General features: G+C 37.1%; 59 protein-coding genes and 1 pseudogene (1 of these 60 running past the window's edge). 11 read left to right on the top strand and 49 right to left on the bottom strand.

Features of this window, described 5'->3' with window-relative positions:
- From holA to typA, 9 genes are all read right to left on the bottom strand, one after another.
- Positions 1-761 carry the 5' portion of a DNA polymerase III subunit delta gene (gene holA, locus HMPREF0493_RS01340; protein ID WP_006351450.1) on the bottom strand. Its footprint begins 226 nt before the window's first position, so the window shows 761 of its 987 coding nt (coding positions 1-761); its start codon is at positions 759-761; the stop codon falls past the left edge of the window.
- The gene (locus HMPREF0493_RS01335) at positions 758-3,040 is read right to left on the bottom strand and encodes a DNA internalization-related competence protein ComEC/Rec2 (RefSeq protein ID WP_040456841.1); all 2,283 of its coding nucleotides are present in this window, start codon (positions 3,038-3,040) and stop codon (positions 758-760) included. The genes holA and HMPREF0493_RS01335 overlap by 4 nt, the downstream gene beginning before the upstream one ends.
- Complete coding sequence (locus HMPREF0493_RS01330) at positions 3,009-3,698, bottom strand: ComEA family DNA-binding protein (RefSeq protein ID WP_006351448.1); 690 nt, start codon at positions 3,696-3,698, stop codon at positions 3,009-3,011. The genes HMPREF0493_RS01335 and HMPREF0493_RS01330 overlap by 32 nt, the downstream gene beginning before the upstream one ends.
- A gap of 71 nt (positions 3,699-3,769) precedes the next feature.
- A complete protein-coding gene (locus HMPREF0493_RS01325) occupies positions 3,770-4,816 on the bottom strand; it encodes a SepM family pheromone-processing serine protease (protein ID WP_006351447.1) in 1,047 nt (348 codons plus the stop codon).
- A 4-nt stretch (positions 4,817-4,820) separates the two neighbouring features.
- Positions 4,821-5,300 carry a pantetheine-phosphate adenylyltransferase gene (coaD, locus tag HMPREF0493_RS01320; RefSeq protein ID WP_006351446.1) on the bottom strand — a complete coding sequence of 160 codons (480 nt, stop codon included), beginning with the start codon at positions 5,298-5,300 and terminating at the stop codon, positions 4,821-4,823.
- A 3-nt stretch (positions 5,301-5,303) separates the two neighbouring features.
- Complete coding sequence (gene rsmD, locus HMPREF0493_RS01315) at positions 5,304-5,852, bottom strand: 16S rRNA (guanine(966)-N(2))-methyltransferase RsmD (protein ID WP_006351445.1); 549 nt, start codon at positions 5,850-5,852, stop codon at positions 5,304-5,306.
- A complete protein-coding gene (locus HMPREF0493_RS01310) occupies positions 5,849-6,184 on the bottom strand; it encodes a DUF2129 domain-containing protein (RefSeq protein WP_006351444.1) in 336 nt (111 codons plus the stop codon). The genes rsmD and HMPREF0493_RS01310 overlap by 4 nt, the downstream gene beginning before the upstream one ends.
- Complete coding sequence (locus tag HMPREF0493_RS01305; protein ID WP_040456838.1) at positions 6,181-7,365, bottom strand: FtsW/RodA/SpoVE family cell cycle protein; 1,185 nt, start codon at positions 7,363-7,365, stop codon at positions 6,181-6,183. The genes HMPREF0493_RS01310 and HMPREF0493_RS01305 overlap by 4 nt, the downstream gene beginning before the upstream one ends.
- A 96-nt stretch (positions 7,366-7,461) precedes the next feature.
- Positions 7,462-9,303: a translational GTPase TypA gene (gene typA, locus HMPREF0493_RS01300; protein ID WP_006351442.1), complete on the bottom strand. Its 1,842-nt coding sequence runs from the start codon at positions 9,301-9,303 to the stop codon at positions 7,462-7,464.
- Between the two features lie 249 nt (positions 9,304-9,552).
- On the opposite strand from typA, the gene def reads away from it, so the two are divergent.
- The 5 genes from def (at position 9,553) to HMPREF0493_RS09240 (ending at position 13,391) form a co-directional block, all read left to right on the top strand.
- On the top strand, positions 9,553-10,107 hold the full coding sequence (def, locus tag HMPREF0493_RS01295; protein ID WP_040456835.1) for a peptide deformylase: 555 nt from the start codon (positions 9,553-9,555) through the stop codon (positions 10,105-10,107).
- Positions 10,108-10,487: 380 nt separating this feature from the next.
- Positions 10,488-10,709, top strand: a complete 222-nt coding sequence (locus tag HMPREF0493_RS01290; protein WP_006351440.1) for a DNA-dependent RNA polymerase subunit epsilon — start codon at positions 10,488-10,490, stop codon at positions 10,707-10,709.
- 5 nt (positions 10,710-10,714) lie between these two features.
- On the top strand, positions 10,715-12,394 hold the full coding sequence (rnjA, locus tag HMPREF0493_RS01285; RefSeq protein WP_006351439.1) for a ribonuclease J1: 1,680 nt from the start codon (positions 10,715-10,717) through the stop codon (positions 12,392-12,394).
- A gap of 248 nt (positions 12,395-12,642) precedes the next feature.
- On the top strand, positions 12,643-13,044 hold the full coding sequence (locus tag HMPREF0493_RS09245) for a diacylglycerol/lipid kinase family protein (RefSeq protein WP_006351438.1): 402 nt from the start codon (positions 12,643-12,645) through the stop codon (positions 13,042-13,044).
- A gap of 17 nt (positions 13,045-13,061) precedes the next feature.
- Positions 13,062-13,391 (top strand): diacylglycerol/lipid kinase family protein, encoded by a 330-nt coding sequence (locus tag HMPREF0493_RS09240; protein ID WP_006351437.1) that lies wholly within the window; start codon positions 13,062-13,064, stop codon positions 13,389-13,391.
- Between the two features lie 32 nt (positions 13,392-13,423).
- On the opposite strand, the gene HMPREF0493_RS01275 is transcribed toward HMPREF0493_RS09240, so the two are convergent.
- The 29 genes from HMPREF0493_RS01275 to HMPREF0493_RS01135 all read right to left on the bottom strand — a co-directional run bounded on the left by HMPREF0493_RS01275 (position 13,424) and on the right by HMPREF0493_RS01135 (position 40,561).
- A complete protein-coding gene (locus HMPREF0493_RS01275) occupies positions 13,424-13,801 on the bottom strand; it encodes a DUF1828 domain-containing protein (protein WP_006351436.1) in 378 nt (125 codons plus the stop codon).
- A gap of 32 nt (positions 13,802-13,833) precedes the next feature.
- The gene (locus tag HMPREF0493_RS01270) at positions 13,834-14,448 is read right to left on the bottom strand and encodes a hypothetical protein (RefSeq protein WP_040456833.1); all 615 of its coding nucleotides are present in this window, start codon (positions 14,446-14,448) and stop codon (positions 13,834-13,836) included.
- 114 nt (positions 14,449-14,562) lie between these two features.
- Entirely contained in the window at positions 14,563-16,917 is a 2,355-nt protein-coding gene (gene recD2, locus HMPREF0493_RS01265) for an SF1B family DNA helicase RecD2 (RefSeq protein ID WP_006351434.1), read from the bottom strand.
- Position 16,918: 1 nt separating this feature from the next.
- Positions 16,919-17,557 carry a tetratricopeptide repeat protein gene (locus HMPREF0493_RS01260; RefSeq protein WP_006351433.1) on the bottom strand — a complete coding sequence of 213 codons (639 nt, stop codon included), beginning with the start codon at positions 17,555-17,557 and terminating at the stop codon, positions 16,919-16,921.
- Position 17,558: 1 nt separating this feature from the next.
- Positions 17,559-18,218: a histidine phosphatase family protein gene (locus HMPREF0493_RS01255; RefSeq protein ID WP_040456830.1), complete on the bottom strand. Its 660-nt coding sequence runs from the start codon at positions 18,216-18,218 to the stop codon at positions 17,559-17,561.
- Between the two features lie 47 nt (positions 18,219-18,265).
- Entirely contained in the window at positions 18,266-19,093 is an 828-nt protein-coding gene (locus tag HMPREF0493_RS01250) for a Cof-type HAD-IIB family hydrolase (RefSeq protein WP_040456828.1), read from the bottom strand.
- Between the two features lie 113 nt (positions 19,094-19,206).
- Positions 19,207-20,334: a tRNA 2-thiouridine(34) synthase MnmA gene (gene mnmA / locus HMPREF0493_RS01245; RefSeq protein WP_006351430.1), complete on the bottom strand. Its 1,128-nt coding sequence runs from the start codon at positions 20,332-20,334 to the stop codon at positions 19,207-19,209.
- A 6-nt stretch (positions 20,335-20,340) separates the two neighbouring features.
- Positions 20,341-20,682 (bottom strand): DUF1831 domain-containing protein, encoded by a 342-nt coding sequence (locus tag HMPREF0493_RS01240; RefSeq protein ID WP_006351429.1) that lies wholly within the window; start codon positions 20,680-20,682, stop codon positions 20,341-20,343.
- 48 nt (positions 20,683-20,730) lie between these two features.
- Positions 20,731-21,888: a cysteine desulfurase family protein gene (locus HMPREF0493_RS01235; RefSeq protein WP_006351428.1), complete on the bottom strand. Its 1,158-nt coding sequence runs from the start codon at positions 21,886-21,888 to the stop codon at positions 20,731-20,733.
- Positions 21,889-22,584 carry a 5'-methylthioadenosine/adenosylhomocysteine nucleosidase gene (locus HMPREF0493_RS01230; RefSeq protein WP_006351427.1) on the bottom strand — a complete coding sequence of 232 codons (696 nt, stop codon included), beginning with the start codon at positions 22,582-22,584 and terminating at the stop codon, positions 21,889-21,891.
- Between the two features lie 18 nt (positions 22,585-22,602).
- Complete coding sequence (locus tag HMPREF0493_RS01225; protein WP_006351426.1) at positions 22,603-22,923, bottom strand: hypothetical protein; 321 nt, start codon at positions 22,921-22,923, stop codon at positions 22,603-22,605.
- On the bottom strand, positions 22,916-23,491 hold the full coding sequence (locus HMPREF0493_RS01220) for an NUDIX hydrolase (RefSeq protein WP_006351425.1): 576 nt from the start codon (positions 23,489-23,491) through the stop codon (positions 22,916-22,918). The genes HMPREF0493_RS01225 and HMPREF0493_RS01220 overlap by 8 nt, the downstream gene beginning before the upstream one ends.
- A 21-nt stretch (positions 23,492-23,512) precedes the next feature.
- Positions 23,513-23,719: a cold-shock protein gene (locus HMPREF0493_RS01215; RefSeq protein WP_006351424.1), complete on the bottom strand. Its 207-nt coding sequence runs from the start codon at positions 23,717-23,719 to the stop codon at positions 23,513-23,515.
- A complete protein-coding gene (gene ileS / locus HMPREF0493_RS01210; protein ID WP_006351423.1) occupies positions 23,719-26,502 on the bottom strand; it encodes an isoleucine--tRNA ligase in 2,784 nt (927 codons plus the stop codon). Before ileS ends, HMPREF0493_RS01215 begins: the two co-directional genes overlap by 1 nt.
- 216 nt (positions 26,503-26,718) lie before the next feature.
- Positions 26,719-27,468: a DivIVA domain-containing protein gene (locus HMPREF0493_RS01205; protein ID WP_133286316.1), complete on the bottom strand. Its 750-nt coding sequence runs from the start codon at positions 27,466-27,468 to the stop codon at positions 26,719-26,721.
- Between the two features lie 14 nt (positions 27,469-27,482).
- Positions 27,483-28,283: a YlmH family RNA-binding protein gene (locus HMPREF0493_RS01200; protein WP_040456825.1), complete on the bottom strand. Its 801-nt coding sequence runs from the start codon at positions 28,281-28,283 to the stop codon at positions 27,483-27,485.
- Between the two features lie 10 nt (positions 28,284-28,293).
- Positions 28,294-28,575 carry a YggT family protein gene (locus HMPREF0493_RS01195; RefSeq protein WP_006351420.1) on the bottom strand — a complete coding sequence of 94 codons (282 nt, stop codon included), beginning with the start codon at positions 28,573-28,575 and terminating at the stop codon, positions 28,294-28,296.
- 3 nt (positions 28,576-28,578) lie between these two features.
- Positions 28,579-29,019 carry a cell division protein SepF gene (locus HMPREF0493_RS01190; RefSeq protein WP_040456823.1) on the bottom strand — a complete coding sequence of 147 codons (441 nt, stop codon included), beginning with the start codon at positions 29,017-29,019 and terminating at the stop codon, positions 28,579-28,581.
- A gap of 16 nt (positions 29,020-29,035) precedes the next feature.
- Entirely contained in the window at positions 29,036-30,367 is a 1,332-nt protein-coding gene (gene ftsZ, locus HMPREF0493_RS01185) for a cell division protein FtsZ (RefSeq protein WP_006351418.1), read from the bottom strand.
- A 14-nt stretch (positions 30,368-30,381) separates the two neighbouring features.
- Positions 30,382-31,731, bottom strand: a complete 1,350-nt coding sequence (gene ftsA / locus HMPREF0493_RS01180; RefSeq protein WP_006351417.1) for a cell division protein FtsA — start codon at positions 31,729-31,731, stop codon at positions 30,382-30,384.
- A 62-nt stretch (positions 31,732-31,793) separates the two neighbouring features.
- Positions 31,794-32,648, bottom strand: coding sequence for a cell division protein FtsQ/DivIB (locus HMPREF0493_RS01175; protein WP_006351416.1), 855 nt, complete (start codon positions 32,646-32,648; stop codon positions 31,794-31,796).
- Between the two features lie 16 nt (positions 32,649-32,664).
- Positions 32,665-33,771 (bottom strand): undecaprenyldiphospho-muramoylpentapeptide beta-N-acetylglucosaminyltransferase, encoded by a 1,107-nt coding sequence (gene murG / locus HMPREF0493_RS01170; protein ID WP_006351415.1) that lies wholly within the window; start codon positions 33,769-33,771, stop codon positions 32,665-32,667.
- Position 33,772: 1 nt separating this feature from the next.
- Positions 33,773-35,152, bottom strand: coding sequence for a UDP-N-acetylmuramoyl-L-alanine--D-glutamate ligase (murD, locus tag HMPREF0493_RS01165; protein WP_006351414.1), 1,380 nt, complete (start codon positions 35,150-35,152; stop codon positions 33,773-33,775).
- Positions 35,153-35,160: 8 nt separating this feature from the next.
- A complete protein-coding gene (mraY, locus tag HMPREF0493_RS01160) occupies positions 35,161-36,120 on the bottom strand; it encodes a phospho-N-acetylmuramoyl-pentapeptide-transferase (protein ID WP_006351413.1) in 960 nt (319 codons plus the stop codon).
- Between the two features lie 4 nt (positions 36,121-36,124).
- Positions 36,125-38,296, bottom strand: a complete 2,172-nt coding sequence (locus HMPREF0493_RS01155) for a penicillin-binding protein (RefSeq protein WP_006351412.1) — start codon at positions 38,294-38,296, stop codon at positions 36,125-36,127.
- The gene (ftsL, locus tag HMPREF0493_RS01150; protein WP_040456819.1) at positions 38,296-38,658 is read right to left on the bottom strand and encodes a cell division protein FtsL; all 363 of its coding nucleotides are present in this window, start codon (positions 38,656-38,658) and stop codon (positions 38,296-38,298) included. The genes HMPREF0493_RS01155 and ftsL overlap by 1 nt, the downstream gene beginning before the upstream one ends.
- Positions 38,659-38,671: 13 nt before the next feature.
- On the bottom strand, positions 38,672-39,619 hold the full coding sequence (rsmH, locus tag HMPREF0493_RS01145) for a 16S rRNA (cytosine(1402)-N(4))-methyltransferase RsmH (RefSeq protein WP_006351410.1): 948 nt from the start codon (positions 39,617-39,619) through the stop codon (positions 38,672-38,674).
- Between the two features lies 1 nt (position 39,620).
- The gene (gene mraZ / locus HMPREF0493_RS01140; RefSeq protein ID WP_006351409.1) at positions 39,621-40,052 is read right to left on the bottom strand and encodes a division/cell wall cluster transcriptional repressor MraZ; all 432 of its coding nucleotides are present in this window, start codon (positions 40,050-40,052) and stop codon (positions 39,621-39,623) included.
- Positions 40,053-40,231: 179 nt separating this feature from the next.
- Positions 40,232-40,561, bottom strand: a complete 330-nt coding sequence (locus HMPREF0493_RS01135; RefSeq protein WP_006351408.1) for a DUF3397 domain-containing protein — start codon at positions 40,559-40,561, stop codon at positions 40,232-40,234.
- 92 nt (positions 40,562-40,653) lie between these two features.
- Between HMPREF0493_RS01135 and HMPREF0493_RS08240 the strand changes: the two genes are divergently transcribed.
- Positions 40,654-40,779: a DUF4044 domain-containing protein gene (locus HMPREF0493_RS08240; protein ID WP_006351407.1), complete on the top strand. Its 126-nt coding sequence runs from the start codon at positions 40,654-40,656 to the stop codon at positions 40,777-40,779.
- 46 nt (positions 40,780-40,825) lie between these two features.
- On the opposite strand, the gene mreD is transcribed toward HMPREF0493_RS08240, so the two are convergent.
- The 11 genes and pseudogenes from mreD to ezrA form a co-directional block, all read right to left on the bottom strand.
- On the bottom strand, positions 40,826-41,365 hold the full coding sequence (gene mreD / locus HMPREF0493_RS01130) for a rod shape-determining protein MreD (protein WP_006351406.1): 540 nt from the start codon (positions 41,363-41,365) through the stop codon (positions 40,826-40,828).
- Complete coding sequence (gene mreC / locus HMPREF0493_RS01125; RefSeq protein WP_006351405.1) at positions 41,365-42,216, bottom strand: rod shape-determining protein MreC; 852 nt, start codon at positions 42,214-42,216, stop codon at positions 41,365-41,367. Before mreC ends, mreD begins: the two co-directional genes overlap by 1 nt.
- A 49-nt stretch (positions 42,217-42,265) precedes the next feature.
- On the bottom strand, positions 42,266-43,270 hold the full coding sequence (locus HMPREF0493_RS01120) for a rod shape-determining protein (RefSeq protein ID WP_006351404.1): 1,005 nt from the start codon (positions 43,268-43,270) through the stop codon (positions 42,266-42,268).
- 94 nt (positions 43,271-43,364) lie between these two features.
- Positions 43,365-43,988, bottom strand: a complete 624-nt coding sequence (locus HMPREF0493_RS01115; protein ID WP_006351403.1) for a JAB domain-containing protein — start codon at positions 43,986-43,988, stop codon at positions 43,365-43,367.
- Between the two features lie 31 nt (positions 43,989-44,019).
- Positions 44,020-44,700, bottom strand: coding sequence for an HAD family hydrolase (locus HMPREF0493_RS01110; protein ID WP_006351402.1), 681 nt, complete (start codon positions 44,698-44,700; stop codon positions 44,020-44,022).
- Positions 44,681-45,958: a bifunctional folylpolyglutamate synthase/dihydrofolate synthase gene (locus tag HMPREF0493_RS01105; RefSeq protein ID WP_006351401.1), complete on the bottom strand. Its 1,278-nt coding sequence runs from the start codon at positions 45,956-45,958 to the stop codon at positions 44,681-44,683. The genes HMPREF0493_RS01110 and HMPREF0493_RS01105 overlap by 20 nt, the downstream gene beginning before the upstream one ends.
- Before the next feature lies 1 nt (position 45,959).
- Positions 45,960-48,599 carry a valine--tRNA ligase gene (locus HMPREF0493_RS01100; protein ID WP_040456815.1) on the bottom strand — a complete coding sequence of 880 codons (2,640 nt, stop codon included), beginning with the start codon at positions 48,597-48,599 and terminating at the stop codon, positions 45,960-45,962.
- Between the two features lie 280 nt (positions 48,600-48,879).
- Positions 48,880-49,590: pseudogene (locus HMPREF0493_RS01095) on the bottom strand (pseudouridine synthase).
- A 49-nt stretch (positions 49,591-49,639) separates the two neighbouring features.
- Positions 49,640-50,857, bottom strand: coding sequence for a tRNA uracil 4-sulfurtransferase ThiI (thiI, locus tag HMPREF0493_RS01090; protein WP_040456843.1), 1,218 nt, complete (start codon positions 50,855-50,857; stop codon positions 49,640-49,642).
- Between the two features lie 2 nt (positions 50,858-50,859).
- Entirely contained in the window at positions 50,860-52,020 is a 1,161-nt protein-coding gene (locus HMPREF0493_RS01085; RefSeq protein WP_006351396.1) for a cysteine desulfurase family protein, read from the bottom strand.
- An 85-nt stretch (positions 52,021-52,105) separates the two neighbouring features.
- Positions 52,106-53,821, bottom strand: a complete 1,716-nt coding sequence (gene ezrA / locus HMPREF0493_RS01080; protein ID WP_040456812.1) for a septation ring formation regulator EzrA — start codon at positions 53,819-53,821, stop codon at positions 52,106-52,108.
- Positions 53,822-54,103: 282 nt separating this feature from the next.
- On the opposite strand from ezrA, the gene rpsD reads away from it, so the two are divergent.
- The 5 genes from rpsD to HMPREF0493_RS01055 all read left to right on the top strand — a co-directional run.
- Positions 54,104-54,715, top strand: coding sequence for a 30S ribosomal protein S4 (gene rpsD / locus HMPREF0493_RS01075; RefSeq protein WP_006351394.1), 612 nt, complete (start codon positions 54,104-54,106; stop codon positions 54,713-54,715).
- Between the two features lie 80 nt (positions 54,716-54,795).
- Entirely contained in the window at positions 54,796-55,269 is a 474-nt protein-coding gene (locus tag HMPREF0493_RS01070; RefSeq protein ID WP_040456809.1) for a YueI family protein, read from the top strand.
- Positions 55,269-56,585, top strand: coding sequence for a replication-associated recombination protein A (locus HMPREF0493_RS01065; RefSeq protein ID WP_006351392.1), 1,317 nt, complete (start codon positions 55,269-55,271; stop codon positions 56,583-56,585). Before HMPREF0493_RS01070 ends, HMPREF0493_RS01065 begins: the two co-directional genes overlap by 1 nt.
- 313 nt (positions 56,586-56,898) lie before the next feature.
- On the top strand, positions 56,899-57,177 hold the full coding sequence (locus HMPREF0493_RS01060) for a hypothetical protein (protein WP_006351391.1): 279 nt from the start codon (positions 56,899-56,901) through the stop codon (positions 57,175-57,177).
- Between the two features lie 50 nt (positions 57,178-57,227).
- Positions 57,228-57,671: universal stress protein (locus HMPREF0493_RS01055; protein ID WP_006351390.1), on the top strand; the 444-nt coding region annotated here is incomplete at its 3' end.

Below are 57,671 nucleotides of genomic sequence, written 5' to 3'. Positions count from 1 at the left end.
TCGATTTGATTTTCAAAAACAGCCAGCAATTGAATTGCATTCGTACCTTCGCGCAACTGATCATTTAATCTGATAATTGCTTCTTGATAGTTATGATTTAAGGCTGCCTCTAGAATTGCAAAAATATTTTGAGCTAGCGATAGATCAACATTCGTTTTAACGGCTTCTTCTGTGATTTTTTTGTCCACACAAGCCATTTTCAGCTTTTCATAATTACTTAAGATCGTGTCCATCACTTGATCGCTGCGCTCTACTAAAATCTGCAACGCAGACTGAGAAATTGTATATCCCTCCGCTTTTATGAGCGCCTTCGCAATTGCTGCTACCTCATATGGTCTAACAAGGGGTTCAACTACATTAAATGATCCCATGATTGTTTTGGTTAATTTTTTACGCCGGTCAATTTTTTCATATGAAGCAACAATTACAACAACATCTTCCAATTCTTTCAAATGAGAAAAAATATCCTGCAGCTGTTTTAGCTGCTTTTGATATTTTTTGGCAACCTTAGTTGTTAAAAAGAATGGCTGTTTAACCGTAATAATTTTTTGATTGGAAAAAAGGCTTGATTCGGTCAAAGCAGCAATCAGTTCGTCAAGGCCATCATTTTCACAATCAACAATTACATGATCTAAAGAAGCAAAACGCTCATCTTTTACATATGAACGAGCCAAATAATCATTCAGGAAATCATCGTCTCCCCATATTAGCGTATGCGGATTATTGTTATTCGTATTCTTAAATAAAGAAAGTAAATTCATTCCATTTTCTCCATGACAAAACGTTCAAAGTGAGGCTTTTTAAAGCCATAGTACCAGCTAATCATACCACAGTCTTGTGTTGAAGCCCACGGAATACGCAAACTGCGCAATGTGCTCAAGGTTTCCTGATGCGGATGACCAAAGCGATTGTTTCTGCCTGCCGAAATAAAAACCATGCTCGGCGAAATTGCTTTCAAAAAATCCGGATTAGAAGAAGTTTTGCTCCCATGATGGCCCAGTTTGAAATAATCAACTTTTAATGGATAATTTGCTGCAATTTCCTTTTCACCATCTTGACCCAAATCTCCGGTAAAAAGCCAGCGTTTATGGGCAACTTCAAAAGTCAGCGATAATGAATCTTCATTTTTCCCCTCACCGGGCTTAAAAGGATATACTACCTGAAAATTAATCTTGGGTTCTTTGATCTGCATCCCCGCCAGCAATTCAACCAACTTGGTTTGACTGGTTTTACCGGCAATTCGTTTACAAAAAGATGGATTATTAAGCAATCCTTTTGCCATATACAGTTTTTTCACTTTAATTTGCTCCAGCAATGGACCTACATCCCCAACGTGATCGGCATCCTGATGGGAAACAAACAAGCCATCAATTTGATTAATTCCCTGTGCTTTCAATAAAGGCAAAGTTATGCGGTTCACTTGCGGGGTGATTTTTTTGCCTGAAAAATTAAGCTTTCCCCCGGTATCGATCAAATATACCTTTCTAGGAAATGGCGTCGTGATTAAAATGCTATCGCCCTGTCCAACATCGATGAAAGTAACCTGACCTTCTAATGGAAAATGAATTAAGCAAAAACCCATTCCATAAGTAGCCATTAATCCGGCAGCTAAACTCAGCTTCCACTTTCTTTTTGCGTTCTTCTTCGATAAATAAGCTATCAAAACAATTGCAATCAGCACAGTTATTAAGCATTCCCACCAATTAATTTTGCCAAAAACAATTAATCCTAATTTTGTTTGCGAAATTTTTCCAATAATTTCTTCCGTACTCTTTAGCAACAGTTCAATTTTCAAGCTTAAACTTGGGTTTAGCTTAAAAATTACCAAGTTTAAAAACGAGGCCGGCATCACCACAAAATTAAAATATGGTATTGCCAAACTATTAAAAATAATTGTTAACACATTTACTTGAAAAAAGAAAAAGAGCAGAAATGGCGTCAATAAAAGATTCATTAAAAAGGATTGCATCAGTCCCTGCTTATCTTGGGTTAATTGCAAACCAAAAGCTAATATATAACTTAAAATAGCTCCACTGCTCATAAATAAACGTGGCAAAAACAACAAATGTATAAGACAGGTTAATCCTAAGAGATCAAATCCTGTAATCTTCCATTTGCGCAAAGAAAAGATTTCTTCCAGCAAATAAGTCAAACTAGCGCGCACAAAGCCTGCCTGTCCAGCACTTAAGAAAATTCCAATGAATAAAAATAGCACACAGACAAAAAAGACTTGTCGATCAGTGAATTTCAGTAAATAAAGAATCGTACTGATCACTAAGGTATAAATGCCAACATGCAATCCTGAAATGCTAAGCAAATGGATGATACCAAGATCACGATAATTATTCATAATAGTTTTATCAGAAGATGGATTTTCTGCCAAAAGCAACTCGCTAGTAAAAAAGCTCAACAATGGTGGCATCTGGCTAAAATATTGTTGCAAATTAAACCTTAAATGATGCAACTTTTCCTTGAAGCCGAAGCTGACCGGCTGCATCTGACAATTTTTGAATTCTATTTTTTGAGTAATTCTCTTTTCGGCATAGTATTTGCGATAATCTACCTCTCCTAAATTTGTTGCCGGCAATATTTGAGATACTTCACCATTTAAATGATTTATTTGTACTGTTTTGCCTGATGCTAGCAAGCGCTTTTGTTCCGCGGCAATTTTTCCACTAATTAAAATTGAAGTTTTGCCAACTCTACCAGTTGCAGACATCCAGTCATCACTAATCTTAACTTGATCAGGATACACTTTAACTACGGTATCTTCATTTAAAGAAACTTCATTAATTTGACTATTTTTGAATGCAAATAAGAAAAATATCGCTAAAAAAGCCACTGAGACTAATAAATTCTGTCCATATTTTTTAAATAACAGATAACCAAAATATATGAGCAACAAACAGACAATTATTCGCTGACACTTGCTTTTAGCTATAAAAAATAGCATTGAAACCGAGGCGGTCAAAAAACAAAAAAGCAGCAAATATCCTGGCTGAAGCAAATTAAATAGCCAATTGGTCTTTGAGTGCTGCAAAAGTCTTTTCCCCAATTCCTGAGACCTGCATTAGATCTTCAATCTTCTTAAAATCGCCATTTTGTTCACGATAAGCAATTATTTGTTCTGCTCTTTTTTCTCCAATTCCATTTAATTTTTGCAGATCGGCCGCACTTGCAGTATTAATGTTTATTTTTTCGCCATCACTAGAACTGCTGCTTGAAGCATCATTTTTTTCACTAGTGCTGTTCCCAGAAACGGTCGTTGCCGGATCTACTTTTTCACCCTTATAGGGAATATGAATCTTATCTTGATCCTTTAAAGTCATGGCCCTGTTTATTGCTTTTAGCTGCGCATTGCTTTTTAACCCCCCTGCTGCTTCAATCAATTCTTGCAGTCTGGCACCATTTTTTAAGGTATAAACGCCTTGATGCTTTACAGCACCAGAAATATCACAAGTAACTTCTTTATTTTGTGATGAAGAATAGCTGCTTGCCTGAGAAACGGATGAACTGCTTGAAGCCGCACTGCTAAAACTGCTCGAACTTTTTTCTTGTTCAGACATTAGGGTATTAGCTTCGCTGCTATTTGATTGATCATTTTTCTGTAAAAAGAAAATGACGCCTACAATTGCACCAACAATCAATAGAATATTTTTCTTTTCAATAATCCAATTTTTAATTTTTTCAAAACTCATAAACTACCTCCCATTATTTAAATACGAAAAAAAGGCTCAGAATTTTTTTCTGAGCCTAATTTTTTTTGTTTTTATTTATAATTTTTCTTCAGATAGTTTAATGCGTCTGAAAAAGTAGCAACTGGAACAATCTTCATCTTACTGTGAATTCGCTTAGCCGTTCTTTTGGCTACTTCATAATTAGTATTTGATTTTTTGACCCCTGTTGAATCTGTTGGCGCAAAGAATACTTCTGCCCCCGCTCTATCGGCAGCAACTACTTTCTTATCAACCCCACCGATAATTCCGACTTTTCCAGTAGTATCAATGGTACCAGTACCTGCTATTTTATGATTCTTAGCCAGATTTTGATGAGTAAAAATTTCGTAACTTTCAAGCGTGAACATTAATCCAGCACTTGGACCGCCGATCGCACCTGCATTAATTTCAATTTTCGGATTGGTTGTTACCGTTAAATGCTCTACTAATTGAATGCCGATACCTTTACGCGTACTATTCTTTAATTTGACAATCTTCCCACTGTAATTCTTTTTTACTTTGTTTCTTAAAACAGTGATTGTAACTTTAGAGCCAACTTTCTGTTTATTTAAATAAGTCATCATTTGTTTGGTTGAATGGAAGCGATGACCGTTAGCACCTAAAACCGTATCGCCGATTTGCAATTTGCCTTTGAAGCTTGAATTATTTTGAATCGCCATTACATAAACGCCAATATAATGCAATTTTGGTTTTAAACCTGCTTTTTTAGCAGCATAATAAATTGCGTTCTGCTGAGACGTTTCCATATACCAATTTTGCAATTCTTCATATTGACTATTCGTCTGTCCTCCAAGAAGTTCTTTACTTGGAACGCGAGTATCGTATTGCTGAGTAAAACTCCATAAATATTGAAAAACATTAACCGGTTGCGCACTGATGCTTACCGTTACCATGTTTAAATTATTTGCTTTTTTCTTATTTGTTTTAATAAATTCACTAACTGGGAAAACTTCTCCGGGACTTTCAATGTAATAGTTAGTTGGCAAACAGCCGATAATTGCTAAAAGAATGACAACAATGATAGCAATCAGCCAATTGCGTCTTACTTTTTTTGTCTTATCATTCTTGGATTGACTCATAAAATCATCTCAATTTCTTTTTAAGTGCATCCGCAACATTAGCAGGCAAAAATTGTTCAATATCACCATTAAATCGTGCTACTTCTTTAATCATGCTTGAAGCAACAAAACTATTCTCAGGATCTGTAAACAGCAGTACTGTGTGAACTTGATCGTTAAGTCGTTCATTGATCCCTGCTATTTGCTGCTCATATAAAAAATCCTCAGTGTTTCTGACTCCCCTAATGATAGCCGAAGCCTTTAAATGCCTGGCAACATCAACCGTTAATTGGTCAGGCTTTGCTAAAACTTCGATATTGGGGATGTCTTTAAGAGTTTCCTGAGCCATTTGAGTACGTTCTTGCGAATTAAAAAGATAATGTTTATTGGTATTGGTCATAATTACTACATAGACTTTATCAAACATTGTCGCTGCCTTCTTAGCGACATCCAAATGTCCATTAGTAATTGGATCAAAACTTCCTGGAAATAAAGCAATCGTCATAATTTAATCCTTTCGGTAAATTCTGACAATGGTTTTGCCCAAATGATGGTCTTTAATCAAAGTAAAACCAGCGATTTCTGGCAAAATAGTTTGATCATCAGTTTCGGCAACAACAATTGCGCGCTCATTTAAAAGATTATTATTCAGCATCTCAATCATATCGGACTTCATTTTCTGTTTAGCATATGGCGGATCCAAAAAGACCAAATCAAATTTTTTACCGCTTTCAGCGAATTTTTTTAATGCCACTTTGCTTGGCATTTTAAAAACAGAGAACTTATCTTCTTCTTTCGTTAAAGCAACGTTCTTCTTGATTATCTCAACAGCAGCGTAATTAATATCAACTAAAGTTGCATGACTATACCCGCGAGAAACAGCTTCAATTCCTAATGCTCCACTGCCCGCATACAAATCCAGTACTTCACCGCCGTTAAAAAATTGACCTAAAGAATTAAAAAGTGATTCCTTAACTTTATCACTAGTAGGTCTGGTTTTTCGACTTTTTAAAGTAAATAAATTACGCTTTGCATATTTGCCTGATATGATTCTCACTTCAACAAATCCTCATTTTTTGATTGTAATTTTATCTCAGCTTCTTTAGCCATATCTGCAATCTGCTGTTCGATATGACTGCTGCTTAAATCAACGTCTTCTTCATCAGAAAATTCAACTCGCTCAACAAAATCTAAATGAGCCAATTCATTTTTTACTTTATTTGCTTCTTCACTATCTAGGTAAAGTACGCAATATTTCATCTTCTTAGAAAAATAGACAATATCGCCATATTTTCTCAGCTTATATTGATCGCCAACATTGTACAAGTAGATCAATAAGCAAGTACGCTGCTGCAAACCGGCTCCTTTCAATTCTTCATCGATGCTCATGCGACTGTCTCATCTTCCTCCTTCTTAATTTTTTCATTGGTTGAAATATTCAGTACTAATGCAATACAGCAAGTCAAAACAATCATAGATGAACCACCATAAGAAATAAACGGCAGCGTAACCCCCGTGATCGGCAATAAACCAACTACAGCACCGATATTAAAGAGTGATTCAGTGAAAATAATTGTCGTGACACCGAAGCAAACTAGAGCGTTGAACTGCGAGGTAGCATGGATACCAACCTCCATAATATTCCACATTAAGTAAAATAATAATCCAATTATAAGAATAGCTCCAATTACTCCAAGTTCTTCTGCGGTAATCGATAAAATGAAATCAGTATATGGTTCTGGCAAATATCCCCGTTTTTCCATACTGTTTCCTAACCCTACGCCAAAGAGTCCGCCATTATGAATTGCATAATAAGAGTTTACCAACTGGGCACCGCCCTTACGTTCCAATTCAAAGGGATGCAAAAAGGAAAGTAGTCTTTGAAATTGATAACTGGTTTGCAAAAATTTAGGATTCCAGAAAATAACTAGGAAAAAGACTGCAAAAACAGCGATTACGATTGCAATCAACCAGCGAATAGCTAGAGAAGTTGGAATACCAGAAACAGAAAACATTACCAATGCAATCACGAATAAAATTGCTGTTCCCCCAAAATCTGGTTCAACGATGACCAAAGCCATCATAATTGCAGTCATTAAAGCAGGGTGAACTAAATTTGACCAAATATGTCCTTTCACTAATTTGCCATCGCGTCGATCTAAGACATAGGCTAAATAAAGAACAAGCGAAAGCTTAGCTACTTCAAGCGGCTGCAAGTTAATGAAACCTAAATTTATCCATCCAACAGCCCCATTAACGGCAGCGCTTGAGCCTTTAACAATTTTTAATCCAACCAAGAAGGCCAGCATAGCCAAACTAATCAACAGGAAGTACATAACAAACTTTTTATTCTTGAAAACTTCCAATTTTAAAGCAAAAAATGGAATTCCAAATATGAAAAAGGCTACGGCAGCGTAAATTGCTTGTTTAATTCCATATGTTGAAGGTTTAAAACCATTTTGCAACAAAATGTCAGAACTAGCTGAGTAAACTAAGATCACACCCATAATCACTAAAAGCAAATATGGAATAAAAATATTGTAATTCAGATAATGTATTTTTCGACGCACCGCTGCCGTCTCCTTTTTAAATAAATATGCTTGTTTAATTATAAAACAAAAAAGCCAACACCGCATAACAGTGATGGCTTTTGTTCAAATCTTTAATTAAGCGCGGTTACGTCTCTTGTCTGCCTTTTGACGCTCTGAAGTGTTCAAAATCTTCTTACGAAGACGAATTGACTTAGGAGTTACTTCACAGTATTCATCATCGTTCAAGAATTCGATAGCTTCTTCCAAAGTCATCTTCTTTGGAGTCTTAATGGCAGCTGCGTGGTCTTTACCTGAAGCACGGGTGTTAGTTAAGTTCTTACCCTTAGTTACGTTAACTGCGATATCACGTTCACGAGAAGATTGACCTACGATCATACCTTCGTAAACTTCAACACCGGCACCAATGAACAATACACCACGTTGTTCAACTGATTGAAGTGCGTAAGTAGTTGATTGACCTTGGTTGATTGAAACCAAAGCACCGTTACGACGGCCTGGTTCCCAGTTCTTAATCATTGGTTTGTATGAGTCAAAGCTGTGGTTCAAAATACCATAACCACCAGTTTGTGACATAAATTCGTTATTGTAACCAATTAAACCACGTGAAGGAACAAGAAATTCCAAACGAGTTTGCCCATTTCCTATTGCTTCCATGTTTTGCATGGTACCTTTTCTTTGTGAAAGTGAGTCAATAACGCCACCCACGTATTCATCTGGAGTATCAACTTGAACAGCTTCAAATGGTTCACACTTGACGCCGTCGATTTCACGATAAATTACCTTAGGACGTGAAAGTTGTAATTCAAAGCCTTCACGACGTAATTCTTCAACCAAAATTGAAAGGTGAAGTTCACCACGACCAGAAACAGTCCAAGCGTTTAATTGGTCAGTTGGTTCAACCTTTAATGAAACATCAGTACGAGTTTGGCGAATCAAACGATCTTCAAGCTTTTTAGGAGTTACTTGGTCACCTTCACGACCAGCAAATGGTGAATCATTAGCAACAAAGTCCATTTGAAGTGTTGGTGGATCAATCTTAAGAAGAGGCAAAGCTTCTGGGTGATCAGCTGAAGCAATCGTTTCACCAACATAGATATCGTTAATACCACTAATAGCGATAATGTCGCCTGCTTTAGCTTCTTTAATTTCATTACGCTTTAAACCGAAGAAACCAAACAACTTAGTAACACGGAAGTTTTGCGTTGAGCCATCACGCTTCATAACAGTGATGTTGTCGCCAACCTTTACCTTACCACGGTAAATACGACCAACACCGATACGACCTACGTAGTCATCCCAATCAAGCATAGTAATTTGGAATTGAAGAGGTTCGTCTGAATTATCAACTGGGGCTGGAATATTCTTGATAACAGTATCAAAAATAGGATCCATAGTATGTTCTTGCTTTGCTGGATCTGGATCATAAGATGAAGTACCGTTCAAAGCTGAAGCATATACTACTGGGAAGTCAATCTGTTCATCATTAGCTCCTAATTCAATAAAAAGTTCAAGAACTTCATCCAAAACTTCCTTAGGACGTGCACCTGGACGGTCAATCTTGTTTAAGACAACGATTGGCTTAACACCAGCTTCGAGAGCCTTTTTCAAAACGAAACGAGTCTGTGGCATTGGACCTTCGTATGCATCAACAAGCAAAAGAGCTCCGTCAACCATGTGCATGATACGTTCTACTTCACCACCGAAGTCGGCGTGTCCTGGCGTATCCAAAATGTTGATAGTAGTATCCTTGTACTTAACAGCAGTATTCTTTGACAAAATAGTAATACCACGTTCACGTTCAATAGCATTTGAGTCCATTGCACGATCTTCCAGATTCATGTGTTCTGGCAAAGTATCGGATTGCTTCAATAATTGGTTAACCAAAGTAGTTTTACCGTGGTCAACGTGGGCAATAATAGCGATATTTCTAAGATCGTCTCTTCTTTTTTCTGACAAAAGTATTCCTCCCCATCTTCAATAAAAAAACTGTGACCCGGTCACAGTTTCGGTAGCGCATTACGCTTTATCGAAGTGCATTTCTATCTGTATAGTTACGTCTTGTAATTTTACCACCTAAGCTTATGGTGGTCAACGTTTAAGACTAATTTTGCATTTTATCTTTTTTATTGGCAAAAATTAGCCATTGCTTATTAATTTATGGTAAAAATAATATTGAGACAAAATGATTATAAAGGAGATATCAAATTGATTTTAATGAAAGATATTACGCGTGACGGAAATCCCGTTTTACGTAAAGTTGCGCAACCACTTACTTTTCCACTTAGCGATCATTACAAGCAATTAGCAAAAGATATGATGGAATATTTAATTAATTCACAAGATCCTAAAATTGCTGAAAAACATCAACTTCGTGCCGGCGTTGGTTTGGCCGCTCCTCAAGTCGATGAAAGCGTGCAAATGGCTTCCTTGCTTGTTCCAGATGACAAGGGAAACATTCTTTTTAAAGAAACGTTTGTAAATCCAGAAATTATTTCTGAGTCTGTCAGAAAAGTTTGTTTAAGTGAAGGTGAAGGCTGCTTAAGTGTTGATAAAGAAATTGATGGTTACGTTCCTCGTCCAGATAAATTAACTATTCACTATTTCACTGTAGATGGTGAAGAAAAAACAATTCGCTTAAAAGACTATCCTGCAATTGTTGCCAGTCATGAAATTGACCACCTTAACGGTCACCTTTTTTACGATCGGATCAACAAGCAAGACCCATTCCATTTGGACGAAAACACCATCGTCATTTCTTAATATGTTATTTTTAAGACAATAAAATAACAAGGCACTAACCAATGATTTAGGTCAGTGCTCTTTTAGATTAAAAATTTCATAAAGAAAAAAGCCGCTGGATGACTGAGCCAACAGCTTTTTTGCTTATGTAGGAATTAAGAAGATCGAAGAGGCTTCTTTGTTTCAAGTAAATGAGTTATAAAAGGCATTTACCATGTCTTATGGTAGTCCTTTTGTTATTTATAGTCAACATATTCTCTGTTTTAAAAAAAGTCATAACACTTAGCTTGTTTCTATACTTACCTTATTAATTATGATAAAATTTTTATTAGCTATGGAATATTTTTTATAAATATTCATTTTGAGAACGTTTTTTACAATAAATTAAGGAGATTATAAATATGATCTACAAAGTTTTGTATCAAAAAGACAAGATTGTTAACCCACGTAGAGAAACAACACAAACTCTTTACATGGAGGCAGACAACCAAGTCGAAGCAAGAACATTGGTTGAGGATAATACCCCCTACAACATTGAACTCATCCAAGAATTAACTGGAAACTCTTTAAAGTACGAAAAAGAACACGCTGATTTTAAATTAACGTCGTTCGATAAGAAGTAATAAGAGTGCGAATAAAAAATAATGAAGTTGCCGTTTTCGCCATCGGGGGTCTGCACGAAATCGGTAGAAATATGTACTGTGTCCAATACCAAGATGAAATTATTATCATGGATTGTGGCATTAAGTTTCCCGAAGACAATTTACTAGGTATCAATTATGTTATTTCTGATTATTCCTACCTGGTTAAAAATCGTAAAAAGATTAAAGCACTAGTTGTTAGTCACGGACATGAAGACCACATCGGAGGCATTCCATTTTTATTGGAAAAAATTCCTGAAATTCCTGTTTACGCAACTCCATTTGCTTTAGCTTTAATCAAAGGCAAGTTAGAAGAACACGGTATTTTGAATACAACTGAGCTTCATGAAGAACATGAAGATACAGTTTTAAAATTCAATAAATTAAGTGTTTCCTTCTTTAGAACTACTCACTCTATTCCTGACACTTTGGGAATTGCTGTTCATACTCCACTTGGAGTAGTAGTCTTTACTGGTGACTTTAAGTTTGACTTAACACCAGTAATGGATCAGCCGGCTCCAGACTTTCAAAAAATGGCCAAGCTTGGCGATGAAGGCGTCCTAGCTTTATTGTCTGATTCAACCAACGCCGAAGTACAGCAATTTACTAAGTCTGAAAGATTTGTTGCTAAATCTTTACATGACATGATCACTGGAATTAAAGGCAGAATCATTTTTGCTACCTTTGCTTCAAATCTTTACCGTGTATCAACAGCTATTCAAGCTGCAATTGATACTGGCAGAAAAGTTGCCATATTTGGTCGAAGCATGGAAAATGGCGTACAAAATGGGATTGATTTAGGCTATCTTAATTTGCCTGAAGGTTTGATTGTCGATGCGGATGAAATTAATCATACGCCACCTGAAAAGGTAATGATTTTATGTACTGGATCACAGGGTGAACCATTAGCTGCCCTATCCAGAATTGCTAATGGTACTCACCGTCAAATCAGTTTACAGCCTGATGACACAGTTATCTTTTCATCTAACCCAATTCCAGGAAACACATTAAGCGTTAACCACTTAATTAACAAGTTAATGGAAGGTGGCGCACATGTAATTCATGGTCGTGTAAACAACGTCCACACTTCTGGACATGGTGGTCAAGAAGAATTAAAGATGATGGTTCGGTTAACTAAACCTAAGTACATGATTCCTGTTCACGGTGAATACAGAATGCAGGTTATTCATACCGAACTTGCACAAGAAGCTGGCGTTCCAGCTGACAACACATTTGTTTTATCAAATGGTGAAGTAGTCTGCTTTGGGCCTGAAGGAGCAAGAATTGCTGGTCATATTCCAGCTGGTGATGTCTATGTTGATACTTCAGGTAAAGCAGATGTAGGCAACGTAGTTGTTCATGATCGACAAATTCTATCTGAAGAAGGATTAGTTGTAGCTGTTGCTACTGTCGATTATAAACATAAGCGCGTTTTAGCTGGACCTGATATTTTAAGTCGTGGATTTGTTTATATGCGCGAATCTACTGAATTAATTAGTCAGGCACAAAAACATGTTTACCACGTTCTCAGAAATGAAATGGCTAAAACGGATAAGCCTAAAGATAGCGATATTCGTAAGGCAATTATTGAAAACCTTTCTGACTTTTTATATTCCAAGACAGAAAGAAGACCGATGATTTTACCAATGATTGTTGAAAAGAAATAAATTTAAAAGAAGCCCGCAAGGGTTTTCTTTTTTTTAGAAAAACAAGTCAAAAATGCAAAATATTAAAAAATACATTTACTTTTGAATCCCGTGGCGGGCAATGGCCAAGCTTGTGAGACTTTTTCCGAGCTTAGCAAAGTTTTGCAGGAGAAGCTCCTACCCTTTGATTACCAATAAGCAATTATTCTGGAGAATTAATCAGCTTAGCTAAAAACTATGGCAACCTCGCCCATCTAGAAAATGAAATTTTGATTGTTATTGGCGGAGATGGATCTTTAAACGAAATTCTCAATGGAATTAAAACTTCAAATCATCCCGAAACGCCAATTACCTATCTCCCTGCTGGTTCTGGCAATGATTTTGCACGTGCTGCTCATTTATCAAAAAAGCCGGAAGAATTGGTAAATCGACTTTTACAAAATTTAGATTATCATCCAGTTGACTGTGGCAAGTTTATTTCTTCGTTAAAAAACAACCGACCATATTATTTTGTAAATAATTTTGGGATTGGGTTTGATGCTTTTGTCATATACAGCAGCAATCATCAAAAAATGAAGGAAAAATTGAATAAGCTTCATCTCGGCAATTTAATTTACGCGTCTAATATTATTATGTACTTTGCCGACAGGACACTTTCTCCGTCAAAGTAACAAAGGACAATCATATATTGCAATACGATGATGTCTACTTTGTCACTACCACAAATCATCCATATTTTGGCGGTGGATTTGCAATTTTGCCTTCAGCTAACATTCACAGCCATCATTTAGATGTGGTCGTTGTTCAAAAGCCGAGTTTGCATAAGTTTATTCGCCTTTTTGCTAAATTGTTAAAGGACGGCTCTCATGTTTATGATCCGCATTTTCATGACATTGCCGGCAGTAAAATTGATATTGTCACTTCTAAGCTAGAATATGACCAAATTGACGGCGAAGATCAAAAAAAGCAAAAATTCAAAGTTGCATTTCAAATTGACTCATTTAATCTAAGACAATAAAAAGCTTGGTTATTTTATAACCAAGCTTTTTTTTAACCCAAATATGATATTGCCAATTGAAGCTGTGATAATTTAACAATCGCTTGCGCTAAATTATCTTGATCGGTTGTTACCGAGATTTCACAATGCTTTTCATCATAATCAAAACCGGCCCCTATCGCAATTGCTTCTGCTGTTTCATAAAGTTCTTGATCGCTTGCACCTGGATCCAGTTTAAAAAGCATTCGGCCCTCATCGCTAATTTGATACAAATTATCAACCTGTTTAACAAAGCAATAAATCGTGTCACCATAAGAATCAATTTCAGTTGTCGCCACTTCAAAGATATCTGAACTAACCGGAATAACAGCGGTATTTCTTGCAACCCAATTGCCAAGTTCACTTTGAATAAATTCTGCTTTAAGCTTCACCTTTTGTTCGCACTCCTTAAAAATATTTTGCTCTAACCTGCTTCTTCCAAAATATGTTTTAACTCAACCGCATCATAATATGGAATAATGATTTCGCCATTTTCGTCTTCTTCAAGCTCAATTTGCTGGCGTAATTTTCGATATTGTTCTTGATGCGCTTTACCTATTAGTTGTAAAAACTTCTTTTCGGCAATTCCATATTTTTTAAAACCACTCTTTAAGTAATTATTCGGAAAGACATCCCTAAAATCTGTCAATTCATAATAAGGTTCACCATCATTGCCAAAGTATTTTATTTCGATATTTTCTAATTCAATAAAAGCCCCTAATTGCTTCGAAATTTCTGGCAGCATCTGCGCTAATTCGGAGATGGTTTTCCCTGTTCTTTCTTTTTTAGCTTGCGGATGCAACTTCAACCAAGCTTTACGTAATTCATTTCTATCTGTCCGCAAAGAAATAATCTCTTTAATTTTGGCTAAAGTATTCGTTTGCTTCTTCTTAGCTTGACGCCACTTTAATTCTCCTAGCATTTGTCGATATTCAGGGCGAAGCGGCTGCTTAACTACATTCCAAATAAAGTAGAGCTTATCTGTTGAATATTTAGATAAATCTTCATCGTGCCATTTTAATTCATAATATGAACTCATTGCAATTCTTCTTTTCCCAAAACAAAAGCCCCAAGCTAAACTTAGGGCGAATAACATTGGACTTTGACTCTAACATCTAATATTTTAACTTATTTTACTGGCTTTTAGAATCGATTAACGAGCTTTTAAGCTAATATCCTGCATCCCAATCATTGGATCAATTTCACCTGAATAGATTTTTTCTTTAGTTAAAATATAATCTTCTTGTTCTGCTGATTTTGGTGGCAGCTTTTTTGCAGTTTTTGCAGCATCATCATTTGACTGATCAACTTTCAGTTCTTTTTGCAACTTTGCAGTTAAGCCGGTCTTTCGATCATTGCCAGGAGTATTTAAAGCCGTAATATATGCTCGCGGCTCACCTACTAGCACGAGATTCTTCTCCGCTCGCGTAATTGCTGTATAAAGAAGATTTCTTTTTAGCATGACGTAATTTTGCATAGTTAAATTCAAAACTACCAGCGGAAACTCAGACCCTTGTGATTTATGAATAGTAATTGCGTAAGCCCGTGTCAAATCAGACAGGTCTTTTTTATTAAATTCAACCTCACGTTCATCAAAATTGGCAATCAAACATTTATCGGAACTGTGATCATCAATGCCGACGACTTTACCAATCTGTCCGTTGTAAATGTCTTTTTCAGGATTGTTCTGCAGCTGCAAAACTCGATCACCAATACGGAAATTTTCGTTATGAGCCTCAACCTGTTTGCTTTTGGCTTTTGGTGGATTCATAATTTCCTGCAAAATATCATTCAAATTAATAATGCCACCATTGCCGTGATACATTGCACCGAGGACTTGAATATCATCTTTAGAAAACCCCCGTTTTAACGCCAATTCGACAATTTGTCCGACAGCTTCGCCGACTAATTGCGGCTGACAAGGGATAAATGAATAGTTTTTGGTTTTCTTGAACAGCTCATCCTGATTTTTGCCGTCATTTACGTCATGGGCTAAGGTAATAATCGTCGAATCATCGCCTTGACGGTGAATTTGTTTCAAAATCGTTGTTGGAAAAGCATGTGATTTGATCAGATCACTAAAAACATTCCCAGCTCCGACTGATGGCAGCTGATCCTTATCTCCAACAAAGACGATATGCCGAGTTTGATTGATGCTAGAGACCAATTGCTTAAACAGGAACATGTCAACCATTGACATCTCATCAATAATTAAAATTTCTCCATTCAATTCGTTGAGTTCGGCTTCATCAGTTTCGCCAATTCCTAGACCAAGCAACCGGTGAATAGTTTTTGCAGCAATGCCGGTGATTTCACCCATTCTTTTAGCTGCTCTGCCTGTTGGTGCAGCTAGTAAAAACGGTGGGTCTTCACTGTATAATGCAGAAGCTGGAATATCGGCCAACTGCCGTAAAGACAGCAAGATACCGTTAATAATCGTTGTTTTTCCAGTTCCGGGACCACCTGTCAAAATCGAAACTGGATTATTCAAAGCATTTTTGATTGCAGCCTTTTGTGTATCATCATACTTGATTTTTAACTTTTTTTCGGCTTCTTCAATAGCATCTTCCATCTCGCTATCAGAGTATGTTTCGTCATGCTGGTCTTGCCGGCGTTGTACTAAATTTTTTAGCGTTCGGGCAATATTTACTTCAGTTTCATAAATATTAGATATAGCTACATTTTCACCATCAACGACAACTTTACCGTTCTTTTGCAGCGTATTTACTTCTTTAGCAATTGGATCAAAGGCCGAAATATCAAGCATTTTACTGCTTTCAGTTAACAATTCAGCTAATCCAACATAAGTATCGCCACTGCTGGTTAAAGCATCAATTAAAACTTGATAAACTGCCCCTTGGATTCTCTTAGGATCATCGGCCTTAATATTTAATTCACGACCAATGATATCTGCCGTTTTAAAGCCATAGCCTTGCACTTCAGCAATCGCTGCATAGGGATTTTGCTGCAGCTTTTTTAAGGCCTCGCCATGATAGAACTGATATAGACGAGTGGCAACCTTCTTCTTAACGCCATATTGGGCTAATTTTAAAATTATCTCTGAAAAGGAGTCCATTGAATTAATTCCTGATAAAAGACTGTCCTTCTGCTTTTGCGTTAAGGCCAAGGTATCGATCTTAGCAGGATTATTTTTCAAAACATCCAAGGCATTAATTCCAAGTTCATCAATAATTTTTCCTGCTGCTTTTAAGCCGATGCCAGGAAATTTGTTTGAACTTAAATATTTGGTCAAACTGCCTTCCTCATGTGGCATCACTTGTTGATAGCTATCTGAACGAAATTGCAGGCCAAATTTGTCATGCATAATCAGGCGACCATCAAATTGATAGCGTCCTGCAATCTGGATTTCGCCAAAGCTGCCGGTGACCTTTATTTCATCACGAGGATAGCCTTCAAGTTTGCCAAGTATTTCTACATCAAGGATTTTGAACATATCCTGATCATTTTCAAAGACAATGCCGTTGACTTTTCCTGTAAATTTAACCATTTTAATTGTCCTTGCCGCTTATTAAGCCTAGTAAATTACCATATTGCTGCTGCGTTTCTTGATAATATTTTGGATCCATTTGTTTTGCCTGAGCAAAATACTTTTCTGCTTGATCACGATTATCAGCGAATAAACTAACTCCTAAAAGAAAATAAACTTTTGCTGTTCTTTTTTCTTCTGGAATTTTTAGATAGCTTGTCTCAGCCTGTTTTAAATTGCCTAGACTAAGCCAAATATCGCCAATCAGTTCTAAAACTCGCTCGTCAATTTTTTTGATGGTTAATGCATATGCAAGTGCCTTTTGACCCTGTCCCAGTTTTAAATAAACTAGTGCTTTTTGATATAAAGTCAAATCATCATTTTCAATTTGATCAAGCAAAGCCAAAGCTTTATCAAAATCACCTTGACTGTAATAACAAACAGCCAGATTATAGTAGAGCTCTTGAGGCTTTTTTACCAAATGTTCAGCCTGTTCAAGCAGCTTTTGTGCTTGATCGCTGCTGCCCTGCTCAAGCAAGTATGTCGATAACTGCAAATAGTTTTCAACATTTTGCGGGTGATCATCAATTTTTTTAATTAATAAGTGAATGGCGCGGTCAACTTTGCCCGCGTCATATAAGTCTGCTATTTTTTTATCCATTTTAAAGTGAATCAGTTTTTGAAAGTTTTCTTCCTAAATAATCCGTCTCATTCCAGATTACCGAATGGAAAGTTTTGCCACCATCTTTAGTCTCCAGAACCGTCAAACTGGTGTTGCTCAAGCCGCCACGTTTACGTACGTCTTTTAAAGGATAGCCTAATAAACCACCCATGATTGCTGATAAAGCAGCACCATGACTAACTGCCAAGATTTTATCGTCATCTTCTGGAAAGCGCTGAGCCATTTCTGTAGCAAAATCTTTGCCGCGTGCAATAACATGTTCGTAGGTTTCGCCATGCAATTCTCGTGGATCGTATTGATCAGGATGATGCCAAAAGTTATCAATTTGTTTAGGATACTTTTTGGCAGCATCGTCGAACTTCATGCCTTCTATATCGCCCAAATTGAACTCACGCAAGCGTTCATCAATCACTACTGGCAACTTAGCGTTCATTGCATCATCTATGCCCTGAGCCGTATTAAAAGCTCTTTGAAGAGGACTAGCAAAAATACCACGAAACTTGGTGCCTTTTAAATACTTTCCAAGTTTTTGGATATCTTTTAGACTTTGGGGCAATAGGGGTGAATCTCCGTGACCACCTTGAAAGCGACTGGCTAAATTCCATTCAGTTTTTCCATGACGAACAAAATAAATTTGCATAATTTTTATCTCCTTAGAGACCATTGTAGCAAAAATATGACTTAAGTTTAATCCTTAGCTGACTTTAAAATAAACCGTTCAATTGCTTCGCCAACCCCGCCTTGATTGTTATTAGCTGCAGTAATAAAATCACAGTCCTTTTTCATATCAGGAACGGCATTTTGCATCCCAATTCCTAAACCAGCAGCTTGAATCATTGACAGATCATTCCAGTTATCACCAAGCGCCATTGTTTCTTCAGGCTTAATGCCAAGCTTATCAGCTAACCAGATTAAACCGGTACCCTTATTGATGCCAGCATGATTTAATTCCAAAAATCTGTTAGATGAATATGAAACATCTAAATCAGCGGTTTCGTTTTTGATCTTATCTGCTACTTCATGAAGATAGTTCATATTTTGATTGCCATAAATCATCTTGGCAATTTTTTCACCTTTTAAGAAGCTAAGATCAGTTTGATCATCAATCTTTTCAACAGGATGACGTACTTTCATATAATCAAATTCATCATCGCTAGCATGGTACAAGTATACTTTTTCCTTAGTATAAACGTGAATGCAGACGTCAAAGTTCTTGCCAATATTAAATAACTCTTCTGCCTTCTTAAAAGGGATGCCAGTAAATTTTAAAATCTGATTATCCTTGTTTTCACTAATGCAGCCACCATTAAAAGAAATCACGTATTCATCAGCCTTATTGTACAAGTTCAACTCTCTTAAAATATTAGCAATTGCAACATAGCCTCTGCCCGTTGCCGGAACAAATTTTACTCCTAGTGACAGTGCCTTTTTGATTGCCTCGCGGTTACGTTCACAAATTGTTGAATCATCACTGATTAAGGTTTCATCAAGGTCACAGGCAATAAGTTTATACATCATTGATTTCCTTTCTCACATATTGGTCTATACAATATTAGTTTACCATCAAAATTTTTCTTTAAAAAAAAACAGAGATAAAACTTTGCTCGTTTTATCTCTGTTTGTTCTAATTAGATTAATTGCAGCTGCTTTTCATGTTGGTAAGCCGCGTCAATAAAGCCGCCACCCAAGCACTCCTCGCCATTATAAAGCACAAGTGCTTGACCAGGCGTTACTGCACGCGCTGGTTCATCAAAAAAAACATCAACGCTATTTTCTGCCGCATGATATTTTACAGTAACGCCAACATCACATTGACGATAGCGAAACTTTGCAGAACAATGAAATTCAACATCATGATCAGGCTTGCCAGTGAAGAATGACATGTCACTTGCCTTAAGTTCAGTAGCATAAAGCAATTTGCTGTCATAGCCTTGCTCAACGATCAATTCATTCTTCTTCAAATCTTTACCGACAACAAACCATGGATCTGTTGATTGTTTGGTAGACCCCAGTCCTAAACCTTGTCTTTGACCAATTGTGTAATACATTAATCCAGCGTGCTCACCGACTACGTGACCATCTGGCGTCACCATTTTTCCAGATTTTGCTGGCAAAAATTCACTCAAGAACTTTCTAAAGTTTCTTTCACCAATGAAACAAATTCCAGTTGAATCTTTTTTCTTGGCCGTAGCTAAACCATTGGCAAGTGCAATTTCACGTACTTGTGGCTTAGTTAAATCAGCTAAAGGAAAGATAACTTTTTTAATTTGCTCTTGACTCAACTGACTTAAGAAATATGTTTGATCCTTATTGCCATCTTTAGGGCGCATCATATGCACGATTCCATTTTCATCTTTGACAGTCTTAGCATAGTGTCCCATTGCAATATAGTCAGCATCCAGATCCATAGCGAATTCTAGGAACGATTTAAACTTGATTTGGCTATTGCACATAACATCGGGGTTAGGCGTTCTGCCTTTTTTGTATTCGTTTAAGAAATACTCAAAAACCCGGTGCCAATATTCTTTTTCAAAATTGATTGAATAATAAGGAATGCCGATTTTATCAGCAACTTTTTTGACATCTTCATAATCTTCAGTTGCGGTACAAACACCAGCATCATCGGTGTCGTCCCAATTTTTCATGAAGACGCCAATTACGTCATAGCCTTGTTGTTTAAGAAGAAGTGCAGAAACAGAAGAATCCACGCCTCCACTCATGCCGACAACGACTCTTTTTTTCTTATTATCTACCATCAAAAATCAATCCTTTACTGGAACAATAATTTTACGCTCCTCCAAATCTTTCAAAATATAATTTAAAAGATCGACAGTTGGGGCCAATTGCTTGTTCTTAAAAATATTAACCTTTTGCAAACCATTGCGATCAGTAACAACCATGGTCAGATGTGACAATTCCTTGTTGATTGTAATCTTGAGCTTAGTTGGCGCATTATAAGGTGAATCATTATACAAGGGATGTTCATAGTTAAAATTGCCTTTAGCAGTCTTCATAAAGCCTGCATCAATTAAAGCATATAACTTAATATCCGGACTCAAAGTGAATTTTCGTTTATCACCATTAATCACAACTGTATTTGCCATTTTAATTCCTCGCTTATTAATAATAAGTTACTTTCTTTTTGAAAGCAACTATTTTTCACTGGATTGTTTTTCTTGAGCAATTTCTGCCAATTTCTTTGCAAACCGGCTGACTTCTTCATCTGTATTGTAACGACCAAAAGAAATCCGGATAGATTCCTTGATTCTAGGAGAATCAGCTCCAAAACAAGCAATCAAAACATGTGAAGGCTCTAGTGAACCTGCTGTACATGCTGATCCGCCAGACACTGCATAGCCATTTAAATCAAGCATCGTTTGCAAAACAGTAGTGGAGACACCATCAATCTGCAAATTCAAGACGTGATGAGAGACATTTTCTCCTCGTCCACCATTAATATGATACTTGATCCCTGCTTTATCAAGCGTATTCAAAATAATATCTTGAAAATGCTTATATTTCTTTTGCAGAGAGGCATGGCCAATCGTCATTAACTCTTTAACAGCTTCGCCAAAGCCGGCAATACCAGGAACGTTTTCCGTTCCGGCTCTTCGCTTCATCTCCTGCTCCCCACCAAGTACCAGGTCAGGAATCGTTATCTTGCTATTTTCATATAAAAAGCCTAAGAATTTAGGTCCATTAATTTTATGCGCAGAAACGGACAAGAAATCAATCTTCATCTTCTTAACGTCTAAATCAATTGAGCCCATCCCTTGAACGGCATCTACATGAAAATAAGCATTGCTATCAGCCACTAGCTCACCAATTTTTTGAATTGGCATAATTGAGCCTACTTCATTATTGACAGCCATGATTGAAACCAAAATCGTGTCCGGAGTTAGTTCCTTTTTCAACTGATCAAGAGAAATATGTCCGCTTTCGTCGACATCAAGATAAACCACTTCGTAGCCTTGTTTCTCTAATCTCTTCATCGGATTTAAAACGGAAGGGTGTTCAATTTTAGTGGTAATTATTTTTTTGCCGATATCTTTGCGACTGTAAGCTGTACCAAAAATAGCTGTATTATTGCTTTCTGAGCCGCCAGAAGTAAAGATGATCTCACCATCTTGAGCATTAATCGCCTGCGCAATCTGATGACGTGCCTGATCGATAACATGTCTTGCCTGTCTGCCCAGTTGATACGTACTAGAAGCATTGCCAAAATCATTTTTCATTTGGTCAGTGATCACATCGATTACTTTTGGCGACATTGGCGTCGTAGCAGCGTTATCTAAGTAAATCTCACTCATTTAATCAATCTCCTCTACATAATCACAGATTAATTTTGCAGCCTTAGCTCCAACTTTTTTAACAAAAGCGTCAAAGTCTTCATTGGCGTCTTCATCACCGTTATCAGAGATTGCTCGCATCGCAATCAAAGGCTTATTGAAGTGATATGCGACTTGTGCGAAAGCTGCTCCTTCCATTTCTACGCCAAGTGCATCTGGAAAATTCTTCTTAATTGTCTTCTTTTGTGCATCAGACGCAATAAATGAGTCACCAGTTACAACTAAGCCTTCCTTATAATCAACGCCCTTAGACTTTAAATATTGGCCAAATTTTGCTCTTTCAGGTGAATCAAGCTTAAAGCGTGCAGGTTCTTGTGGAATCTGTCCTTCAACATAATCACCCGCCATCGTATTATGCGCATCATGGTATGCAAATTCGCTAGGAAGAATCAAATCTTCTTTATGAACGTCGGGATTCATTGAACCAGCTGAACCTGTCATAAAAATCATGTCAATATCAACGTTGCTCAATAAACTAGCCAAATTCATAGCTGCTTGCACTTTGCCAATTCCACTCAAGCCAAGGTAAACATCGTTACCATTAACAGAAAAATGTTCGAATACAGTTGATCCGAACATTTCCTTATCTTCTGAGTGAAAGTATTTGCGGTAATAAGCAGCCTCAATTTCCATTGGGGCAATAATCGCAATCTTCATACTTTTCCTCTATTCTTTTTATAAATGAAACAGTGCCAAAAGCACCAATATGATCAGAACGAACACTATCAGAATAGCACGATTCAATCTCTTTTTCAGTCTTAAACTCTTATCTTCTCGCGACAAGCCAGTATCAATTGGTTCAGAATTATTTGCAAATTCTTGACAATCATCAGTAAAGGATCGTCTCTCCGTTTGAGTTCTTTGAAATTCCGGATTGACGTCTACTTTCTCTTCGGTGCTATCTTGATCAGCAAAAGCCGATCTGATATGATGTAAAAGTTTTTTACCTTTTTTTCTTGATTGTTGTCTGCGATAATCAGAACGTTTTTCAGCCATCTTTTTCCTTCGTATCTTGGGCACTAGTTAATAACATATTCTCCCAAAATGTAATGGCATAAACCGTTTTAGCATCAACAATTTTGCCTTCAGACATTAACTTTTTTAAATCATCCAAACTATACCAGTCTGCAGTCAAAAACTCGTCTGCATCAAGCGAACGCTTTTCTTGCAGCTTGGTTAAAGTATCACAATAGAAAAGATACAGCTTTTCATCGGTAAAACCAACAGAAGAATAAAATTCTGCTACTTTTTCCCAATAATCAGCTTCATAGCCGCCTTCTTCATTAAGCTCACGCTTAATTGCATCTAGCGGACTATTATCTGTTTCGTCAATTAAACCAGCCGGAATTTCAAGAGTTAAGGCTTTAATTGGCTCACGCCATTGCTTAACCAGCAGCATCTGCTTTTTATCATTAATTGCAATTGCTGCCGCTGCAGGCTGGTGCTTAACTACTTCTCGCGTTGAAGTTTCTCCGTTTGGGAGCTTAATTGTTCTAACATATAACTCAACAATTCTACCCTTAAAGATGGGTTGAGAAGAAATTTCTGTTTCTTTTAAATCCATTCAAACTTCCACCTATCTTAATTAGTCAGCCAAATATACATTCACGCATTGCAAACCATTTTTGCCTTGTGCTAATTGATATTTCACTCTTTGGCCAACCTCTAATCGTTTATATCCTTCTTCTTTAATAGCAGTATAAAAGACAAAGTAAGACTTATGGTTCTGCTCATCGGTGATAAAACCATAGCTGCTTCCTTCATCAAACTGTTTTACTGTTCCTAAACGCATTATTTTTCAAGTCCCTCTTCGGCAGCTTCTGGGAAATTAGCCTCAACAATTTCAGCACAACGACCACAAAGCATTGGCAATTTTGGATCCTTGCCGATGTCGTTTCTGATCATTCGACAACGTGGACAAACTTCGCCTTCTGCGTGTTCAACAACAATTGCAGCATTATTAAGCTTTTCAGCATTTGCTGGAGCTTCACCATAAACAATTGTTAGCTTAGAAACAATCAAGATTTCTCTGAAGTTTGCCTTCAAATCATCGAGCATTGACTTAGTTTCTTTATCAGGATAGATCGTAACAGCTGCTTCAAATGATTTACCAATCAGTTTATTATTTCTTGCGTCTTCCAATGCCTTCAAAACATCATCACGAAGATTCATGAATTTATGCCAGTTTTCAAGCAATTCTTCACGATTTTCGTAAGTTACAACTTCTGGCATGTTAGCAAGTTGGACATAGTTTTCTTTTTCTTTCAAAAAGCTCCATACTTCTTCCATCGTGTGTGGCAAGATTGGTGTCAAAATTTTAGCTAATTTAACTGCTGCATCGTAAATTACAGTTTGCATTGAACGACGTGCATGACTGTCTTTAGCTTCAATATAAAGAACATCCTTAGCAAAGTCTAAGTAGAATGATGAAAGATCATTTGAAATAAAGTTAAAGACCTTCTTGAAGACAGTTGAGAAGTCATATTTATCGTAAGCAGCAAGACAGTCTCTAATCAAATCATTGAGCTTTACTTCCATGTATTGGTCGACAGAACGCAAATCTTCATAAGCAATCCTATTTTTTTCTGGATCAAAATCGCTTGTGTTGGCCAACATGTAACGGAAGGTATTTCTAATCTTACGGTAGCTTTCTGCAGATTGACTCAAAATATCATAAGATACGGCAACGTCAGAAGAAGTATCTGCTTGAGCTACCCAGAGACGAATAATTTCGGCACCCATCTTCTTGATAACGTCATTTGGTGAAATAACATTGCCAAGTGATTTAGACATCTTGTGGCCCTTGTCATCCAACACAAAGCCTTGTGATAAAACTTGTTTGTAAGGTGCCAAGCCAGTGGTAGCAACTGAAGTAATTAAACTAGAGTTGAACCAGCCACGGTATTGGTCAGAGCCTTCAAGATAGAGATCAGCTGGGAAATGAAGCCCATCGCGTTTTCTCATGACACCAGCCCATGATGTCCCAGAGTCAAACCAAACATCCAAGATATCTTTTTCTTTAGTATATTCGCCATTTGGTGAATGTTCTGAAGTAAAGCCTTCTGGAAGCAATTCTTTAGCAGTGTGCTTGTACCAAGCAATTGTTCCTTCTTTTTCAACGATCTTAGCTACATGTTCAATAGTTTCAGGAGCAACAATTGGAGTGCCATCTTCTGCGTAGAAAATTGGAAGTGGAACACCCCAAGCACGTTGACGGGAAATTACCCAGTCGCCACGATCTTTAATCATGTTGTAAAGACGAGTTTTACCCCATGAAGGAATGAAGCTGGCCTTGTCAATTTGATCAAGAATTTGTTTTCTGAATGGTTCAATTGAAGCAAACCATTGCGTAGTAGCCCTGAAAATAACTGGTTTCTTAGTACGCCAATCATGTGGGTATGAGTGGGTAAAGACTTTGAGCTTAAGCAAAGCTCCACAGTCCTTAAGCTTTTGCACCATTAACTTATCGACATCCTGATAAAACATGCCGGCTAATTCAGGTACTTCATCAGTATATTTTCCTTGTGCATCAACTGGACTAAAAATTGGCAAGTGGTACTTTTGACCAACATTAAAGTCATCTTCACCAAAGCCAGGTGCAGTATGAACCAAACCAGTACCATCATCCAAAGTTACATGGAAGCCTTCAATAACCAAGCTTTCTTTATCGTAAAGAGGATGCTTAGCAGTCATGTATTCCATGTCTGCACCCTTGATAGTCTTGATTACTTTATAATCTTTCCAACCAATTTGTTCAGCAACGCTATCAAGCAAGCCTGCAGCTACAACGTAGTTCTTGTCGCCAACGTTTACTACTACGTAATCAAACTTAGGGTTTACACAAATTGCTTCATTAGCTGGAATAGTCCAAGGAGTAGTAGTCCAGATTACAAAATAGGTATTTTCTGGATCGATAATTCCTTTGCCATCTTTAACTGGGAAGGCAACGAAAATTGAATTTGCTTTAACGTCTTTATATTCAACTTCGGCCTCTGCTAAAGTTGATTCACTTGACCATGACCAGTAAACAGGCTTCTTACCCTTATAGATGTAGCCCTTCTTATACATTTCGCCAAAAATCCTGATTTCTTCAGCTTCGAATTCAGGTTGTAAAGTAATGTAAGGATGATCCCAGTCAGCCATTACACCTAAGCGCTTGAAGTCGGTCATTTGCTTTTTAATTTGCTTTTCAGCGTATTCATGACAAAGTTCACGATACTTTGCACGATCCATTGTCTTACGATCTACGCCCTTTTTAGCAAGTTGTTGTTCAACAGGAAGGCCGTGAGTATCCCATCCAGGAACATAAGGTGCGTAATAGCCATCCATGTTCTTGTAACGAACAATGATATCCTTGGAAATCTTGTTTAAGGCATGGCCCATATGAATGTTGCCGTTAGCAAATGGAGGGCCATCATGCAAGTCAAAACGAGGCTTGCCTTCGTTTAACTTTAATCTTTGTTCATATAATTTATTTTCTTCCCATTGTTTTTGCCATTGAGCTTCACGGACAGGAAGATTGCCGCGCATCTTAAATTTAGTTTTGCCTAAATTCAAAGTATCCTTGATTCTCATTCAAAATTCCTTTCTAGCAAAAAAGCCTCGTCCCTAATTTAGGACGAGGTTAACCGTGGTACCACCTAATTTGAGCCAAAAGCTCCACTTATCGTTGCGTATCATGCAACTAAACGCTTAGACCCAATCGGCAGCTGATCAACTTTTAGGCTCTTTTGTTAGCCTTCCACCATCGCTAACTCGCTGAATTGCCCTTAAGTTTTACTGTCAGTCTAATTAATTCTTTCGATCTTTATAGTCGTCGGGAAAGATAATTGTAGGACCAGCGTTTAATCTGGTTCTTCTCTGTGGTTTAACATCAATTGTCTCTTCACTTGGACTATCGCCCACAATTGGTTTTGTATCGTCATTAGTAGGCTTATGAGAAGATTCTAAAGCATCTTCAGCAGATTTGTCAACTTTCTTTGACTCATCATTAGCAGTTGGAATAGGTTCAGAACCATCCTCTGGGTAATAACGATCAGTATCAAAATATTTGTCTAAAGCCTTTTGCCATTGATCATCATTTAAAATAGTAATCTGCTTTTTGAGCATCTCTTGTAATTGTGCTCTAAAAGAACCTACTTCTTCTTTAAGACGATCGTAATCTTCAGCTAGAGTATCTTTCTGTTGCTGCTCAAATTTAGTATCTGTAGCAATTTGATTTTTGGCATCGTTAATAATACTGTCTGCTTTTTCTTGAGCTTCTTTTTTAATTCGCGTAGCTGATTCTTGTGCTGAAACCGATACCTCGTTTACTTCTTGTTCACGTTGACGATATTGTTGCAATTCATTCTTAAGATTTTCATTTTCATCTTCAAATTGATCCAGTTTCTTGTTGAGATCAACTTCTTTATTCTTAAGATCAACCACTTGATCAAGAGCGTCACCATAATCGTCAACAATCTCATCTAAGAATTTGTCGACTTCATAACGATCATACCCATTTCTGCCCCGACGTTTGAACTCTTTGTTATGAATATCCATCGGAGTAATTTGACTTACCTTTTTTTCTTCGTTTGCCAAAGCTTCAACACCACCCTAAATTTTCCTTTTCTTGTAGAAGCAATGCTCGTAATTTGTAACCGACCAAAATGGCGCAAACTGATCACATCATTTTCTTTAATCATTATATTAGAATTTACAATATCATGCCAATTTAATTTGACTGTTCCGTCTTCAATTTGCGTTTTTAATTGCGTTCTGCTTTGCTTACTGATGCCAGCCAAAATTGCATCTAATCTTAATGAAGAAACAATTTCAACCTTTTCAATTGAATCATCTTCAGGAACAAGTACTTCTTTAAAAGAAATTGGCTGCAATTTTACCTTGCTTTTACCAATTCTAACGATTTGCTCTTCAAAATAGCTTTGCAATTCCTTTTTTGCAAAAAATTGCCATTTGCCATGTCCATCTGTAATAATATCGCCAAAAGTATCAGTTTTAATCCCAGAATTAGCTAATGTTCCTAAAATTGAGCTATGTGTCAACTTATAAAATTTGGTTGGATATTGTATTTCAAAAGCTTGGACTTGAAAGTCAGTTGTTCTAAAATTTTCCCACTCTTCACTTAGATAAACTCTTCTTTTCTCAGAATTTAGATAACCGCCAAAATCTTGCAAAAAAGCCTCATTACCAACAATTATTTTTAATATTTCCCGTTGTCCGGGATCTAAGAAATCTGTTAATAAGCTTTCATGCTTAAATACTAAGTTATTAAAAAGACCAACAAGTTTATCAACTGTTGGTCTTTCATCTAATTGAAAATGTGGGTAAAAACTACTCGCTTGTCTTTTTTCCATTAACCCACCATTAAATAAATCTGTATGCAATATTTTGGATTAATCCTTGAATCAAATAAAGAATAAAAATACCAATTACAGGCGAAATATCAATTCCTGTACTAAAAGCTAATTTAGCAACTGGTCCTCTTCTAAACAGATTCAGATATGGATTCACAATTCTATTAAGCAATCTGCCAACAAATGAATTGGCTAAAAAAGGAAGCCAGCTCATAATTGCATCAATTACCAAAATAATGCTATAAATCCAAATAATATAGGATATTCCAATAAAAATGTAGTAACCAATCATTAACTAGTCCAAATTATCTTTCTTATCAACTAATTCACTGATCTTGCCATCAGTAACGAATTTTGGAGGTGTAGCTAAGAAGATCTTGTCGCCAATTCTTTGAATTTTACCATTTAGAGCATAAACAGTACCGGTAATAAAATCAACGATTCTTCTAGCTGAGCTATCTTCCATTCCGCTAAAGTTAATTACAACAGCCTTATTTTGCAATAAGTTTTGTGCAACATCTTTAGCATCAGAATATACACGAGGTTCATATAAAACGATTTGACTCTTGCTTGAATTCATTCCAGATTTAATAGAAACCACATTATCGCGGTTAACTGTATTCAGTGGAATTTGAGTATCATCGTTTTCTTGATCTTGAGTATATTCTTCTTCATCCACTACATTATCATCATCGTCGGAAATTCCGAAGAATCTACCTAATTTATCAAAAGCCATCTTTCTTTCCCCCCTATTAGTTTTCACCGCGGTGCTTGAAAAATGGGATGTCATTATTATCATCGTCATCATCTTGTGCACTGGTTTCAATTTGTGAAATACTATTTTGATCTTCGCTGCTGAAATAGTCAAAGCTGTCATCTTGACCAGCGTTTGTGTTAGTTGGTGTAGTTCTTCTAGTAGTTTGGTCATCGTTATTTAAGCCCCAAACACTAGTTGGATCAACCATACTCTCGTGTTCAGCAGTCGTATTATTGGTACTTTGATTTACTGTTGGTTGAACAGTTTGACCAATCGTTGGCTTAGTAGCTTGAGCTTCTTCAGTCTTCTTAGGTTGAGACTTGATTTGGTGGCTTCTGCCTGGCAATTGTTTTGAAGCAGCTTCTTCTGTAGCCGAATCAATTCCTGTAGCAATAACTGTGACAACTACTTCGTCACCCAAGTTAGGATTAATTGAAGTACCAAAGATAATGTTAACATCGTCACCAGCTGCCTTAGAAACAATTTCAGATGCATCTTGAGCTTCAAATAATGTCAAATCTGGTCCACCAGTAATGTTAAGCAACACTTGTTTAGCACCATCGATTGAGACTTCAAGCAATGGTGATGAAATAGCCAATTTAGTAGCTTCAACAGTTCTGTTTTCACCACTAGCACGACCAATACCCATCAAGGCAGCACCCTGGTTTTCCATAACTGTCTTAACATCAGCAAAGTCCAAGTTAACGTAGTCTGTAGAAGTAATCAAGTCTGAAATACCTTGAACACCTTGCTTTAAGACATTGTCTGCTTCTTTAAAGGCATCCATCATTGGAGTCTTCTTATCAACCATTTCAAGTAAGCGGTTGTTGGCAATAATAACTAGAGTATCAACATATTGCTTTAATTGAGTGATACCTTCAGCGGCATTTCTGGAACGCTTCGGGCCTTCAAAACTAAATGGTCTAGTAACAACACCAACAGTTAAAGCACCAGTTTCTCTTGCAATCTTAGCAACAACTGGAGCAGCCCCGGTACCAGTACCACCACCCATTCCGGCAGTGATAAAGATCATATCTGCACCTTTTAAGGCATCTTCAATCGTTTGCTCACTTTCTTCAGCGGCTTTTTGACCAACCTCAGGATGTGAACCAGCACCTAAACCTCTTGTCAATTTAGGCCCTAATTGAATTTTTTCCTCTGCTTTATTACTATTAAGTGCTTGTACATCTGTATTAGCTGCAATAAATGAAACACCTTGAACACCATCATCAATCATTCGGTTAACAGCATTACCACCGGCGCCACCAACACCGATTACTTTAATAACAGCATTTTTATTGTCGTCTGAATCGAATGTAAAATCCATCTAATTAACCACCTTTAGGCAAAGAACTTTTTGAAGAAGTCTTTTATTCTTCCTGTTCTGTTTTTATTTTCTTTTTTCTCAGAAGAATGATCTCTTCTTGGCATTTTATCTTTATTATAAGCTTCTTTTGCTTCAGTTTCACTAGAAGTAACCGTTCTTTTCAAATTATTACTCTCTTTTTCTGAAGAACGACTTGGTTCAGCACTGACCGGTCCACCATAAATAGCGGTATTTACCAAAAAGTCAATATCAGACATTTTATAAACATAATTTACAATGCCGTATGCAGCAGTATAAATTGGACTTCTCATTCCCATTTGTTCTGGTTGATAGATCCGCGTCTTGATATTTAAGGTATTAGCAACCAAACTATCAATGCCTTGAAGCAAACTGCCTCCACCGGTGATAATTATGCCGCCTGGCAATTTAAGAGCATTGGTTTTGACTAATCCTTTACCAATTCTCTTAATAATTTGCATTAACCGAGCATTAATAATTTCGCTTAAGTAAACCTCATCTACCATTTGTTGTCCATTCGAACCAACACTATTAACGGCAAACTTGTCATTCTTTGAAGCTAAACTTGGTTCAGCAAAGCCATAATCTAATTTGATTTGCTCTGCATCTTTCTTGGAGGTACTTAATACAACGGAAATATCATTGCTGATGTCGCTACCACCTTCAAGATCAGTCTTAGCGTATTTGATTTGACCTTCATGAATACTTGTTGCAGTGGAAGTACCGCCACCTAAGTCAAGAATAATAGAGCCAAAGGTTCTTTCACCTTCATCTAAGGCAACGCTAGCTATAGCTAATGGAGTTGGAACGAAGAAATTGTTCTTATAGCCTGCTCTTTCAATTGCCTTTCTAATATTGTGCAATGAACCCGATGGTGCAGTTAAAATAATGCCACGAACAGCCAAGCTGTGTGCAATCATCTTACGTGGGTCGTCAACATCCGTTTTACCATCAATCATAAATCTGCTTGGCAAGAAAGCAATTGGATCGTAGCCGTCTTTAACGGCTGACTTAATTGCAGATTGCAAAACACGTTTAACATCTTCATTGCCAACTTCTTGACCGTTATCGCTGACAGTTGTAATTCCGGTAGCTGTCTCTAATTGCAATAAGCCTACAGGTATGCCAGTTACTACTCGATAAATATTAGAATTGGTCTTCTCTGCCACTTCTTTAAGCGTTTGACTGATTGCAGCTGCGGTTTGATCAATATCAACTATTTTACCGTGCCGCATCCCTGTGTTTGGTGTTGCTACTGCACCAATTACTTTACCGTCATCGGCAACAACTGCTTTTATACTGGTGGTACCAATATCTAAGCCGACCAAAAGATTTGAATAATCCAAAATTAAGCCCCCATTAATAATTGCATTGCAAAAATTTTAACATAAAAGTGGATTCAATACAGCTATGATATGCCATAAGCCTTCATTTCACTCTTTGTTAAAGGTCTACTAAAAGCACCGACTTCAAGATCAATTAAACTGTTTTTGCCAGCTTTCTTCTTGATCGCATTATAATATTTGATTTTTTGCTTAAAGGTAGAGATATCGCCGATAACGACATTGCCATCTTTCATCACTAGAATAATCTGTGATTTTCTAATGGCACTCCCACTCAGCAGCTTGACTTGATTACGAAAAGAAGCAGGTAAACTGTTAAAGAGCTCCAAATCATCTATCAAAGATGTCTTCTTGCTATAGCCAATAAAAAGCGGTTTGCCCTGATCAATTTTTGACCAGGCAAGAGCATTGCTGCCAATCTTTCCATTAGATAAAAGCTTGCGATAGCCATCTTTAACTTTGATATAAGCTATTGTCGGGTATTCTTTAACATTTAATACTAATCGATTAATATGACTTATTTCAACACTGACGTGCTGAATTTCTGGATATTTCTGTTCCAAATTGCTATTCAATTTTTTAGAATTGAGCCGATAATCGATTAATTTATCTGAGGCTTTTATCCCTGAACTGGACACAACTTTCTTCGAGGATAAGTCATCAGCTCCTACCACTTGAACATTATTAACATTAGCTAGTGGAGAAACATAATAGCCTAAGATGAGGACAGCTATAAGTGAAGTACCAACAATGATACCTAAGTTTTTAAAAAGCGATTTCCGACGATAACTTTTTAGTTTAGATAATGAGGCAGAAACCTTGCTCTTCTTTTTATGATTGCGATTTTGATTTTCTTGGTGATTAAGATATGGTGATAATTCTTTTCGTGGATCTATCTTTGTCACTCTTTTTTTAGGCATCTGCCTCACCTTCTTTCTAACGAGAAATCTCTTTCATTACTTTAATAACTTGATCTGAAGCATTAGGAACACCTAAGGCCTTTGAAGCTTCAGACATCTTCTTAGCATATTTTTCATCGAGTAAAATATGATCGACAGAAGAAACGAAATTATTAGGGTTCAAATCATCTTCTGGCAATACTAAAGCAGCACCTGCTTTTTCAAGATCCAAAGCGTTCTTCATTTGGTGATTATGAGTAACATTTGGACTTGGAATTAAAATTGCAGGAACACCTAGGGCAGTAAACTCAGCAATACTAGTAGCTCCGGATCTGGCAACTACACAGGTTATCTCTGGCAAAAGTGCTGGCATATCTTTAATATATGGCAAAATTTTAATGTTGCTGCCAATGTCGATCCCATTTATTTTCTTTTGAACTGCATCGAAATAATAAGTACCAGTTGCCCAAATTACTTGATATGGTTTTTTCTTCAATTCCATCAGTGATTTCAACATGATGCGGTTAATTGCAAGAGCACCACGTGAACCACCAAAGACTAAAACAGTTGGAATATTTGCACTTAAATTCCATTTTTCGACTAAATCAATTTTTTTATTATTAAGACCTAAAACTTGTTGAGAACGAGGGTTGCCTGTTTTAACCAATTTCTTCTTTTCAGAAAATTGTTTAGCAGCGTCATCGAAAGTGTAGCAGATTTTATCTACATAGTGACCTAAAAACTTATTTGCTAAACCAACAACAGAGTTAGATTCATGGATCATCGTTGGAATATGCATTTTGGCTGCTTCATAAACAAGAGCACCTGAAACGTAGCCACCGGTTCCTAAAACAACATCAGGCTTAAAATCATCTAAAATTTCTTTAGCACGTTTGGTTGCTTTGAAAAACAATTCGATTGTTTCAAAATTCTTCAAAGGATGCTTACGGTTAAATCCTTGAATTTTTATTGTTTTAAAGTTAACACCCGCTGCTGGAACAATCTTTGATTCCAATCCCTTTTGTGTTCCGACAAAAAGAATTTCATCATTAGTACAAATTCCGCGTTCTTTCAAACGTTCGATAATTGCCATAATTGGATAAATGTGACCGCCAGTACCGCCACCAGTAAAAATAACTCTCATTTTATTTAGTCTTTAATTCCTTTACAAAACTTACGAAATAGTCTCCACGTTCTTCGAATGTTCTAAATTGGTCCCATGATGCACATGCTGGTGAGAACAATAAAACATCACCAGGTTCGGTTAATTCATATGCCTTTGGTACTGCCTCTTGTAAAGTATTTTCGATTACAATATCTTTAATGCCAGCTTTTCTTGCTGCATCAGCCAACAAATACTTTGTTTCACCATACAAGACAATGGCCTTAACATGCTCTTTAAAAAGCGGAACCAATGAATCAAAAGTAAAGCCACGATCAAGTCCACCTGCAATCAAAACCTCTGGCTGCTTAAATGATGGAATAGCCACAGTGGCTGCTTCAATATTGGTTGATTTTGAATCATTATAAATTTTTCTGCCATCCAAAGTCATGACATATTGCAGACGGTGCTTAGCACCAGCAAAAGTGCTTAAAACAGCTTGAATATCATCATTTTCGGCACCCATTAATTTGGAAATAGCAATGGCAACTAAACAGTTTTGTTGGTTATGAATACCTGGCAATTTAATGTCATCGATCTTCATAATCTTTTCGCTTTGACTTTCAAGGTATTCATCACCAATAAAGTAGTCCGCTGAATTATCTTTTTCAGAGAAGGTTTGAATTTTTGCTTTAGTAGTTTCTTTTTCCTTCTTCAAAATATCTTTTTGATCAAAGTTTGCAATGAAATAATCTGCTGAATTTTGGAAACGAGTAACATTCAATTTAGCATTTACATAATTTTCGAAAGTCTTGTGATAATCCAAGTGAACATTATGATAAATATCTATAATTGCTGCCACTTTAGGATCGATATCAGTGACACCCAATAATTGGAAACTTGAAATTTCAACCACCAAGATGTCATCCTTTGTGGCTTTAGGAACTACCTCGGAAATTGGGACACCAATGTTGCCAACAGCATATGCATGATGCCCAGACTTTTGCAAATGATGATCCAAAATTCTTTGCGTCAGCATAACTGTAGTAGTTTTACCATTTGAACCAGTTACGCAAACATAAGGTGCTTCACTGCAGCTTAAAGCAATCTCAGGTTCTGTGATAATGGGAACTTTCTTTTCCTCAGCTTTTTGCACCATTGGATTTTCATAAGGAATTCCTGGGTTTTTAACCATGTAGTCAAAATGCTCTTGATCGAATAATTCAACGGGATGATGTCCGCCAATTACTCTTACGCCTAACTTTTTGAGTTCTTGTGCTTTATCATTTTTGTCCAGATCAGCCTTATCATTTAAAGTCAACTTGGCGCCTAATTGAAGAAGCACTTTGCTAACTGCAAAGCCACTTTTTCCTAAACCTAAAACTAGAATATTTTTATCTTTATATGTATCGATCTGTTTCATTTATTGTTTTATCCCCAAATACATAAGTAAATAATACTGCCAATCAAACCTATGATCCAAAAGACAATATCGACTTTCCATTCTGACCAGCCTAACATTTCAAAGTGGTGGTGGATTGGCGTCATTTTAAAAATTCTCTTCCCTGTAGTTTGGAAAGAAATAACCTGCAGAATTACACTTGCAGTTTCACAAACAAAGACAATACCAACTAAAAGCAAGGACCATGGTCTGTTAAGAAAGATACTTACAGCTGCTAAACCACCACCAAGGGCCAATGAACCAGCATCTCCCATAAAGATTTTAGCAGGTTTATGGTTGAAGATGAAGAATGCAATTAAACCACCAATTACACTCATACAAAAGATTAAGATAGCTGAATTGTGTTGCTTAAAGGCAAGATAAGCATATGTACCATAAGCTACGATTGATAAACCTGTTGCTAAACCATCCAATCCATCTGAAAGGTTAACAGCATTTGAGAAGCCAACCAACCAGAAAATGATAAAAATAGTGAACAATACAGCACTCTTAACAATGCCAGCAAATGGAATGTATAAGCCAAAGCTGAAATTGTCACTAGCAGCAATTAAAACAATTGCAATCGCAGTCACAATTTGCAAAGCTAATTTTTGCCATGCACGTAAGCCAAGATTACGCTTGTAATAAAGTTTAATACCATCATCCAGGAAGCCGATAATACCGTACCCCAATAATGAAATAATCAAAATCCAAACTGTTTTATTAATTTGATGTTGCCAAGCCGAAACCCAAATAGTGGAAATAACTGCGGCAATTACAAAAATCGTACCTCCCATTGTTGGAGTGCCGGATTTCTTTTTGTGCCATTTAGGTCCTTCATCACGAACTTCTTGTCCTTCATGATGAGAATGCATAAACATAATTAACCATGGCAAGAAAATAGCCGTTAATACCAGTGAACTCACTAGTGCAATAAAGCTTATTACCATCTTGTTACTCCTTTAAATTAATACTAATCTTTTGCCCTGTTTTTATCTTGGTACCAACTTTTAGACTCTGTTTATTAACGGTACCTGAGCCTTTAATCGTTAATTTAACTCCAGTCAAGTTTGCAAACTGATTCAGCTCTTCTAGGCTCCAACCCTTCATGTTTGGACATTTAGCTGTACCATCACCTAGAAGAAGGATAGTTGAACCGGAAGATACTTTTTGTTCCTTTTTGACACCCTGTTTAACAATTTTGTCGCCACTAGAAATCTTTAAAACGTTTAATCCAGCAGCAGTTGCCTTTTTCTTGGCTTTAGCATAAGACGTCTGCGTTAAGCTAGGTGTTTTAACTACTGAAGAACTAGAAGCCGAACTTTCACTTTTAGACATAATGACAACCAGACGCATAACTGGCTTGAAAATCGATGCAAGAATCTTTTCAGCAGATACCGTCATCTTTCTTGGTTGCTTTAATGTCAAATAAACGCAATAACGTGGATTCTTAGTTGGCGTAACACCGACTACTGAGAAGATATAGTTGCTGTCACCAGTTAAATAGCCGCCACCATTTGGTTTAGCAATTTGCGCCGTACCGGTTTTTACTCCCAAACTAATACCTGACATCTTGTATGCATAACCGGTACCAATTTGTTTGTTTAAAACTCGTTTCATATTCTTAATCAACAATTTACGAGTAGCTTTGCTATAAACAGGTTTTCCAACTTTTTTAACTTGGTAGGATTTAATCGTCTTGCCATTTGCATCAGTAATCTTATCAACAAATTGTGGTTTAACCATTTGACCATTATTGCCCAAACTACTGAATGCTTGCATAATTTGCATGACATTGACATTAACACCCTGACCAAAACTCGTTACGGCTTGGTCGGTAACTCCTTTAAAGGAAATCAGTCCTGCTTGTTCGCCTGGCAATGTTACGTCCGTCTTTTTACCAATTCTAAAACGATTCAAATATTTGCGCCAAGTTTTGGCACCCATTGCTTGCTCAATATGAACGAAACCAACGTTACTTGAACGTGGGAATGCTTGAGACAAAGGAATACTTCCCCAACCAGAAGTGAGCCAGTCATGGATTGTCGAGCCACCAACATTTACAGATCCTGAATTGTAGTACTGGTTAGGGTGATAATTGCCACTATTAATAGCCGCAGCCAAAGTCAAGATTTTGAAGACCGAACCAGGTTCATAGGTATCTTGAACCAATATATCTCGATATGATTTAGTTAATCCCTTTTTGGTTTGCGGATTAAAAGTCGGTCTTTGAGAAGCGGCCATTACTTTCCCAGTTTTCATATCTTCAACGACTGCCGTCATACTTACTGGATCATAAGCTTTTTGAACTTCACTCAGTTTTTCTTCCAATAGACTCTGAAGTTGCGAATCAAGCGTCAAATATAAATTGTTTCCGTTCTTTGCAGCTTTAAAGGTCTGAGTTGAATTAGGCGTTTGATTCTCTGAAGCATCAAATGAAGAGATTTCATAACCGTCTGTTCCAGTCAAAGTTTTATTGAACCACGCTTCTAGTCCCATTGTTCCGACAATTGTCTGCGAATTAGTCTTCTTGTTGTATTCTGGTTGAGCTAAACCAACAACGTGCGATGCAAAAACACCATTCGGGTAAAGCCGTGAAGGAGTTTCGATAAATTTAATTCCTGGCAATTTCATCGCTTCAATTTTTTCTTTTTGATCTTTAGTTAAGCCGCTACCGGCAGAACCAAATTGAACTTGAAAGGCTTTAGACTTGGGTGAAAGATACTGTAGAATCTTCTTTTCCGAAATCGGCAAAACCTTTGCCAATTGCTTCGCTGTTTTTTGTTTGTTAACAACGTATTCTGGTTTATTTTTATAATTAATCGAAGACTTGTCTAATATCGCGTAAATTGTATAAAGATGCGAGTCCTCTGCAATTACCAAACCATTGCGATCATAAATCGTGCCTCGATTAGCTTTAAGCACTTGATTGCGCATATAAAGCTGTTTTGTACGAGTCGACAAATTTTGACCTTGGACTGTTTTTGAAATACCGATATATAAAAATCTTCCCACAAACACAAGAAAAACCAAAGCCACGGCTAGTTGGAGAATTCTCCCCACCGTAAAGCGGTAGCCGTGGGCTTTGGATTTTTGTAGTTTTAAACTATTATTTTTCTTTTTCATTAGCGAACTGTCCTAATGTTTTTTTCAATTAACGTTAGACCTTTACTGCGAGCAATCTTCTTCAAGCGTGAAATGGAAGTCAATTCACCAATCTCTTGATTGAGACTAGTGATATTGTTTTGTTTATTGGTAATGGATTGTTCAACACCTGAGAGCTTTTGCTGCGCTGAGGTCGCAGAAATACTTGAAGAAACTAGGAAAACCATCATTCCTAAGGTAATGGCGCTTCCCAATACAACTAAAGTTCTTTCTAGACCAGTCCAACGCACTTGATGTGGATTCGGAGCAATCCGCCTAACTTTAACAGATTTTGGTTCTCTGTTTGGTTCAAATTCAATTCTTCTTGCAGAACTATCAGCCATAAACATTTCCTCTTTATATCTTCTCTGCAACCCGTAGTTTTGCACTGTGTGAGCGGTTGTTGTTTTCCAATTCCAAAGCAGAAGCAGTAATAGGTTTGCGATTCACCAAACGAAGTGTTGGTTTCATTCCATCTGGAATCATCGGCATCCCTCTGGGTACTTCTACTTCAGAGTATTTCTTAAATATTTTTTTAACGATTTTGTCTTCATCAGACTGGAACGTTATTACGCTGATCCGCCCTTTCGGACGTAAAAGCTTAACTGCTTCCTCAAGAGAAGTTTGCAAGACTTCTAATTCATGGTTAACCGCCACTCTTAGAGCCTGAAAACTTTTCTTTGCTGGATGCCCGCCAGTCCTTCGTGCATAAGCAGGAATTGCTTCTTTGATGATATCTACCAGTTCGAAGGTAGTTTCAATTGGCTTTTCTCTGCGTTTTTCAACGATTCGATGAGCAATTTGACGTGAAAATTTTTCATCGCCATATTTGTACAAAATATTTGCCAAATCTCGTTGACTGCTTTGATTTACTAATTGATATGCATCAAGCTCTTTGCTTTGATCCATTCTCATATCTAATCTTGCATTATATCGATACGAAAAACCCCGCTCAGCTTGATCAAATTGTGGTGAAGATACACCTAAGTCATAATAAATGCCATCAATGCCATCTGGATAGCCCAGCTTTACTAGGTCCTGCTCCAAATGACTAAAGTTGTCATGTACGAGTTGTAACCTAGGATTACTATCCTCTTGTAATAAATCAGTAAAGTTCAACTTTGCTGCCTTTATTGCATATTCATCTTGATCAAAACCAATTAGTGTCCCCGTATTCAACTTGCTTAGCAGATATTTCGCATGTCCACCACCGCCGAAAGTTGCATCGACGTAAAGACCACCGTCTTTTGGTTTTAAATTATCTATAGTTTCGTGTAAGAGTACACTGGTGTGTTTGAATTTCATATTATAGTCCAATGTCGTCCAAATCTTCTGCGATGTCATCATAGTTTTCATTAGCAGACTGTGAAAAGTCTTCCCAACGTTCCTTAGACCAAATTTCGATTCGGTTAGAAACACCTACGATAACACATTCTTTTTCAAGCCCGGCGTGTTGTTTTAATGTCTTGGTCAGATTAACACGACCTTGCTTGTCAAATTCGCTTTCCATCGCACCAGAATAAAATAAACGCATAAAATTACGTACATTTCTCTTAGTCAACGGAAGTTGCGCTAATTTGGCTTCAATTTCATGCCATACATCTAATGTATAGCCGAAAATGCAGCCTTCCATTCCTCTGGTAAATACCATTTTGTCACCAATTTGATTACGCAGTTTCGCTGGTATAATCAAGCGACCTTTACTGTCCAAATTATGATGGTATTCACCCATGAACATGGTCTAGCCCCCTCCCACAGAATAATTTACCACAATTCACCACTTCCTACCACACAATGACCTAAAAAGGTCAAATTTTTAAATATTTTTATTTTGATTTAGCTTTTTTGAATAAATAAAAAAACCTTGAAGCTTGATACTTCAAGGTTAATGATCATTCTAATCTAAATGTGGGGATTTTAAGCCATCATCATGCAAATTAAGCCCAAATACCACATCACTGAGCAAAGACTTAAGTAGCCCCATAATTTATGGATAGTCTTGCCTAAAGCAATATTTTTCTCCTTTACTGCAGCTCCAATTGTTAAGACAATTGCCAACAAAAAGAAAAGCAAAAAGCCATACGGCAAAAATGATGGTCTGTTTTGTAAATTAGTAATTAAATTGCAACTTGGGATAAAGAAAAAAGGTAAAACATCGTATCCTTTAAATTGAGCTTTTGGGAAAATCTTCGTAACTAACCCGGCCGCTAAAATTCCTATTACTGGTATCAAAATTATCAAAAGCATTATTTTTCCTCCATCTTTTCTATTCTACCTTTTTACTTCATTGAAAAAAACTGGTAAGAAGAATAAAATGTAACAAATAGGAGGTTTAGTTCATGGCACGTAGAAAGAAAAAGAAGTCCTTTTTTCAAAAGTTAACTATTGTAATGGCACTCTTAATGGCCTTTATTACGCTAGCCGCAATTATCGCGCAAGCTTTAGCTTCTCTTGGAGCTTTTTAAAAACAAAACAAAAAAGACGTAGGAAATAATTTCCTGCGTCTTTTTCTTATTGCCGATAAGCATTCAAATCAACCATAAATGGGTAGTTAGTTGCTAAATTTCCCCAAATCCAGTAAGTCAAAACGAAAAAGATGATAGACCAACCTAGATTTAGCAATAAGCTCATTAACATCATATGAACTGAAACTGTAATTATGCCAACAAGACTTAAAACAACCCAACTATAAAGATCAAGCAAGGTTAAACCCAATAAGACAACCAAAAGACGTGACCAAAATACCTCTGGCAAAAAACGTGCAACTCTTTGGCAAGCCCAACAAGCAAGTGGCAAGAAAACTGTATAAATACCAATAATTCCTAATGTAGAAATATCAGCCACAATGCCTGCTCCAAGAGCTAACCAGATTTCCTTGCTATTGACATCATCAAACAGTCCAATCAGCATAATTCCAATCGGCATGATCCAGCAACTAGCACCGTATGTATTCCAAGTCATAAACTGATGTAAGTATAGTGAGATGCTGCCATCTAAAGTTAAGGCCACAAATAAAGCAATGGCTAATACCCACTCACGAAAAATGCGCATTACTTTGCCACCTTTCTGACAATAACTGAAACAACAGATGGATCATTGATTTCTCCAGCTGGTTTAATATTAATCATGTTTGACAGGCCAAAGGAGTCTCTCGTAGTTGCCTCAACTGTTCCAATTAATAATCCTTTAGGTGAATTGCCACCCATACCGCTGGTATATACTTTTGTACCCTTTTTCAGCTTGTTGCTATCAACTACTTGGGTAAAGGCTAAACCGCCATTGGTATTAACGGTAATAAGTCCGTGGACAGTCTTGCCATTGGTAGCAGTAGCTTGTACGGCAAAACGGTTGGCAGACTTATCCGTTGTTGTAATCAATTCGATTTTTGATGAAGCTGCACTAACCTCAATTACACGGCCAATGACTCCTCCACCACACATGACGGCTTGATTCTTAGCAATACCGCTTGATGATCCTTTATTAATCACTAACAGATCAGACCAAGTATCAGGAGAGCGAGAAATAACAGATGCATTGATTAAACTGTATCCAGTTAACGTATCCTTCAATTTTAAGGCTGCTTTTAACTGCTTATTCTCTGCAGCTAAAGCTTGGTTTCTTGCCTTAGTTTGTCCTAAATCAGTGACTTTGCTCTTTAAATAATCGTTCTCCTGTTGAGTATTTAGAAGACTATTTACATTATTTAAACCACCAGAAATTAAACCTAACGGAACATCGACAATCCTCGAACCAACTGCGACAATATCATTACCGAAGCTTTGAATAAATAAAGGACTATTTCTCTTATTTCTTAAGCTCACGCTTCCGCCTAAAACGGCAATAATAACAATGACAATGATAAATGCAGATAATAACTTTTTGTTTTGTAGAAATTTCTTCATACAGAAATGATCCTATAGAAAAACCGGCTTCAGCCGGATTTTTTAACTTTTATTTACGACTTCTACGCATTACTTCAATATTCTTAAGTGATTCACCAGTACCGATGGCTACACAGTCAAGTGGATCTTGAGCAATAAATACTGGAACTTTGGTAGCTTCTGAAATAACTTCTGGCAAGTTCTTTAACAAAGCACCACCACCAGTTAACACAATACCATGATCGATAACATCAGCTGCAATTTCAGGAGATGTTTGTTCAAGAGTTTCCTTAATTGCAACAATAATGTCTTGAACAACGTCTTGAATTGCTTTAGCAACATCAACTGCTTCAATATCAATTGATTTTGGCAAACCAGTTACTAAATCACGTCCACGAATATTCATTGATTCAATTTCTTCTGCTTTCTTTACGGAAGCTGAACCAATTTGAATCTTAATATCTTCTGCAGTTCTTTCACCAATCAATAAATTGAATTTTGAGTGGATCAAGTTAATGATTGCACTATTAAATTTATCACCAGCTTGACGAATTGAAGTTGATGAAACAATACCACCTAAACCAATAGTAGCAACATCAGTAGTACCACCACCAATGTCAACAACCATTGAACCAGTTGGATCCATAACTGGAAGACCGGCACCAATAGCGGCAGCAAATGGCTCTTCAATTACGAAAGCTTCACGGGCACCAGCAACACGGGCTGCATCAATAACAGCACGCTTTTCAACTTCAGTGACGCCTGATGGAACACAAATCATTACTGAAGGCTTTGACTTGCCAACAGTTTTTTCCATGAAGTATTTAAGCATAGCAGCAGTTGTATCGTAATCGGCAATTACCCCATCCTTCATTGGACGAATTGCACGAATAGTACCTGGGGTTCTACCAATCATTTCCTTGGCTTCTGAACCAATTGCAATAACTTCACCAGTTTGCGTATTTTTAGCAACAACGGAAGGCTCTCTTAAAACAATCCCTTTGCCTTCCATATAAACTAAAGTATTTGCGGTACCTAAATCAATACCAATATTTTTTGAACCTAATCCAAACACGAAAATCTCTCCTTAATACTTGCGGTCTCTGAATCTTGAATAATTATAGCATAAAGTTTACTTAAAGCTGATTTTCGTTCAAATTTTAAAGGATTTAAAACAATTCATTCTCTTTCATGCTTAAGTAATGGCCTTTGCCCAAAATAAAATGATCTAAAAAATTAATTTTCATCAAACCCGCTATTTTAATAAGATCATCCGTCAATTTAAGATCACTTTGTGAAGGCATCAGCTTTCCGCTCGGATGATTGTGAGCAACTATGATACTAGCACAATTAAACAGAACAGCCCACCTAAAAACATCACGCGGATGAACTAAAGAACGATCTAAAGTTCCCTGCGAAATTTTCTTTTCCGCGACAATATGATTGCCGTTATCAATATATAAAACCCAAAACTCTTCTTGCTTATGACCAACTAGTTTATTGGCTAAATAATTTCCAACTTCTCGACTAGAAGTGAAAACTGTATTCCTTTTTGGCTCAGACAGACGCAAACGATCTGCTACTTCTTCAATAGCAACCGCAATCTCCTGATCGCAAGCAGGACCTGAAATATAATTAAACAAATCAGAGAAAGAATACAGTTTTAGCTGCAAAATTTTTTCTTCTAGCTCCGGTAAAGTTTGATATCCTGCATCTTCCAATTGATGAAAAAGGTGAAGCAAGAGTTCTTGATCCGTATTTACAATATAATGATTTGGTTTTGTTTTTTCCATAGAAACCCCCTCATTATTAAATACGGGAAAATCATCTAATTTTTTCTAAAAATTCAAAAAAGTTTTTGCAAATCATCGTGGCATTTGCACGGTCTTTTGCCGAAGGTGCCTTTAAATCGGGAATCATAACCACTTTGATGTCCGCATTTTTAGCAGCTTGCACACCAGTTGATGAATCTTCAAAAACAAGCAAATTTTCTTTAGGTAAATTAATTCTTTTCGCAGCAGCTAGATAAATATCCGGTGCCGGTTTAGCTTTAATATTACCCTTTTGGACATCCAAATAGCTCAAATGAAAATCAAAATAGTTGCGAATTCCTGTTGCCCATAATGCATGTTCAAGTACATCCTCATAATTGCTTGAGGCAATTGCCATTTTCAGGCCTAAAGCTTGAAAACGATCCAAGGCTGCTTGGACACCCGGCTGCAATTTCAATTTTCCTTCATCAGTCCATTGCCAGACTAACTCATCAGTCCTTTTGATAAAACGATCACGCTCAGCAGTCGTTTTAAAATACTTATGATAAAAATCTTGCATTTCCTGAACAGTCGCACCTGTCAATTTTAGATAGCTGTCTTCGGGAATATCAAGCTTTGCCTCTTTTGCAGCTTGAATATTTGAATCCCAGTATAATTTTTCGGAATTAACCAATAATCCGTCTAAATCAAACAGAATGCCTTTAATTTCATCATTAATCCCTTGCACTTGCATTGATTGGATCCTCCACTTGCAATATTGCACTTACTAAATAAAAAGAACCAGTTACTAACAGAATATCATTTTTAGACAATTTATTTTTTAAATTTTGGTAAGCATGGCAATAATTTGCATCGTAGGCATATTTTTCTCTTACTTCAGCGGGAAAATCGTTAAGTTTTGTTGCTCGAGGATATGGAACAGTAGTTAAAGTAACTTTATCCTGGTCTTCAAACAAATCAAAAACTTGTTTTAGATCCTTATCTTTCATCATTGTTACTAGGCAATAAAGGCGACCATCTTTATTTTTAACTTGATGCAAAAACGACAGCAAATTATTCATCGCTTGGATATTATGAGCACCATCTAAAACTATTTTCGGCGCCTTACTAATGATCTGATACCGTCCTGGAATATTGGTTTGATCAATTGCCTTTTCAATCATCTTTTCTTCCAGCGGGAGATGCAATAAATAAAAAGCGGTAACAGCAATAGCGATGTCATAGCTTTCAACTAATGGTCGCTTGGCAAAAACTATTTGATGATTTTTAAAACAGTACTGAATATTTTTGGTTGTCTCAACTGTATAATCCCGGCCTAACAGATAAACTGAAGACTTTGTTTCGTTAGCTTTTTTTAGCAAAATAGGTAAAACTGTTTGCGGAACATTACCTAAAACTACAGGCTTTTTCGACTTAATAATGCCGCTTTTTTCATGAGCAATGTCTTCAATCGTTGGCCCAATAATTTTTTCATGGTCAAGTCCAATGGTTGTAATTACACTAACTTCAGGACAAATAACATTGGTCTTGTCATGTTGGCCGCCAATTCCCACTTCAATCACGGCATAATCACATCTGTTTAAGTAAAAATATTCAAAAGCAAGTGCTGTTTCATATTCAAAAGTAACTAATGCAAAGTTAGGATCGTCTTTTTGCAAAAGTTCGATTTTGCTCTCGACAATATTGGCAACCTTCACTAAATCCGAATTTGGAATGTCTTGACCATTCAGCTGGATTCGCTCATTAAATTCACGAACATAAGGTGAGACAAAAAGACCAGTCTTTTGACCTGCCTTTTGCAGTAAATTGCTTAGATAGTAAGACGTAGAGCCCTTCCCATTAGTTCCTGTCACATGAATTGTCTTCACCTTGTTTTGCGGATCACCTAAAGATGACAAAATCCGTTTAATAAAAGATAAGTCATTTTTCGGATGAAGATGCGGCAAAGAATAAAGATGTTTAATTACATCATGAGCAGTTAAAAACTTCACGCTATTTACTTTCTTTCAATTCTTGAATTCTTTCACGTACACCTGCTAATTGACTTTCGTAATCAGCTTTCTTTTCCTTTTCTTTATTAACAACAGCTTCAGGAGCATGAGCAATAAAGCTTTGGTTAGAAAGTTTCTTAGTTGAACGTTCAACTTCGCCAACTAATCTTGCTTCTTCTTTTTCCATCTTCTTTAATTCGTCGTCAACATTGACCAATTCAGTTAATGGAACAAAGACTTGTGCTCCTGGAATAACAGCCGTCTTAGCAAGTTTTGGTGCTTCAATCTTTTCAGCAACATCAAGCTTCTTTGGGTGTAAGAAGTTTTCAACATATTCGACGTTGTCATCCAAAATATGCTTGTCCTTTTCATCATCCAATTGAATCATAATATCAATTTGTGATGACATTGGAGCATTAACTTCCATTCTAATATTACGAACAGCCTTAATTACTTCAATTAAGAAGGCCATATCTTCATCTGCTTGCTTATTTTCAAATTCCTTATGAGTTTCAGGGAATTTAGCAATCATGATTGATTTGCCTTCATGAGGCATTGATAACCACAATTTTTCAGTTACGAATGGCATAATTGGGTGCATCAAACGCAAGATTTGGTCAAGAATCCAAATTAAGTTTTCTTGCTTTCTAGCCTTTAATTCTTGATCATCACCATTTAAAGCAACCTTAGAAATTTCGATGTACCAGTCACAGAAATCATTCCAGATAAAGTTGTAAAGCTCACGACCAGCTTCACCGAATTTATATTCATCAAACAAACGAATTACTTCGCCGACAACATGGTTAAGGCGATCAAAGATCCAACTGTCAGCCAAATCAAATTTTGAAGTATCTGGCATATGGGCTGGCTTAGCATCTGCTGGCAAGTTCATAATTACGAAACGTGATGCATTCCAAATCTTATTAATAAAGTTCCAAGCAGCAGAAAGCTTCTTTGGATCATAACGAGTATCCTGTCCTGGAGCAGTACCGTTAAGAAGGAACCATCTAAGAGCGTCACAACCGTATTTGTTAACAACGTCCATTGGATCAACACCGTTACCTAATGACTTACTCATTTTGCGGCCTTGTGGATCACGCATTAAACCGTGAAGAACGACATCCTTAAATGGACGCTCATGAGTAAAGTGCAAGCTTTGGAAAATCATTCTTGATACCCAAAAGAAAATGATATCATAGCCAGTTACCAAAGCATTGGTTGGGAAGTAACGCTTAAAGTCATCAGCATTAGTGTCTGGCCAACCCAAAGTAGAAAATGGCCATAAAGCACTTGAGAACCAAGTATCAAGAACATCAGGATCTTGATCCCAATTTTCAATATCTTTAGGTGCTTCCTCACCTACATAGGTTTCACCGGTTTTCTTGTTGTACCAAGCTGGAATTCGGTGACCCCACCATAATTGACGTGAAATACACCAATCATGAACATCACCCATCCATTGTTCCAAAGTATGTTCAAATCTTTCAGGGACAAAGTTAACCTTGCCTTCAGTCTTTTGATTTTCTAGAACTTTTTCAGCAAGGGGCTTCATCTTTACAAACCATTGTTTTGAAAGACGAGGTTCTACTTGAACGCCCGAACGTTCTGAGTGACCAACTGAGTGGACAATTGGGTCAACCTTAATTAAGTAGCCTTGCTTTTTAAGGTCTTCAACTAATTGTTTACGGCAGTCAAAACGATCCATGCCAGCATATTTGCCACATTCTTCATTCATTGTACCGTCATCATTCATAACGTTGATTCTCCTCAAGTTATGACGATTACCTACTTGGAAGTCGTTAGGGTCATGAGCTGGAGTAATCTTTACAAGACCAGTACCAAATTCAGGATCTACGTGTTGATCTTCGATAATTGGAATATGACGACCAACTAAAGGCAAAATCAACTCTTTGCCCACAATATCTTTATATCTTTCATCCCCTGGAGCAACGGCTACTGCCGTATCACCAAACATAGTTTCAGGACGAGTAGTAGCGATTTCTACATAGCCGGAACCATCAACAAATGGATACTTAATATGGTAAAAGTCACCCTTGTCATCCTTGTGAATAACCTCAATATCACTCAAAGCAGTTTCAAGCTTTGGATCCCAGTTAATGATATATTCACCACGATAAATCAGGCCTTCATTATAAAGCTGCACGAAAACCTTTCTAACAGCTTTTGATAAACCTTTATCAAGAGTGAATCTTTCACGTGAATAATCAAGTGAAAGACCCATTTTGGCCCATTGACCTTTAATAATATTTGCGTATTCGTCTTTCCATTCCCAGACCTGCTTTAAGAACTTTTCTCGACCTAATTGGTGCCGATCAATTCCTTGTTCACGCAAACGTGCCTCAACCTTAGCTTGAGTGGCAATGCCGGCATGGTCCATGCCAGGAAGGTAAAGAGTATCATAGCCTTGCATTCTCTTAAATCTAATTAAAGTATCTTGAATTGCCGTATCCCAAGCGTGACCCAAGTGCAACTTGCCAGTTACATTTGGTGGTGGAATAACAATCGAATATGGGTGAGCTTTTTTGTCACCAGATGGCTTAAATAAATCTTCATCAAGCCATTTTTGATATCTGCCTTTTTCAACCTCATTTGGGTTGTATTTAGGTGCTAAATCTGTCATTAATTTTTCCTCCAATAAAAAAGTCCTAGACATAATGTCTAGGACGATTTACTAACCGCGGTACCACCTACGTTAAGCATTTAAAATGCTTCTCTTAAAGCGATAACGGCGCTGAAGTGTCCGGATCAGCCTACTGAATTTCAACTGATCAGCTAATCAAGCTACAAATCAACTTTCGGCCTCTCAGCTGTATGGCTTTTCTCTGTTAATAAAGTTGATACCTCTTGATCATTGCTGTTGCATTTGATTATAGCATGAATCTTTTTAAGAAAAAAGTTTATTATCTAATCTGCTGAATCCTTTCTGGACTTAAAGTACAATACTCACCACGTTTTAAATCAGGTGGCAAACGCAAATTACCCATCGCAATTCGATCTAATTCTATAGCCTTCATCCCCACTGCAGCAAATATGCGCTTAATTTGATGGTATTTTCCTTCCTGAATTTTGATTTCAATCTGTGAAGTATCTTCTTTTTCATCTTGACTTAAAATCTTTAATGTAGCTGGCTTTAGTTTTGTATCATCACCCAAAGTCATTCCGGAAGCAAAGGTTTTGACTGTTTCTTCATTAATCGGACCGGCTATTTTGGCGCGATAAATTTTATCGACATGCTTGCCTGGAGCTAGCAATTCATGATTTAGCTGTCCATCATTAGTAAGTAAAAGCAGACCAGTTGTATCTTTATCAAGGCATCCTACCGGACTAATTCCTTGATAGCGGTCTGTATTTTTTAGTAAGGAAATCACAGTCCGCTGACTTCGATCTTCTGTCGCAGATAAAACGTCTTTGGGTTTATTCATTAAAAATAATGGAACTTTTGATAGGCAATCTCTTCTTCACCAACCAAGACCTGATCGTTTTCGTTTACTTTTTTCTTTTGGCGTTGTTACCGGGTGCCCATTTACACTCACAATCACGGATTTAATTAATTTATGCACGTCCTTGCGTGAACCAACATTCATATTGGCCAAATACTTATCAATTCGCATTCGTCTTTACCTAACAAAAAAGCTAGAAGTTGTCCTTCTAGCCTTATCTTTATAATAGATCTTTATCTTCTTGAGCCTTGTCATCCAAAAACTTTTGATTTGGATAAATTGGGGTAACCTCAATGCTATCCATTGCTCGTTGAATCATGCCTTCAGCATCTAAACGATCTTCATAGGCACGAGCCTTATCCAACTTTGGCTTAGTCTTAGGACGAGGTGGAGCAAAAATCGTACAACAATCTTCAAATGGTTGAATTGAAAGATCAAAAGTACCAATTTTTTCCGCCCTGTCAATGATTTCAGTCTTGTCCATTGTAGCTACTGGACGAATAACTGGTGTTGTAGTGACATCATTAATTGCTACCATAGATTGCAAAGTCTGAGAAGCAACTTGGCCCACGGATTCACCATTGAAGATTGCCAATCCGCCTCTTTTGGCTCTAATTCGATCTGCCAATTGAAGCATGAAGCGGCGCTGAACTGTCATTAAGTAGCCTTCAGGAATCTTCTCTTTGATGGTTTCCTGAATTTCAGCAAACGGCACAGCAATAAAGTTGATCTTGCCACAGTAATTGGCCAAAATCCCTGTCAATTCCTTTGCCTTAGCCAATGCCTTTTCAGTTGTGTAAGGTGGACTGAAGAAGTGAACCATTTCGATTTCTACTCCACGTTTCATAGCAAGGTATGATGCTACAGGAGAGTCAATTCCGCCAGACAGCATCATAACTGCTTTACCTGCAGTTCCTACTGGCATTCCGCCAATTCCGTGCAGCATTTGGTTAGAAATATAGATTGCATCAGATCTGACTTCGATTCTTAAAACCAAATCTGGATGCTTCATTTCAGCCTTCAAATTATCCATATGGTCATACAGATAGTCGCCAACCAAGTTGTTTAGCTGATTGGTATCATATTCAAAGCGGTGATCAGCCCGTTTGGTATTGATTTTGAAAGTCATGCCATCCTTAAAAGTTTCCTGCATCAAAGCCAAAGATGTTTCTTCAATATCTTTTAAAGTTCTGGGTACCTTAATAGCTGGCGAATATGTTTGAATTCCGAAAACCTTTTTTAATCGCTTATCAATTTGCTCAAAAGGTGCACCGTTTAAAACAATATGCATCCGATCATGGCGTGGATGAATTTCAATTTCAGGAAAATCACGCAAAACTTTAGTAACATTGCCGGCTAAACGGCCAATGAAATCTTTGCGGTTTTTACCCTTAGTTGATAATTCTCCATACCGAATCATAACTTCAGTATACTTAATCATTAATTCTCTCCTAAGTGATTTATTTTAGCAAAATGATGATATATCTTATCAAATACTTCAATAAATTGATCAGCTTCTGCTAAAGTATTTGTTTCATCAAAACTAAGACGAATTGCACTTGTTGCTATTTTATCATCAACTCGCATTGCAACCAAGGTGCTAGCTTCATCTGCAGTCTTGGATGCACAAGCAGATGTAGTTGAAACATATATATCCTGATCTTCCAAGGTATGGACTAGAGTTTCTCCTCTAATTCCTTCTAATGAAAAACAAAGAATATGTGGTGCAAAAACCGCATTGGCTGGTGAGAAGATTTTAATTCCTGGTTTATCTTGCAAGTAGTCAATGATCTTTTCCTTAATTGCTTCCTCTTTGGCAGCCTTTTCTGGCTCATTTTCTAACAAAAGACGAATTGCTTTTGCCATGCCCGCGATCGCAGGTAAATTTTCAGTTCCTGAACGCAGACCTTTTTCTTGACCGCCGCCATCGTGAAGCGGAGTCAGCATTTTGCCCTCTTTTTTATACAGAACTCCAATGCCTCGTGGAGCATGAAACTTATGTGCAGATAAACTCGTTAAATCAACTCTAGGCGTAAAAACTTTATCCCAAATATTTTTACCTAACGCCTGAACATTATCAACATGAAATTGAATTGTCGGGTAATTGCTTAATAAATCGCTAATTTCTTCAATCGGTTGAATCGTTCCGATTTCATTATTAACACCCATAATTGAAACAAGCGTTGTGTCTGAATCAATGGCATTGCGTAAATCATTAACATTAACGCGGCCATCTTTATCAACCGGCAGACGAGTTACACGGTAGCCCAAATTTTGCAAACTAGTGAAAGCATTAGCCACTGAAGCATGTTCTACACTGGAAGTAATAATGTGTTTACCAAATTCGCGTTTCTGAAAAGCTGTTCCCTTAATTGCTGTGTTATTGGACTCAGTTCCACCGGAAGTAAAGAAAATTTCGTGTTGCTTAACGCCCAACAAATCAGCAATTTGCTTGCGTGAAGCTTCCAAAAGCTGATGGGCACGATCTCCCATCTTATGCAAACTTGATGGATTGCCCCAAATTTCAGTTGCAACTTTATCATAAGTAGCTAAAACACTAGGATCAATTTTAGTCGTTGCACTATTATCAAAATAAATCAAAATTAGTCACTCCTCTAAAAAAGCGGTCAAAAAATTGACCGTTTAATGACTTATAAAGTGTAACTTAAATAAAAGTAAGCTTCAATTATTTGTTATTCTTTTCTGAATAATATGAATTTTCCAATCTTTGGTAAGCACCTGGCTCAGCTTTTTCAAGCGCAGTTGCGATAGTATCAAGAGCGTTCTTATAATCATAGTTTCTTTGATATAGCTTCATTGCCTTATCTTGTGCCTTTTGAATTGCATCCCGATCAGAATACTTGTTGGAATATTGCATCGTCAGTTCAACTAGATTAGCGGAATTAATAATATCATCAGCTTCGCGTTTTAACCGTTCAACGTCATCAGAAATTTGAATCAATTCATTTGAAATTTTTTCCATATTAATACGAACTTCGCTTAATTGTTCACTGACATGACCAATTTCATTAACCACTAAAGTATACATTTGAACAAAGCTATCTGGATTTCCAGGTAGTTTGCGCCGTTGCAAACGACGATATACTAATGAAACTTCTTGCTTAAAATGCTTGATTGAATCATTAGCGACGTTTTCTGAATCATATAAGCCATCGACATCTTGTGACATTTGCTTTTGTTCGGCATCAATCTGACGCAGACGATCCAGCATAGCCAACCATGAATTTTGAATTTCTGAGTAAACGCCCTTACCATCAGCAATATTTTGCGTATCAACGGTATATTGCCGATTCATATCATTGACTTCTTGTTCTAGGTGTTTGCTTTCATCTAATTCACCGTGAGTTAATTCATAGCTTTCATCAATATGACGCAATTTTTCAACTAATTTTTTAGAAGCAATTTGTTGATGTGAGATCAGCGTGAACATCTTGCTTTGGTTTTCTTCGACAAATGGCCGTGCTTTATATTCTGTTGCTAAAACATTGTATAAATCATCGATTTGAGAAGCAATCTTCTTATTTTCCTTATCAAGTTCATCAATCTTCAATCCAGCAAGCAGGTTGCGTGCTGAATCAATTTCTTCATGAATCTTTTTAATTTCATCAAGCACATTAACCTTATTAATGTAAAACTTTTCTGAAATCATCTTTTTGTAGGCATCTGAAAGCTCACTTAATTGATCTTGAAAGACGGTTTCAAGCTGGTGCTCTGCTTCTTTGATTTTTGGCAATTGCTCTTTCAACTCGTTTAAGGCTACTTTGATCTTGGTTAAAACCCGCTTAGCTTCGACGTGATCGCCTTGAGAAGACAGGTTTTTAGCTTCATCAAAATCGCTTTCCATTGAACTTAACTTATTTTCAAGTTGATTAAGTGCGCTACCGTAATTAAAAGAATCAGCAAGAATATTCTTTCGCATTGAACGGTAGGTTTTAATTAAAGCATCATATTGCAGCTGATTTTCCCGATTAGATTCAAGTAGATCATTAAAGACGTCGTGCGTATTTTTCATATCATCAAGCGTACTATTAATAATTTCTTGAGCTTTTTTAATATTTTTGCGTGCCTTAAACAAGTGATAAGAAGCATTCTCGTCAGCAGCTAGTTCAAGTAAATGCTGTACTTCCGGTATTTTAGAAGTTGCGGCATCTTGATAGCACTTGCGCCAAGTGTTGAGCGTAGTTAAACTCTCACCTGCTAAGTCCATCTTATCCAGTCGTTTAATATCACGTTCCAAATGCATTTTGGCAATTTTGTCAACTGAATTGTCAATAGCTTCAATTTCATGCAAATGCTTGCGATTTTGAATAATAATAAATCCAACAATCAAGATTATTAAAATAATGATCGCAATTATAATTAAGGTTTGAACTGATGACATTGTATATCCTCCAAAACTACCATAATTATACCAAAACACAGAAAAAACGGGATAAAAGCGAGCCTTTTCTTGATTTATTCTTATCTGCCTTTTATAATAGTATTCGTGTAAAATATTTGCAGCTATAAGTGACAAGAACGTCAACATCTCAATACGCTATCTAGTGAACGAGTAACCCACGCTGCAACGGGCGAAAATGAAAATTGAGATGCACGAATGTTGAACTTATTTGTGATATTTTACTCCAAAAATTATTATTAGATTTTATTGGAGGATTTATTTATGTCAAGATATACAGGTCCAAGTTGGAAACGTTCAAGAAGATTAGGTGTTTCACTTTCTGGTACTGGTAAGGAAATTGCTCGTCGTAACTACGCTCCAGGTCAACATGGTACTAACAGCCGTGGTCGTTTATCAGAATATGGTGAACAATTACACGAAAAGCAAAAGTTACGTTGGGCATACGGCTTGAACGAACGCCAATTTAGAGCTTTGTTCGCTCGTGCTGGTAAGATTCGTGAAGGTCAACACGGTACTAACTTCATGATTTTGCTTGAACGTCGTTTGGACAACATCGTTTACCGTCTTGGCTTGGCAACTACTAGAGAACAAGCAAGACAATTGGTAAACCACGGTCACATCACAGTTGATGGCAAGCGTGTTGATATTCCTTCATACGAAGTTAAGGTTGGTCAAACAATCGGCTTGAAGGAAAAGTCAAAGAACTTGCAACAAGTTAAGGATGCCCTTGATGCGGTTACTGCACGTCCATCATACGTTGCCTTTGATGATAACAAGATGGAAGGGAGCCTTGTTCGTTTACCAGAACGTGACGAAATGGATCCTAACGTTAACGAAGCTCTTGTTGTTGAATGGTACAACAAGTTACTTTAATTTTTACGTTACATTCAAAGAAAACCTTTCCCCTATGGGAAAGGTTTTTTCTTGCTATAATTTTAATCGAGGTGAAAAAAATGACGCAAGATTTAAGTAAGCGTGTTGAGCAAGCTGCTCAAGGAATTACTCCCCAAACTAAACCCGATGAGCGAAGAAGATATTTAGGTTCTTTACGCGAACGAGTTTTAGTAAGAATGAATAATACTGAAATTAAAGATCCAAATTTAACAGCTTTGTTTTTAGAACATATTGATGACTATCAAGGCTATACCGTTTTAATCAATGGCAATATCGAAGATAATTCATTTTTAGGAAAAATCGAAGGTCTTTGCAGCCAAAAAAATATTCCATTCACATTAATTAATGATGATTCAGCTAAAACAGGTCCACAGGATACAGCTGTGTTGGTTGTCGCCAAGACGGCAATTAATAAAATGCGCGTTGAAATCAATCAGGTTTACCCTTCCGAACTACCTAAAGAAGAACTGACCTCATCAAGTACACAAAAGAAAGGCAGCTTTTGGCATCGTCTTTTCCACGGTAATAAATAATGAAACCATTAGCTTACAGAATGCGACCACAAAATCTTGATGAAGTTGTTGGACAGCAACATTTAATTGGACCAGGCAAAATCATTCGCCGGATGGTCGAAGCCAAATTACTATCATCCATGATCTTGTATGGTCCTCCTGGAATTGGAAAAACCAGCATTGCCAGTGCAATTGCCGGTTCAACCAAATATGCCTTTAGAAAACTAAACGCGGCCACAGATAGCAAGAAGCAGTTGCAACAAGTAGCAGAAGAAGGCAAAATGAGCGGTACAGTAATTTTGCTGCTCGATGAAATTCACCGTCTCGACAAAACAAAACAGGATTTTTTATTGCCATTGCTAGAATCCGGACAAATTATCCTTATTGGTGCAACAACTGAGAATCCATATATTGCTATCTCTCCCGCTATTCGTTCACGCTGTCAAATTTTTGAATTAAAGCCTCTGTCAGAAGATGATGCAGACAAGGCAATTCAACGCGCGTTGCATGATCAGGAAAACGGCTTGGGCAAATATAATGTTACCTTAACCAAGGATGCTGAAAAATTATTGATAGAAAAAGGAAACGGTGATCTGCGTACTACCTTAAATGGCCTGGAATTGGCTGTTTTATCAACTAAACAAGAACTCCAGGAAGCTGGAAAAGAAAATCAGTATTTTACGATTAATCAACAAGAAATGGCTAATTCAATTCAAATGAAGAGCCAAAATTTTGACGCTAGTGGAGATGGTCATTACGATCTGGTTTCTGCTTTTCAAAAATCAATTCGTGGATCCGACGTCGATGCTTCCTTGCATTATCTAGCACGTTTGATCGATTCTGGAGATTTAATCTCAATTTGTCGCCGTCTTTCAGTAATTGCTTATGAAGATATTGGCTTAGCCAATCCTGCAGCGTGTCAACATGCTGTAATCGCTATTCAAGCTGCTCAACAATTAGGTTTTCCTGAAGCGAGAATTCCATTAGCAAACGCAGTGATTGAATTGGCTCTTTCGCCAAAAAGCAATAGCGCTATTTCTGCTATTGATGAAGCAATTGCTGACGTACAAAATAAAAATGTCGGTTCTATTCCAGCCAGTCTAAAGGATGCTCATTATAAAGGAGCAAAAAAGTTAAATCATGGTGTCGATTATATTTATCCGCATGACTTTCCTAATGATTGGATTGCGCAACAATATTTGCCAGATAATTTATTAAATACACATTATTTTAAGCCAAAGGGCAATTCAAAAATTGAAAAAGGTCTACTCACCACTTACAAAACATTGAAAAAGATGCAAGCGGATGGACTTATGAAAAAGACTAAGAATCAATAATGGAAAGGCTTTCTATTTTCTTGACAAGCGACATAAACTTTCGTAACATAATAAGTGATCTGAGTTGATCGACAAGCTTAAATGTATAAAGTTGACCGATCAAACTATAAGACGTGGGAGCTAGTAAATAACTACCGAATCGGAATACTGACTTGTTTCAGGATCCATATTCGCTGTGATACTAGTTCAGAAATTGAACATTGCGGGTTCAACAAGCGTCATTATGCTATGTTCAGTCAGCTCAGATTTCCTTAGATAATTAAGAGGACGGTCGTGATGACCGCCCTTTTTTATATATTGGAGTGAATTTTTAATGATCATTAAAATCGCAATGATAGTCTTTATTATATTGCTGCTTTTGACTGCATGGTACATGTGGCACCGTCGCAGCGGTCAATTTTTAATCTACGATGTAGGAAGTCATCCAGAACTGGAAAAAGCCTTAACCTGGACTTCCATTGCCTTAATGTGCGAAAGTGTGCTGGGTCTGATTATCGTCTTTTTTGGCAACAAATATATGAATTTGATTACCATTGCATTGGCCTGCTTGACTATTTTAATTTTTGGCTTATTATTTAATCAAAACAATTAATAACATGTTAGTAAATTTGGTAAAATAGATGTAGGAAGAGGTGCTTATAAATGCTTACACAATATCAACACATTCAAGTTTCTGTTGATGGCTCAAAAGAGGCTGATCTCGCTTTCAGTAAAGCCGTTGCTATCGCTAAACGTAATGGTGCTAAACTAGAAATTCTGCACGTAATTGATACTAGATCATTCCAAAATGTTTCTAGTTTTGATTCAGCTATGGTTGAACAAGTTTCTGAAGATGCCAAAAAGTACATGGAAGAATATTACCAACGTGCACAAAAAGCTGGAGTAAAGGATGTTCATTATTCAATAGAATTTGGTTCACCCAAGACCATTATTGCTCATGATTTTCCTAAAAAGCACAATATTGATTTAATCGTTGTCGGAGCAACTGGTCTAAATGCGATTGAACGTTTATTGATCGGTAGTGTCACTGAATATGTCACTAGAACTGCAAATTGCGATGTCTTGGTTTGTCGTACTAAGGAAATC

The sequence above is a fragment of the Lactobacillus amylolyticus DSM 11664 genome (assembly GCF_000178475.1).
In the GTDB taxonomy this organism is placed as follows: Bacteria; Bacillota; Bacilli; order Lactobacillales; family Lactobacillaceae; genus Lactobacillus; species Lactobacillus amylolyticus.
Note: the sequence above shows the minus strand (reverse complement) of the source record. Positions and strands in the feature narration are given on the sequence as shown.

Bases quoted from the DNA above. Each gene is read 5' to 3' on its own strand.
- HMPREF0493_RS01205 (WP_133286316.1), bottom strand. From the start codon at position 27,468: ATGGATATTCATAACAAAGAGTTCAAACGTCGGGGCAGAAATGGGTAT.
- HMPREF0493_RS01310 (WP_006351444.1), bottom strand. From the start codon at position 6,184: ATGAGCATCGATGAAGAATTGAAAGGAGCCGGTTTGCAGCAGCGTACT.
- mraY (WP_006351413.1), bottom strand. From the start codon at position 36,120: ATGGTAATAAGCTTTATTGCACTAGTGAGTTCACTGGTATTAACGGCT.
- murG (WP_006351415.1), bottom strand. From the start codon at position 33,771: ATGAGAGTTATTTTTACTGGTGGCGGTACTGGCGGTCACATTTATCCA.
- HMPREF0493_RS01200 (WP_040456825.1), bottom strand. From the start codon at position 28,283: ATGGAAAAAAGACAAGCGAGTAGTTTTTACCCACATTTTCAATTAGAT.
- rsmH (WP_006351410.1), bottom strand. From the start codon at position 39,619: ATGAAATTCAAACACACCAGTGTACTCTTACACGAAACTATAGATAAT.
- HMPREF0493_RS01175 (WP_006351416.1), bottom strand. From the start codon at position 32,648: ATGCCTAAAAAAAGAGTGACAAAGATAGATCCACGAAAAGAATTATCA.
- HMPREF0493_RS08240 (WP_006351407.1), top strand. From the start codon at position 40,654: ATGGCACGTAGAAAGAAAAAGAAGTCCTTTTTTCAAAAGTTAACTATT.
- HMPREF0493_RS01195 (WP_006351420.1), bottom strand. From the start codon at position 28,575: ATGATTGGTTACTACATTTTTATTGGAATATCCTATATTATTTGGATT.
- HMPREF0493_RS01325 (WP_006351447.1), bottom strand. From the start codon at position 4,816: ATGAGTCAATCCAAGAATGATAAGACAAAAAAAGTAAGACGCAATTGG.
- HMPREF0493_RS01110 (WP_006351402.1), bottom strand. From the start codon at position 44,700: ATGCAAGTGCAAGGGATTAATGATGAAATTAAAGGCATTCTGTTTGAT.
- HMPREF0493_RS01330 (WP_006351448.1), bottom strand. From the start codon at position 3,698: ATGAGTTTTGAAAAAATTAAAAATTGGATTATTGAAAAGAAAAATATT.
- HMPREF0493_RS01220 (WP_006351425.1), bottom strand. From the start codon at position 23,491: ATGGATTTAAAAGAAACAGAAATTTCTTCTCAACCCATCTTTAAGGGT.
- HMPREF0493_RS01060 (WP_006351391.1), top strand. From the start codon at position 56,899: ATGATCATTAAAATCGCAATGATAGTCTTTATTATATTGCTGCTTTTG.
- HMPREF0493_RS01235 (WP_006351428.1), bottom strand. From the start codon at position 21,888: ATGAGTGAGATTTACTTAGATAACGCTGCTACGACGCCAATGTCGCCA.
- HMPREF0493_RS01255 (WP_040456830.1), bottom strand. From the start codon at position 18,218: ATGCAAATTTATTTTGTTCGTCATGGAAAAACTGAATGGAATTTAGCC.
- HMPREF0493_RS01065 (WP_006351392.1), top strand. From the start codon at position 55,269: ATGAAACCATTAGCTTACAGAATGCGACCACAAAATCTTGATGAAGTT.
- recD2 (WP_006351434.1), bottom strand. From the start codon at position 16,917: ATGGTTAAATTTACAGGAAAAGTCAACGGCATTGTCTTTGAAAATGAT.
- HMPREF0493_RS01100 (WP_040456815.1), bottom strand. From the start codon at position 48,599: ATGACAGATTTAGCACCTAAATACAACCCAAATGAGGTTGAAAAAGGC.
- ileS (WP_006351423.1), bottom strand. From the start codon at position 26,502: ATGAGAATCAAGGATACTTTGAATTTAGGCAAAACTAAATTTAAGATG.
- murD (WP_006351414.1), bottom strand. From the start codon at position 35,152: ATGAAACAGATCGATACATATAAAGATAAAAATATTCTAGTTTTAGGT.
- HMPREF0493_RS01260 (WP_006351433.1), bottom strand. From the start codon at position 17,557: ATGGATAAAAAAATAGCAGACTTATATGACGCGGGCAAAGTTGACCGC.
- mreC (WP_006351405.1), bottom strand. From the start codon at position 42,216: ATGAAGAAATTTCTACAAAACAAAAAGTTATTATCTGCATTTATCATT.
- HMPREF0493_RS01250 (WP_040456828.1), bottom strand. From the start codon at position 19,093: ATGTATAAACTTATTGCCTGTGACCTTGATGAAACCTTAATCAGTGAT.
- HMPREF0493_RS01190 (WP_040456823.1), bottom strand. From the start codon at position 29,019: ATGGCTTTTGATAAATTAGGTAGATTCTTCGGAATTTCCGACGATGAT.
- ezrA (WP_040456812.1), bottom strand. From the start codon at position 53,821: ATGTCATCAGTTCAAACCTTAATTATAATTGCGATCATTATTTTAATA.
- ftsZ (WP_006351418.1), bottom strand. From the start codon at position 30,367: ATGGATTTTACATTCGATTCAGACGACAATAAAAATGCTGTTATTAAA.
- HMPREF0493_RS01135 (WP_006351408.1), bottom strand. From the start codon at position 40,561: ATGCTTTTGATAATTTTGATACCAGTAATAGGAATTTTAGCGGCCGGG.
- HMPREF0493_RS01115 (WP_006351403.1), bottom strand. From the start codon at position 43,988: ATGGAAAAAACAAAACCAAATCATTATATTGTAAATACGGATCAAGAA.
- rpsD (WP_006351394.1), top strand. From the start codon at position 54,104: ATGTCAAGATATACAGGTCCAAGTTGGAAACGTTCAAGAAGATTAGGT.
- HMPREF0493_RS01070 (WP_040456809.1), top strand. From the start codon at position 54,796: ATGACGCAAGATTTAAGTAAGCGTGTTGAGCAAGCTGCTCAAGGAATT.
- HMPREF0493_RS01290 (WP_006351440.1), top strand. From the start codon at position 10,488: ATGATCTACAAAGTTTTGTATCAAAAAGACAAGATTGTTAACCCACGT.
- HMPREF0493_RS01225 (WP_006351426.1), bottom strand. From the start codon at position 22,923: ATGGCTGAAAAACGTTCTGATTATCGCAGACAACAATCAAGAAAAAAA.
- HMPREF0493_RS01230 (WP_006351427.1), bottom strand. From the start codon at position 22,584: ATGAAGATTGCGATTATTGCCCCAATGGAAATTGAGGCTGCTTATTAC.
- HMPREF0493_RS01240 (WP_006351429.1), bottom strand. From the start codon at position 20,682: ATGGCAAATACAGTTGTGATTAATGGTGATAAACGAAAATTCACTTTG.
- coaD (WP_006351446.1), bottom strand. From the start codon at position 5,300: ATGACGATTGCTTTATTTCCAGGAAGTTTTGATCCAATTACTAATGGA.
- mnmA (WP_006351430.1), bottom strand. From the start codon at position 20,334: ATGGTAGATAATAAGAAAAAAAGAGTCGTTGTCGGCATGAGTGGAGGC.
- HMPREF0493_RS01270 (WP_040456833.1), bottom strand. From the start codon at position 14,448: ATGAGTTCATATTATGAATTAAAATGGCACGATGAAGATTTATCTAAA.
- HMPREF0493_RS01215 (WP_006351424.1), bottom strand. From the start codon at position 23,719: ATGCGTTTAGGAACAGTAAAACAGTTTGATGAAGGAAGCAGCTATGGT.
- mreD (WP_006351406.1), bottom strand. From the start codon at position 41,365: ATGCGCATTTTTCGTGAGTGGGTATTAGCCATTGCTTTATTTGTGGCC.
- HMPREF0493_RS01155 (WP_006351412.1), bottom strand. From the start codon at position 38,296: ATGAAAAAGAAAAATAATAGTTTAAAACTACAAAAATCCAAAGCCCAC.
- ftsL (WP_040456819.1), bottom strand. From the start codon at position 38,658: ATGGCTGATAGTTCTGCAAGAAGAATTGAATTTGAACCAAACAGAGAA.
- mraZ (WP_006351409.1), bottom strand. From the start codon at position 40,052: ATGTTCATGGGTGAATACCATCATAATTTGGACAGTAAAGGTCGCTTG.